The organism is Acinetobacter junii (genome assembly GCF_018336855.1).
In the GTDB taxonomy this organism is placed as follows: domain Bacteria; phylum Pseudomonadota; class Gammaproteobacteria; order Pseudomonadales; family Moraxellaceae; genus Acinetobacter; species Acinetobacter junii.
The window spans coordinates 2,306,855-2,364,525 of the sequence record NZ_CP059558.1 but is presented as its reverse complement, the minus strand read 5'-3'; the positions used below and the strand labels follow the sequence as shown (position 1 = coordinate 2,364,525).

Below are 57,671 nucleotides of genomic sequence, written 5' to 3'. Positions count from 1 at the left end.
CGATGAAAGCCGCTTTTACTCGCTGGAATATTAAATGAAAGTTGTCCAGCACCATTTAACGTCGTGTTATAAATTAATTTATCATCATATTTGACCAATAAAGTGGTGTTGTTTTCAGTCGCATACTGTGTAGAAAAGGTCGTATTTTTCCATTCTGAACCTTTTCCGACATAGAAATAGTGTGGCTCAACAGTATATTTATTGGATGTATTGATATCTTCAAAATTCCAAATTTCAGCCATGCTTAAGGGCGCAGCAAAAAAAACAGAGCTAGCAAGCAGTGCTTGGAAAAGGTGATTTGTTTTAAGTTCTATTTTCATTACTTTTTCTCTTTACTACGTTCAGTTTTGTACCATTGCAAGGTGTTTCCTTGAATCTTGTTTTTGATCATTTCATAGGCAGCTTTAAAGACAATAAACAAGAAAATTTGGGAATAACTTACATAGGATAAGACTGAATAAATGTATAACTCAGCTTTTGCTTTTTCTAATGACAAAGTAAACCACATTTGCGCAACATATAAGCAAAACGAGAGCGCCCAAAGTTGAGTGAAAGGACCAGGAACAGTTATATCAGCTATGCCTAAAAGTCCTAAAGCGAGTGTAATATGGCTCCAGATAAGTGCTGGAACAAACATTACATAACACATGATGTTGTTAAAAATTTCGATGCCAATCGGAAATGGTCTACGTAATGCGATGGGTAAGTATTTACTAGTCACATAAAAATTACCTTGAGTCCAACGTGAACGTTGTTTGATAAATACACTTAAAGAGGGAGGGTCTTGTTGCCAACCGATCGCATAAGGAACCCATTTAATTCGTTTTTGACCTAAGAAAATTCGGAAGCTCATTTCGGTGTCGTCTACTAAGGACTTTTCATCAAAGCCGCCTAGTGTTTCGAGAGCATCACGCCAAATCACATAATTCGTGCCCATAAGTGTCGATAGTTCGAAACGTTGCCATCGGCCACCTTGGAAAATCCATTGGAAAAAAATGAATTCAATTGCAATAAAACGTGTAAGAATGCTATCGCGCCAGTTACGAGTGCGTACTTTCCCATTAACTGCCACTAATTTTCTATCTGCTAATAAGGTTTGGGCTAGCAAACGAACACAGTCAGGCTCAGGTGTACTGTCAGCATCATAGACAACAATTAATTCACCCTTTGCATGGGGTAGACCATTATTAAGTGTTCTTGATTTTCCTTTACCCCCCATACCTTTGGGTACATTGACAATTTTAATGCAGGGGTATATCCCTGCCATACGCTCTGCAATTTCTAAAGTATTGTCTTTCGAGCCATCATTAATGAGTAGTACTTCATAGGCATGTGCTGGATAATCTTGTTGTGCGATTGCATGCAAAGTATCTTCAATTACAACACCTTCGTTATAAGCAGGAATCAAGACACTCAAAACTGGCCATCGTTCAGGAACAGGTAGGTTTTCCAGTTCTTTTGCTGCAGTTTTTGAATATTTCCACGCTTGATAACTGAGCCAAGCCCAAAAAGCCTGTGGAATCCAAATACCCAAAAAACCGACTAAAAATAAAATATCAATTGCTGGCATTGGCACGCACCTTTCGAATAATGGCGGCAATCAAAAGCAACAGCAGAATGCCACCTAGAAATAATGAGAGCCATGAAATTGAACTACCAAAGGTACTCAATATGTTGGGATAATTTGTCGCGAAAATAAAATCGAGTGGAATAATCACTATGCTCAAAACAATAAATAAATATCCCAATATGCTCGTATCAATACCGTCAACTGAGCTTTGATAGTCGATGCTATTGAGTTTCCATTGAATCCCCATTTGTGGATACTTGATATTCATTAAGGGGGCATCCGATGGTGGATTAATCACAACTTGATAACCTGCTTCAAAACCTGTGTAGATATTTGTGTTATAGAAATATTGTTGTTGATACTTAATTTCACGGGCGGGTAATGGTAATGCTGCATTCAGTTGAGTTTGAATCAAATAACTGCCCGAGGGTTGTGAGATTAAATTTTCATCCCAACCTGATTGCACGAGCGCCATTAAAGGACGGAGACCTAAGGCTGTAGAAAAGGTTGCTCTTGCAGCAAAATAATTTGGTTGTTCAACCTGATAAATAGCGATAGGAATAGCGCCTTGCTCAACGGCTTTTTTAAGTTTGAAATATTGTCTAAAGCTAAAATGCTGATCAGGAAGAATGATTCCTGGTTTGATACCTTGTTCAATAATACGTTTAAAACTAGGAGATTGAGCTTGATCGATCGTAAAAACAGGCCACCAATGTTGCTGTTGAGGTACGATCATTGCAATTTCTAGAGGAGAGTGTAATGTTGGAGTCGACCTTTCAACTGTACGAATATAGCAACCGTAGTATTGACGATAGAAATACTCCAAAGTTGGATCTGGATATTGATGGGTTGCGATTAGGAAACCACAAATATTCATGATCATTGACATTAGGATTGCTCCTGAATGTTAGGAACAGTATGTAATTGCTTATCGACTTTGAGTTTAACGCTAGGTAATTGTTTTAATTCTTCAATATAATCTGGTAGCTTATCCGTTGTTTCTGCTGGAATTACAATGCTGGCAATTTCATTTAGATCACCATCGATGAAATGATAATTTACATCACCGCATTGATGCGATTTGCTTAGAATATTAAGAATTTTATTTTGAGTTTGCTTCCAAATATCCTCACCTAGCATTTCTTGAATTAATACCGCATTACTAATCTGAATGTCGTAGATAAAATACGTTTGAGTACCTGATATCCTCAAAAGTTTATGAAACTCATGCTTAAAATGTTGTAATGAACTTAATGGGAAAATATCATGACGATAGTTTTTTTCGTAACTTTGAATTGCTTTAAATCGTTTTAGCGCATTTGCAATATTATGGCGAACCGCACTTAGAAATAGTGGTGCCATAGGAATGATAAACAAAAGCAGGAGTTGTCTTTCAATGTGTGTTTGACCTGCTAAATCAAACATAAAATATACAGCGACAGCCAAAAATGCGATCAATCCAATGATTAATGCTGCTCCGATATTAACAAATGCCCCAAGTACTAAAAGTCCAATAATTAGAATCCATCCACCTCGGTAAGTTGCAGGCAACCACTCATATGCCACAATCGCAATGAAGAGATGTGCGGTAATGATCCAGAGCATTAAGGTTTGTGCAGGTGTCGTTTGCATAATTAAAGTTTCTATTCATATGTTTTATGAGAGGTTTTTTTATAAATCTACTCGTTATAAGTATTAAAATTAAATAAATTTACTTTTCTATACAACAATGTAAACAAGGAAGTAGCAATTATGGAAGATTATTTTAAGTTATGTAAACGAGCCTTCTTAGCTAAACGGTTCTTTTTAGTGTAAGAAGGCTATTGGACTAGTTTATGATAATGCTTGGAAAGCTTGAATAGCACGTTCTCGACTGGTTTTTAAGTCAACAATTGGATGGGGATAATCTAATTTCAATGCGGTATTTTGGGCATAAGGCTCATGAATGCGTTTGGCATCTAGTTGAGTTAGTTCTGGTACCCAACGTCGAATATAAACGCCATTTTCATCGAACTTTTGCGATTGGCTAATTGGATTAAAAATTCTGAAATAGGGAGCTGCATCAGTTCCTGTGGATGCACACCATTGCCAACCGCCATTATTTGCAGCTAGATCGCCATCAATCAGGTTTTGCATGAACCATTGCTCACCTTTACGCCAATCAATTAATAGATTTTTAGTCAGGAACATTGCGCAAATCATGCGAACTCGGTTGTGCATCCAACCCGTAGAAAGAAGTTGACGCATACCCGCATCAACAATCGGAATACCTGTTTGTCCTTGTTTCCATTTTTCAAAACCTTCGCTATCTTCACGCCATTGAACATTCTGTGTTGCAGCTTTAAAAGGCAAGTGTTTAGAAACTTGTGGAAAATCAAATAATATATGTTGATAAAACTCACGCCATAATAATTCATTTAACCACGTTTGTTGTCCTTCGGACTGGATAACAAAATCACCTTGTTGATGTCTAAATGCTGCTTGAATGCACTGACGAATTGAAATAATTCCAATATTTAAATGAGCAGAAAGTTGACTAGTTCCTTTAACCGAAGGGTAGTCCCGTAAAGCGTTATATTGAATAATTCGTTTTTCAACAAACTGATTGAGTAGGTTTCTCGAATGTTTTTCACCCACTCGCCATTCACTCGCATTTTTGTCTTTAATTTTGTCAGCATAGTGATTTTGGATGTGCTGTAAATCTGTTTGGTGTAGCTGACAAAAATCAAACTCTATGGGTGCTTGGGTTTCTGGGATTGGATAACACTGAGGTAAACCGAGTTCTAAGCGTTGATAGCAACTTTTTTTGAAAGCACCAAAAACTTGATAGGGTAGATTCGATTGAGTTCGAATACTTGCAACTGGAAACAGCGTTCGATCTTGAAACAGTATCAGTTCTTTTTTTTGACGATTTAAACTTTGTTGTACTTCATTATCGCGTTTGAGTTCATTGAAGCCAAATTCAATATTGGCATACACATTTTCAAATGGTAATTTTTCTGCGAGATCAACAAAAAACTCCGCAATGTCATCCCAAAGAGGCACAGTAAATATGAGTAAAGGGATCTGTAGTTTGGAAAGTTCTGTTTTTAGCTCAAAAAGTTGGCGCAAATAAAAATCAATTTTAATATCCGCATCGTCATGACGTTTCCATTGTTCAGGTGACAGAATACAAATCGCTATACATGGACCATTCTGACGGGCATGCCATAAAGCAGCCTGATCACGGACGCGGAGGTCTTGGCGGAACCAGATTAATTGATAAGTATTTGACATAGCAATTCTATAAAGTTCTTTAAAAATTATTATTTATATTTTATAGGTGCTTGTGTGAAGAAAAAGCAAAGCCGAGGCTTTGCTTTTTGAGATGTTCTAATTCACAGAGGAATTAGTGGTGGTGACCACCTACACCGTGTACGTGACCGTGATCTAACTCTTCTTGAGTCGCATCACGAATTTCAACGATTTCAACTTCGAAAGTAAGATCTTGACCAGCTAATGGGAAGTTCGCATCAACGATAACGTTGTCACCTTCAACAGCTTTAACAGTTACGATTTGAACGCCATCATCAGTTTGAGCTTGGAACTGCATGCCCGCTTGGATGTTATCCACGCCTTGGAACATTTGAGCTGGAACTTCTTGAACTAGATCAGGGTTATATTCACCGTAGCCTTCAGCAGCAGGTACGTTTACAGTGAATTTTTCACCAACAGTTTTACCTGTAAGAGCATTTTCTAGACCAGGGATGATGTTGCCTGCGCCGTGCAAATATGCAAGTGGTTCACCTTGAGATTGATCAAGTGTTTCACCCTCAGCGTTTGTTAAAGTGTAGTGGAATGAAACCACGTGGTTATTTGCAATAGCAGTCATGTTGTCTGATCCATTCAATCAATTTAGATGTATATCATAAAGTGAAAAATAGATTTTGTTGACTATTTTCCACTTTTTGAAACTATTTCGTTATAAATGGGAACGAAATTTAAGATTTCAACTCAATAAAGCTTAATTTTTGGACGTACACGACGAGTTAGAAAATCTTTCATCGTCAGCATGCCTGCTTGTGTGTAGCCGTGAATGTTGGCTTGATGCAGTCGATAAAGGGAAACGTACATGGTTTTTGCAATAAACCCTTGAACGCTAACATCGCCGAGTAATTCACCCACAGCCTGATTACGACTTAACGAAACCAATGAACCTTTATCATTAAAGCTGAACATCGGTTGTGGTGTGCTTGCAATACGCGCTGCCATAGCATCAACTAAAAAAGTTGCTTGTTGACTAGCGACTTGAGCACGAGGTCCGAGTGGCGGTTGACGAGCATCTAGCTGACAATTTGCACAATCACCAAAAGCGAATACATTTGGATCAGTCTGAGTTTGTAGTGTTGCATAAACCATCAAACGGTTAATCTTGTCACGCTTAAAGTCATGAAGTGTTTCTAAGATTTTAGGTGCTTTAACTCCAGCAGCCCAAACGGTAATGTCTGAATGTAAAACCTCACCATTACTAAAATAAACGTTTGACTCATCTACTTTTTGAACTTTATGTTCAGTCAAAACATCAATACCCATTTTCTTGAGTTGCTTGGCGCTGTGTGCAGCCGTCTTCTCATTCAATGCGGGTAAGATGCGATCTGAGGCTTCGATTAAAGTGATCTTGACTTGTTTTGGGTCGATTTTCTTCAAGCCGTAACGATAAAAGTTTTTCGTTGTTTCAATCAACTCGGCAGCAAGTTCAACACCTGTAGCGCCAGCTCCAACAATACCGATATTTAAAGCACGTTCATTCGACTGATTTTGAGCTTCGATATAAAGGTGGAATAAATCTTGTTGGAATACATCTGCTTGTTGTCGGCTATCCAAGAAGTGACAATATTCACGTACGCCTTCAGTTCCAAAGTCATTCGACACAGATCCAACGGCGAGAACTAAGGTGTCATAATTGAGATCTTGAATAACAGGGGTGTGTTCTTTAGAAAGCTGAGGAGGGGAAAGCGTGATTTGTTTTTGATCTTTATCAACTGCGACAAGGCTACCGAGTACAAACTCAAAGTGATGTTTTTCTGCATGTGCAAAATAATTGGTTTGTTCTTCGTGGGGGTTAAGCGAGCCAGCGGCAATTTCGTGTAGTAGAGGTTTCCAAATATGAGTGAGGTTTTGGTCAACTAGGGTAATTTTAGCTTTCTTTCGTCTGCCAAAACGTTCACCTAACTGTGTTGCAAGCTCTAAACCACCTGCGCCACCACCCACAATCACGATATGATGTAAGGTTTTGCTCATGATCAACCTAATTATTTTTGTGAAAGGATGGTCCGATTATGCCATCCTTTTCACTGGATTCTATGGTTAATCTTGAGAAAAATAGTCGAGTTTCTACCCTTGATTTAATGGGTAGAGTTTGGCACTCTGACTGTCATTTGTTGAAAAAAATGAAAATAAATTAGAAAACCAGATCATAATTTTTTGAAAAATATTAGCTTCTTCAATTTGTACATCATTTTCAATCTGTAGACTTCGGATCAATTGATTATTCTGATAAACCGAAACTGTCGCTAAGTTCATGACTTGCATCAGTGGCGCTGTCAAATGCTGTTCATTCAATTCAATATTGATATGTGTATTGGTGCTTTGGAGCGGTTCAACTGTAGTGACCAATTGATTTGCGTCAACTAGGTGGATGCGCTGAGTTAAAAGATTAAATGTATTCAGATCAATAGGCATCGGTCGATCATAAAGAGAAGTTGTCACAATAGTAGGTTGTTGTGTTTCTACTCTGAACATTTTTAGCGTTGAACGAATTACAGGAAGTTCTGCAATTAATCGGTGCTTGGGGATTACAACTTCATCCCGTGTATAAGTAAATGCGAGATTCATTAACTTGTGTGCGACTTCAGCACGTTTTACAGCGCTAGGTGTCCCTAAAACCACAACGATTAAACGGCGTTTCTCGACATCAGGATTGAATGTTGGACGCTCTGCTGTTAGTGCCAAATTATAACCAGCAGCTTTGGTATAACCTGTTTTGAGACCATCTGCGGTCGGATCCATTTTGAGTGCGAGGTTGGTTGCATGATGGAATCTTTGGTTATAACTGAAGCTAGGCATTTTTGAATAATATAAATATTCAGGCGTATCTTGAACGATGGCTTTGGCTAATAAACCTAAATCTGCTGCTGTCGAATAGTGATCAGGCATTGTAATTCCAGCAGGATTACTAAAATGTGTATCTTTCATCCCAAGAGCTTGTGCTTCTTGATTCATACGAGCAACAAATTGAGGGACGCTACCTGAGATTTTCTCGGCTAGTGTAACAGCTGCATCATTTGCAGACATGACAATGAGTCCTGCCAGTAGTTGGTCAACTGAAATTTTTTCGCCCGTTTTTAAATACATTTGGGACTCATCCCACATGACCGTATTTACAACAGGTGTAGCCGTTAGGATATCTTCTTTACGTAATTTTCCTGCCTCAATTTCTTTTAATGCGATATAAGCAACCATCATCTTAGTGAGTGAAGCAGGGGCACGTTGAACGTGGCTATTGTGCTCGGCAATAATTTGTCCAGACTGCGCATCGACAATAGACCATGCTTGTGCTTCGACCGTTTCAGGCGATATTTTGAGTAAGCTTGCATGTGCAAGATTTACACACAATAGGCTAAAGAACGTAAAGAGGGAGAGGATGAATTTCACGAGTACACCTTGAGCAGCCGATCCATGGGCATGGAATGCGAAAAAAGCATCCTATGACTTTTTTAGTGGAGAATCCAGCCACTTTTGCTGACAATTACGACATCTACGCATGACTTTGTAAAAAAATGCTAAGCTGTGTGAAACCGTTCTTATTTTTATGATCTTAAATTATGTTGCACTATCAAATTGAGTTCGACGATTATCGCCAACATCTGATTCACGTCACCCTTCGTTTTCTGGCTAACCCTAATCAAGAATTATGGTTACCGACTTGGATTCCTGGTAGTTATTTGATTCGTGAGTTTTCTAAGCATATCGAATCGGTAAAAGCTTCTGACGAAGCTGGGCGCTTATTAAAAATTAAAAAAACAGAGAAAAATCGCTGGCGTTTGTTTAATACTGATCATGAGCTTATTACTGTTGAATATGATGTCTACGCATATGATTTATCCGTACGTGGTGCTTATGTTGATCAAACACGACTATACGTAAACCCAGCGTGTGTTTGTCTAGGTCTCCAAGATCAAGAACAAGCGCCATGTGAAGTAGAATTATTTCTACCAAGCGAATTAAAGCATTTCCAACTGGCAACAGGTCTAGTTTCAAAGAGTCTTGTTAAGGGGCGTTTTACTTTAAAAGCAGAGAGTTACGATCAGCTAATCGATAGCCCATTTGAGTTAGCAGAACAAAGCCGATTTAGCTTTGATGCAAATGGTATCCCACATGAGTTTGTGATTTCAGGCAAACACGCGACTAATTTAAATCGTCTTCAGGCAGATATTGAAAAAATATGCCGTACTGAAATAGATATGTTTGGTTCAGCACCTTTTAAAAACTATACCTTTATGACGATGGCAACAGGCAATAGTTATGGTGGTTTAGAGCACTGTAATAGCACAAGCTTAATCACACCTCGTGATGATTTGCCTAAAGCAAATGAACCAGAAGAACCATCAAAAGACTATCAGCGCTTTTTGGGTTTATGTAGCCATGAGTATTTCCATTCATGGTTAGTTAAATTTATTCGTCCAGAGAATTTCGCAAATTACGATCTACACAAAGAGTCATACACCAGTTTGTTGTGGATCTTTGAAGGATTTACTTCGTATTACGATGATTTAATTTTGTTGCGTAGTGGCGTCATTTCACAAAAGTCTTATCTTGATTTATTAAAAGCTCAAATTGACCGTTATCTACAGAATCCTGGACGTTTTATTCAATCTGTTTCTGAGTCAAGTTTTGATGCATGGATTAAATTCTATCGTCAGGATGAAAACTCAAATAATGCAGGAACGAGTTACTACAACAAAGGTAGTCTAGTCGCATTGTGTTTAGATTTGGGTTTACGTTTACGTGGTTCAAATCTAGATGCGCTTATGCGTCGTTTGTATGAAAATACTCAAAATGGCATACAAGTTAATGATCGCACGATTTTTGAGTTATGTAATGAATTGACTGGTGATAATTGGATTGAACAGATTAATCATTTGATCAATACCACTGATGAATTACCACTAGATCAACTTTTACCTGAGTTTGGTTTGAGCTATACGCTTAAAAATGACAAAGCATTGCCATTCGGCTTAAAAGTTACTGACAAAGCTGAAGGTGTTGTTATTCAAAATGTTCGTCGAGAAAGTGCTGCAGCAAAAGCAGGCTTATCTGCAAATGATGTGATCATTGCAATCGATGGCTTAAAAGCTTCTGAAAAACTACTATCTAAGTATGCTAAACAGCAAGGGACTTATAATGCATACGCATTTCGTAGAGATGAGTTATTGCAATTTGAGCTCATAGCAGGGGAAAACACCTTAGCGACTGTTGAACTCAATATTGAAGATCAAAACAAACTGGATGCATGGCTAAAACTTTAGTCTTATCCAAGCTTTCAAAGAGACACCGCTCAAGATCACAGCCTTGAGCGGTGTTTCTTTTTTTTCTATTAAATTATTGAAATAAATAATAATTTGTAAATTTATTTCAAATTCTAAAATAACGAAGAGTATATGTTTTGTAGTATTTCTTAAAGAAATGTCGTTATCACAGGATATGACATTGACTGGCTTAGGGTGAATCCTGATAATCTCATGTTTTATTTAAGCTAACCGGTTCGCAAGGCTAAATGCCTAAGCTCACAACTACTATTTCGTAGCGAAATGTCGTTATCACAGGATATTGCGTTGACTGAGATGCGATCAAGACTGATACTCTCAGGCCTAAATCAAGCAAACCGGTTCGCAGAGGCTGGGCCAAAAGCTCGCTTCTAAAAACTCAATTTAACACAAGGGGCTATATATGGCTGGTGGAAAGTCAAAAATCATTTATACACTGACTGATGAGGCGCCGTTATTGGCGACTTACTCGCTACTGCCGATCATTGAGACCTTTACTAAGCCAGCTGGCATAGAAATTGTCAAGAGTGACATTTCTGTTGCAGCGCGTGTGCTTGCAGAATTTTCGGACTACTTAAGTGATGAGCAGAAGGTAGCTAACAACCTTGCAGAGCTTGGTCGCCTTACTCAAGATCCAGATACGAATATCATCAAACTGCCGAATATCAGTGCATCTGTTGCTCAATTGACAGCATGTATCAAAGAGTTACAGTCTAAAGGATATGCAATTCCTGATTATCCAGAAAATCCTACTACGGATGAAGAGAAAGAAATCAAGACTCGTTACGGTAAATGTCTTGGTTCTGCTGTAAACCCTGTATTGCGTGAAGGTAACTCAGATCGTCGTGCGCCTGCTGCTGTTAAAAACTATGCGAAGAAGCATCCACATTCGATGACTGAATGGAAACAGTGGTCTCAAACACACGTATCACACATGGAAGAAGGTGACTTCTATCATGGTGAAAAATCAATGACGCTTGATCGTGCACGTAACGTGAAGATGGAATTGATTACTAAGCGTGGTGAGACGATTGTTCTGAAACCGAAAGTAGCACTTCAAGATGGCGAAGTAATTGATTCAATGTTCATGAGCAAAAAAGCATTGTGTGACTTCTATGAGAAGCAACTCGATGATTGCCGTGAAGCAGGTATTTTATTCTCGTTACACGTAAAAGCCACAATGATGAAAGTTTCACACCCGATCGTTTTTGGTCACTGTGTGAAAATTTACTACAAAGAAGCATTTGAGAAACACGGCAAGTTATTTGATCAGTTAGGTATTAACGTCAATAACGGTATGGCTGGTCTTTATGAAAAGATCGCTACTTTACCAACCTCACTTCGTGAAGAAATCATTGAAGATTTACATGCTTGCCAAGAACATCGCCCTGCATTAGCAATGGTTGATTCAGCAAAAGGCATCGACAATTTCCACTCACCAAATGATGTAATTGTAGATGCTTCAATGCCTGCGATGATTCGTGGTGGCGGTAAAATGTGGGGTGCAGATGGTAAACCTTACGATTGTAAAGCGGTAATGCCAGAATCTACCTTCGCACGTATCTACCAAGAAATGATCAATTTCTGTAAGTGGAACGGTAATTTTGATCCGAAAACAATGGGTACTGTACCTAACGTTGGTTTGATGGCTCAAAAAGCAGAAGAATACGGTTCACACGATAAAACATTTGAAATTCCTGAAGCTGGTATTGCGAACATTACAGATTTAGACACGGGTGAAGTACTGATGTCTCAAAATGTAGAAGAAGGCGATATCTGGCGTATGTGTCAGGTGAAAGATGCACCGATTCGCGATTGGGTAAAACTTGCAGTAAGTCGTGCGCGTAACTCTGGTATGCCTGCAATTTTCTGGCTTGACCCATATCGTCCACACGAAAATGAGTTGATCAAGAAAGTTGAGAAGTACTTAAAAGAGCATGACACTGAAGGTTTAGACATTCAGATCATGTCACAAGTACGTGCAATGCGTTATACGCTTGAACGTGTAGCTCGTGGTTTAGATACTATTTCTGTAACTGGTAACATTTTACGTGACTATTTAACTGACTTGTTCCCAATCATGGAGTTGGGTACTTCAGCGAAAATGTTGTCTATCGTTCCGTTAATGGCGGGCGGTGGCATGTATGAAACAGGTGCAGGTGGTTCAGCGCCGAAGCATGTTCAACAGTTAGTTGAAGAAAACCACTTACGTTGGGATTCGCTAGGTGAATTCCTTGCGCTTGCAGTATCTTTAGAAGAGCTAGGTCTTAAAGAAGATAATGCACGTGCTAAATTACTAGCGAAAACACTTGATCAAGCTACGGGTAAACTGCTCGATAACGATAAGTCTCCATCACGTCGTACTGGTGAGCTAGATAACCGTGGTAGTCATTTCTATTTAGCAATGTATTGGGCTGAAGCACTTGCTGCTCAAGACGAAGATGCTGAGTTAAAAGCGAAGTTTGCTCCTCTTGCAAAAGCTTTAGTTGAAAATGAGCAAAAAATTCTTGCTGAATTGAGTGAAGTACAGGGTAAAGCTGCTGATATTGGTGGTTACTATGCTGTAGATCCTGTGAAGGTTAGTGCTGTAATGCGTCCAAGCTCAACGCTTAATGCTACGCTTGAAACTATTTAAGTGTTAATGCAGAACTAACAAACCTGTTGGTAATGTAAAGAGACCGATGCGAAAGCATCGGTTTTTTATTTGATAGATAAGATATTTTTAAATTTGACTGTTTATTAATAATCTATTTAAATTTAAATAAAACATAAATTTAGAATTCATTTCTTTAAAATCTATGAATAAGAGAAGTTTAACTATTGGAATTCTTGTTACAGTAATTTGGATTGCAATTATTGTATTTATTTATCTTTTTACAGGCTTAGAACATCCGAAGTCTTTGAATGAGTTTGGAGATTTTTTAGCTGGTGTTTTTGCACCCGTTGCTTTCTTTTGGTTGATTTTAGGGTATATGCAGCAGGGCAAACAATTAGAACAAAATACCAAAGCTTTAGAGCAACAAGAAAGAGCGCTTCAACTTCAGATTGATGAGATGAGAGAAGGGATAAAACAGCAAGTTGAATTATTGCAACTTCAAAGACAACAACTCGATGAACAGCATAAGATGCTCGAACCAAGATTTATTATTTCTCAATCTAAACTAAATTCTCCCGTTTATGGCAGTAGCACAGATCCTAAGATAGATATTAACCATAATATAGTATTTCTTGTGATCAATTACACTCTAGAAAATTTGGGAGGAGATGCTTTTAATTTGAGAATAACACACCCGAAGAGTAAGGAGGTTTTAAAAAAAACTTAGTACCGTAAAAGCATCTACATCAGAGGAAATTAGATTTGAAATAGCTCAATTTCAAATAGATCAATTAAATCAAAAAAAAGAATTGGAAGATTCATTAGATTTTTTTTATGAAAGTATAAATGGGCGTTCAGTAAAATATGAATTACTTATTCATATATATCAAACCAACCATCCATTTTATTGTGTAAATCTCTTTTTGAAGAAAGCTGATTTATAGAAAATACAAACTATATAAATTTAAAAAGCCCACTTCCGTGGGCTTTAAAACATCTAAATTCTAACGACTATTACGACTACGTCCGCGTGGAGCTTTGGTATTTGGTCGTGTTGTACCATTGGTCTTGCGACGTGGTTTCTCACTTTCATCCATTTGCCAAATACGCTTAGTACCAGACTTTTTCTTATTTGGGTCTTTTTTATCGCCTTCTTTCTTTTTCTGATGCATTGGTTTACCACCAGTGCCGCCGGGTTTTTTCACGTATGAGCGAGAACGATAAGGCTTATCTTCAGGAAGATCTTTAAAATCAGGATAAAGTAAAGGTTCGATCTCTTTTTGTTCACCAGGTTGTAAACCTAAACGTACAAGGTCGATGGCACCAATCTTGGTACGAATTAAACGTAATGTCGGAAAACCAACAGCAGCTGTCATACGACGAACTTGACGGTTACGACCTTCACAAATCTGAAGTTCAATCCAACTCGTTGGGATGTTGGCACGGAAGCGAACAGGTGGATCACGATCCCACAACCACTCAGGTTGATCAACCTTAATTGCTTTTGCAGGAAGTGTCATACCATCAGCAAGCTCAACACCTTTACGTAGCTGTTCTAGCGCTTCTTCTGTGACATCACCATCAACTTGTGCGAGATAAGTTTTAAATTTTTTATTGGTTGGGTTGGTGATGTACTGGTTTAAACCGCCGTGATCAGTCAGGAACATGAGGCCTTCAGAATCGAGGTCAAGGCGACCTGCAAGACGTAAATCAGGATCGTGGATAAAATGTGACAGCGTTAAATGCGCCTCATCCTCACGAAACTGTGACAACACGTCAAAAGGTTTATTAAATACAACTATTTTCATATGAATATACTACTTTGGCTTTAAGTGGCACCATGACATAAAGCTTTTTATTTAAGAGAGAAATGTTTGTATTTCTCCTATAAATCTCAAAAACCTTGCTTATGGATTAAACTGTTTCATGTAATAACAACGAAAGTATGCCATAGAAGGCATACATTTACTCGCAAGATACACATGAGGGAGAACCTGTAAAATGGGTTATCAGAAGATCGTGGTTCCTGCTGACGGTGACAAAATCACAGTAAACGCAGACCTGTCACTGAATGTTCCAAATCATCCAATCATTCCTTTTATAGAAGGTGATGGTATTGGTGTGGATATTACACCAGCTATGAAGGCAGTAGTAGATGCTGCTGTTCTAAAAGCGTATGGTGGTAAACGTTCAATTGAGTGGATGGAAGTATATTGCGGCGAAAAAGCAGATAAAATATATGGCACTTATATGCCAGAAGAGACTTTCGAAGCATTACGTGAATTTATTGTTTCAATCAAAGGTCCTTTAACCACTCCTGTTGGTGGTGGTATCCGTTCATTAAATGTTGCGCTCAGACAAGAACTTGATTTGTATGTCTGTGTTAGACCAGTGCGTTGGTTTGAAGGTGTACCATCACCTGTGCAACATCCTGAGTTAACAGACATGGTTATTTTTCGTGAGAACTCTGAAGATATTTATGCAGGGATTGAATGGAAAGCAGATTCGGATGAAGCTAAAAAAGTTATCAAATTTCTAAAAGAAGAAATGGGCGTAACAAAAATCCGTTTTGATGAAGGTTGTGGTATTGGGATTAAACCTGTTTCAAAAGAGGGTACTCAACGTCTTGTCCGTAAAGCCATTCAGTTTGCAATTGATAATGATAAACCTTCAGTGACGCTTGTCCATAAAGGCAATATCATGAAGTACACCGAAGGTGCCTTCAAAGAGTGGGGCTATGAGCTAGCGATGGAGCGTTTTGGCGGAGAACTATTAGATGGTGGTCCTTGGGTTAAAATTAAAAATCCAAAAACAGGCAAAGACATCATTATTAAAGATGTGATTGCAGATGCATTTTTACAGCAAATTCTTATGCGTCCAGCGGATTATTCAGTTATTGCCACGCTTAATTTAAATGGTGACTATATTTCTGATGCGCTTGCAGCAGAAGTTGGTGGTATTGGTATTGCACCAGGTGCAAATATTGGTGGTGCGATTGCGGTGTATGAAGCGACACACGGTACAGCGCCGAAATATGCAGGACAAGATAAAGTAAATCCAGGCTCGATTATCCTTTCTGCTGAAATGATGCTGCGTGATATGGGATGGATTGAAGCTGCTGATTTGATCATTAAAGGTGTATCAGGTGCGATTGAAGCAAAAACAGTGACCTATGATTTCGAGCGTTTAATGCCTGGTGCAACCTTGGTACGTTGCTCTGAATTTGGTCAAGCAATTATTGAACATATGGGTGATTAATCTATTCATGATTTTAAAAGAGCGGTTAAACCGCTCTTTTTTTTGTTCTATATATTTCATATTAATTCTGTGTTGAGCTTTTTAGTTGTATCGTAAATTTTAAAAAAACTGTATCTAGTATTTTTAGATCATTTGTTCAAAATAGGCTGAAAATTATGAAGAGTTTGCTGTTATGAAAATGTATCAAGTTGATGCTTTCACCAAAGAATTATTCAAGGGCAATCCTGCAGCGGTTATAGTTTTGGATAATTGGTTAGATGAGCATTTAATGCAAAATATCGCATTAGAAAATAATCTATCAGAAACAGCTTTTGTCCGAAAAATAGATGATGCTAATTACGAAATACGCTGGTTTTCACCGACAGATGAGGTTGCCTTTTGTGGACATGCAACTTTAGCTAGTGCTTATGTTTTATTTAAAGATTTTACAGAAGCGAAGACCATACAGTTTCATGTCCGTCAACTTGGAATTTTTATAGTTACTCAAGACGTTGATGGGAAAATCAAAATGAATTTTCCGATTCGTAAAGCTGAACAGGTTTCTGATTATCCACAAGCTTTACGTGATGGCTTAACCAAGCCATTTAAGGCCGTTTATTTAAATGCTCAAGCCTATATTGTTGAATATGAGTCTGTCCAAGATGTATTGGATGAGCAACCGAACCTAGAGAAATTAAAACAATTAGGACAGGTACGTACAGCAATTACTGCATCTCAACCTGATATTGCAATAACTGCAAAAGGTGAGGATGGAAAGTTCGATTGCGTGTCACGTTATTTTGCTCCTGCGATTGGGATAGACGAAGATCCTGTAACAGGTTCGATTCATACGGCAATTGTTCCACTTTGGGCAGAAAAACTGAACAAACAACGATTAGTTGCATATCAAGCATCAGCACGTGGTGGCATTTTGGAATGCTTCATTGAGTCAGCAGAGCGTATTGAAATTTCGGGATATGCAAAGTTATATATGCAGGCTGAACTATCTATTTAGCTTGTAACAAAAAACGAATAAAAACAATGAAAAAAGCTGTTTAAGTGAACAGCTTTTTTCAAAATATAACTATTAAAAAACTATGCTGTTTACTAGTATGGACGCTTGTATTTATTTAAATCATCAAAAATATTCGGATAATCTATGTTAATGCGGTTTAAGCAACTTACACTCTCTCTTTGTTTACTTGGGGTGAGCGCAGCTTCATGGTCTCAGGCTGTACTCGTAAAAACTGAAAAAAATATCGAAGAATATAAATTAGACAACGGCTTTAGAGTTATTCTCGCCCCAAATGAAAAAGAAAATAAAGTCTTTGTAAATACAGTTTATATGACAGGTTCTTTGAATGATCCAAAGGGCAAAGGTGGTTTGGCTCACTTGCTTGAACATTTGGCTTTTAAAGGAACACAAAATGTAAAAGGTGAGGAATTTCAACGTCGCCTTGATCAATATACCTTAATGACAAATGCAAGCACTGATTATTATTCAACTAAGTATTTGAATATTGTTCGTCCAGAGAAAAATGCGCTCAATGAGATTCTGTATTTAGAATCTGAACGCATGGATAAATTGGTGCTTCAGGAGAAATTTGTTCCATCAGAAATTGAAATTGTGAAACGCGAACGTGAAATCCGTATGGATCAGCCATTTGCGGTATTGATGGATCAAATGTGGAAAGCTGCTTACGGAAATCAATATTTAGGGCGTTTGCCGATTGGTGATCTACCTGAATTGAAATCGATCAAAATGAATGAGCTGAACCAATTTTATAAAACTTGGTATGCACCTAATAATGCGGTCATGGTGATCTCTGGTAAATTCGATAAAACAGAAGTTTTACAGGAAATTGATCAATATTTTAGCCCTATTCCAGCACGTAAAATTCCAAGCCCAGTACAAGTCCCTGTTTTAGATTCAAGTAAAATTGAACAACGCCAGTTTACGGTACAAAAGGGAAGTGATCTTGCCAAGTTTAATATTTACATGAATGGCAAGAATGAAAAATTACAGCCAGCTTTAGCGCTCGCTCCAGCATTATTTACGATGCAACCGAGTGGAACTTTATATAAAAGTATGGTTGAAACAGGTATTAGTACAGCAGTGCAATCAACCACTTGGTTAGACCAAGACTTTAATGTCGTATTTATGGGAGCGATTTACGCGCCTAATCATGATGCGAAGAAAGTGGGTGATGCTCTAGTTGATGGGGTTGAAAATAGTAAAACTTTTACTGATGCAGAATTACAACGTATAAAAAATATTACTCAAAATACAGCCGATACGATTGCTAATGATGCAGTCGCTTTAGGCTCACGTTTGAGTGATTATGCTGTGTCTTCACACGGTCAGTGGGATGAATACTTTAGAGACTTAGAGGCGATTCAGAACTTAAAACTTGAAGATGCTAATCAAACTTTAAAACAATTTTTAGTCGCTTCACATCGAATTTCTGGGGATATTTTACCTACTCCAGAAGATCAGAAAAAAGCGATGACTTTAAAAGCTGAAAATAAACCAAAAACCTTAGATCAAAACACTGAGCAAGCTGAACCGCTGAAAGATCCAAGTGTTTATCAGCAAGAGGTGAAACAGTTCATCGAACAATCTGCCCAGCAGTTACAAAAGAATGAAAAGAAGATTCAACGAGGCGAATTAAAGAATGGCATTCGTTATGCTTTATTCCCAACCCCAACACGTGATGATAAAACCTATGCCACGATTAGTTTAGATTTTGGTAATGAGAAATCTTTATTCGGCAAAGGTGTTACTTTAGATCTAACCAGTTATTTGATGCTACGTGGTTCAGAAAAACATACTTTACAAGAAATTACCGATAAGGCAATTGCTGCAAGTGGGGGAGCATCGGTGAGTTCGAATGGTAATGGAATGACCATTGTGGTTCAGGCTAAAAAAGACAAATTTGAAGACTTTTTAAGTTTTATCATTGATGTCATTAAACAACCTAAGTTTTCGCAGTCTGAATTCGATTTGGCTAAAAATCAGAGCTTATCTGCTTTAGATCGTCCTTATACAGAACCAGCGATCGTATCATCAATGACTTTAGCAAGACTACTTGAAACCTATCAACCAGGTGACTTGCGTTATCATTTTGAACCTGAGTTGGCTAAACAACAGCTTAAAGATGCCACTCAGTCACAGGTTAAGCAATTTTATGATCAATTCTTCATGACCAATCATGCACAAATTGCAGTGACTGGTGATTTTGATGCTATAAAAATGCAGAAAACTCTAGAAAATGCATTTGGAAAATGGAAGACGAAACAGCCATATCAAAAGATAGTCACTCCATTTGTAGCATTTAAAGCTCAAAAAGTTCATGCCTTATCTGAGCAACGTGAGTTTGGAAGTTATCAAAGTGTGCTCACAATTCCAGTAGGCGCTTATCATCCAGATGCGGCTGCATTGATGATTTTAAGTCACATTATGGGGAACTCTCAGCTTTCGTCTCGTTTAGCTCAAGAGCTAAGAGAGAAAAATGCATTGGTCTATGGATTTGGTAGTAGTGTAGATTTAGATTCAGATACAGAAAGTGGTTCACTGAGTATTTCAGCAAATTATACAGCTGGCCGCTCAGATCAAGTCTCACAGTCTGTGCATAAAGTGTTGAATGATTTACTTGATAAAGGTGTTACTCAGCAAGAAGTTGAAGCTGCAAAAGCTGACATTATGAAGAAACGTGTGACTTCATTAGAAGATGAACGTTCGATTCATGGCATGTTGACGGGTCAACTTGAGCGCAATAAAACACTGCTGGATCGAGCAAAACGTGATCAGGAAATTGGTAAACTAACGAAATCTGACATTGATACTGTGATTAAGAAATATATTAAGCTTGATCAGTTTGTTGAGGTTATGGCAGATCAGTATGGAAAAGCGCAACAATAATTGGCATCAATAGTTTCGGACTAAGCTAATTTTTAGTCATCAATAAAATAATACTTAAGTGCTTTATTTTCTTCGTATGAAATGAGATTTTATGATTCATAAATCTCATTTCAAACTAAAGTGCGGGGAATAATATGCTTTTAGCTTTAATCGCTGTTCTTGCTGGAATTGTTTTATTGGTGTGGAGTGCTGACAAGTTTATTGATGGCGCTTCTGCAACTGCTCATCATCTAGGAATGCCTTCATTATTGGTTGGCATGATCGTTGTCGGATTTGGTACATCTGCTCCCGAACTTGTTGTCTCGGTCATGGCTGCACTAGATGGTAATCCTGGTATTGCGTTAGGTAATGCTTATGGTTCAAACATAGTTAATATTGCATTAATACTAGGGCTGACGGCTATCATTCACCCTATCGTGGTGCATTCAACAATAGTTCGTAAGGAGCTACCTCTTTTATTAGCCGTGACAGTGGTAGCGATCATGCAAATCATGGATGGCGAACTGAGTCGGAATGATGCATTGTTACTGTTCTTGCTTTTATTTGTTTATATGGGATGGACAATTTGGCAAGGTATGCGCAGTAAAAGTGATGTTTTAAGCCATGAATTTGATTTTGAACTACAAACACATCAAATACCTCTTAAGAAGGCTATCCCTCTGCTAATATTTGGGTTAATTGTATTAGTTATAAGCTCACGTCTATTGGTGTGGGGAGCTGTTGAGATTGCTCAATCCTTTGGTGTAAGTGAATTAATTATTGGTTTAACTGTTGTAGCTATTGGAACTTCATTACCAGAGTTAGCCTCATCCATCGCTGCTGCTAGAAAGGGTGAACTTGATATCGCGATAGGAAATGTAATTGGTTCAAATATGTTCAATACTTTGGCAGTGGTTGGACTTGCTGGAATGATTCATCCTACTACAGTACCCCAAGAGGTTTTACAGCGTGATATGGTGGTAATGGGCGTACTCACCTTGAGTCTACTTTTTTTCACTATCAGCTTGAAAGGGCACGGACGTATCGGGCGTTTAAAAGGTGGAATTTGGTTATTCAGTTTTATCGCTTATACAGCTTATCTAATTAATACAGCTTTTTAATTTATTGAATCAGAACAAGGCATTAAACTAATGAATGCCTTGTTCTGATGAAGATAAATATTTAATCTCTAAAGACTAATTTACTCGTCAATGATCATGTTTATGAGCATGAAAATCTTCATTTTTACGGAAGCGTAAATAGTTTTCAAACTGCTCGCAATATTCGTCAAAATTATCTTCGAGCATCATTTGAAATTGTTGAAGCAAATAAGTCATCACTTGCTCTTTAGCGTCGCGCATTTCATTGCCATCTTTAAAGTTATTTGCAGCAACCCATGTATTAAAACGAGCAGTCGCAAATAGCATAGCAGCGCTTACTTGTCCGCGTAATTCCTCTGGTTTTGCTGGTTGACCTTTCGGTGGGCGGCAATAGTCATTAGCGAGTTTGATGAATTCATCTGCACGCTCAAAAAACACCGCATTTAACGCTTCTTCTTCCGTCACATCGGTGGCGTTGATTTTTTGAGACATGATCATTTTCCAACAAAAATAAGACGTTTTATTATAGTCAAAGCCTTGTCGAAACTAAACCTTTGCCTTAATCTAAAATAGCCTAAGCAAATCGAAATATCATCATGCAAGATGCTATCGCCATTCAAAGCTTAAAAACAGATATCGCTTTACTTCGTCAACATATTTATCCACCTCAATATTTGGAACATGTTGAAGGTTTACCGATTTATTATGGTCTAAAAGATCAGGTCGATGAGTATTATCGTCAATGGCAACCATTGATTGAAAGGGCGCAGGAACTTTGTCAGCCTTTTATGGAAGATGAGCCTGTGGATGCGATTCATTTACCCAGCCATCTGAATCTGCCATTGTTTTTCTTTCACGTCGATCGTATTCGAATCAATAAAACTCGCGCTAAAGAGTCTAAAACTTTTCGTGGTGTTGCGGCATTGGTCGAAAAGTGTGGGCAATTTGACACAGATCAGATTTTTGCGATGCAAGAATGGTTAGGGAGTGATGACACTGCTGCTTTGGTGGCTCATCGTGAGTTTATAGATTTACGTACTTATGTGTTTCAGCATGGGCAAAGTGAATATACACGAACCCGTTTTTATATGAATGGTGTAATTTTAAGCGTCGAACCACATTTTAAATTGGTGGATGCACGGGATAAACCACGTAAGCAACGTAATGATAGTTATAGTGATCCGATTGCGGATAATGGCACGTGGAAGATTTTTGGGAAGTATCGGTAAATGATTTTAAGCTCAATATGAAGATATTATCTACCTGATAAAGGATTAATTCTCATTTTTCGTTAAGGTGAGCAAGACCTCAAAAATTATGAATAACCGAATACTTTTTGTATAGGTAGTGCCTTACTTTTGACTGGGCAAAAGTAACAAAACCCTTCCGTTAAGTTGATGGCACATCCTTGATGCCAAAGCTTAACGGCGGCATCCATGCCACCAGCACGATAACAGAGTAAGGTGATTTTCCCTTGCAGAGCAATCACTCCTCATCCCAAAAAATGTCTTTGATCGATAAATCCTCTAGTTTCTTTGCAGCCTTCTTAGCAACATGTGGTTGTTGTGCTTTTACCCAACCTAAAGCAAATAAAAATTGTGGGTGCTCTGTAGCTTGTTCCTCGAAAATATGTTCAGCGACAAACAAATCATTATAAAAACCTAAATATTCCTGAATTGGCTGTAATTTATCTAGGAATTGTTGAACATCTTTCTCAGGATAAAGATCAGAAATAAAGTCGATGCAATAACGCAATTGTTTTACTCGTTTGCGGGTTCGATGCTGTTCTTCTACAGCAAGTGATGAAAAATGTTCTGCATCCTTGAGGATTTTTTGATAGAGCTTGGTTAAGCTTTTTGAAGCTTGTTTAGTGACTTTAGGCTTTGATTTAGATTCACGATAGCTAAAGTTGAGTAATGATAAAAATAGCTCAGTAGTTAGAGTCCGACTGAAAATCTGGACAATATTAGTTGAGTCAGAGGCTGGAAGCTTGAATTCAAAATCACACACTTTCTGAATTAAAGGGATGACAGAATCTTGGATTGCATCATTGTCACGCGAATCACCCAAAACTCTAAAAATTTCAGCTAACTGACTTTCCCAAGACTCATCAACTTGAGTTGACCAGTTTGAAAAATGTTTTAATGCAGAGCGCAAACGTCGTATTCCCACACGTGCTTGGTGAATATGATCCGCTTCTGCAACACCATCAGCAATCGCTGCTGCGTTAGGTAAAATATGATTTAACGTATTTTCGACAATTTGTTTGATTGCTTGATCAGCACTAATATCAGATTCTAATTTGAGCGTTTTTGCTTTAGTAGCAGGAGAGACACGTTTAGCTATCGCAAGCAAATTACCGCGTTCAGCCTTACTGCGAACATCTAGCCATAATTGATATTTCTTCACCCATGTATCTGCGAATGTAATTAGGTCTTGGGGTGAGCCTTGTTTCAATTCAAATTCAACTTCACATATTTTGGCTTGATTGTTAGGTGTACGAATTTCACCATCATCTAAACAAACTTCGATTTGCGAATTTCCAAATTCAAAAACATGAAATGTACGTTGCACATCTGTTTGGAACTGAAGTAGTAGTTCAGTAGGCGAGTCACCTAATACATCACGTAGTACACTTTGAACGGTTTGATTATGTTTATAAAGTGTAAGGTCCAATTCAGGTTCTTGTTCGCATTTACCTAAATAGATGTCTTCTTCAATGCGTTGCAAATGATTTTTAGTCGCAGCTTTAAATGTTTGTACCCAGTGATCACCTTCTTGACGCAGACGAATAGCCACATAATTTTTTGCTAATAGACGATCAGCAGTATCATAGTATTTTGCTTGCAAACGAATTTTTTGAGCTGATTGTTTATTTAAAAATTGCAGGACACTTTTTTTCTTAGATTCAGGTAGCTGAAATTTAAGCTCTATTTCCATGATGTTATAACTCCTGACCATTTTGGATAAATATTCTAAAATTAGTATAACGTGTTGATCTCAAAAATTATTGTAAAGATCTTTTAAGTCTCGTTGAGGATGACTCACAATGACTTTATTTTGAGCAAAAAATACTTTAAGTTGTGGGGAGTTTAAAGATTAGGATGATCCACATGAATGCACCAGCGAAGATCGACAAGCCAGTAGAATTCACATTGCCAATTAAAGACTATAATGAATTTTACCGCTTTTATTTAACTGAACATCGTAGTATTGCGAGCCGACGTTTGCATGTTGCAGGCAGTACACTGGGTTTGTATTTTTGGAGTAAAGCCATTCGCCAGCGCAAAGCAAAGTATTTGGCTTATGGTTTATTGTCTGGTTATGCGTGTGCATGGGTTGGACACTTTTTCTTTGAACACAATAAGCCAGCGAGTTTTAAACAACCACTTTATAGTTTTATTTCAGATTGGCGTATGTTGTCTGATGTAGTTCGTGGTCGTCTAAGTTTAATTGACCGTCAGTTCGATAAAATTGAATCTTAAACAAGATATTAAAATTAGAAATGTCTAAAGCTGCGTCATAGCAGCTTTTTTGTTCTAAGATTTATTTTTAGTAATGTAAATGTGTACACTCTCTTTAATTTTTAAATAAGAAAATATACCCTGAAACCAACGTTTTTTTAGTGAAATTTTCATGCGCGGTTTATACCTCATCACCAATGATGATCCCATTCAACTTCTTTTAGAAAAGTTAGAGGCTGCACTAGCTACTGGTCATATAGCTATTTTGCAATATCGTCGAAAAAAAATAGAAAAAATAAATCAACCATCTGAAGTGGAGTTGATCAAAGTCCTTTGTGAAAAATATCAAGTCCCTTTTGTCATTAATGATGATTTGGCGTTAGCAGAACAATTTGGTTTAGGTGTGCATCTAGGGCAGTCCGATGGTGAAATTACTGATGCGATTAAGCGTTTACCCCAAGGAGTAATTATCGGACGTACTTGCTTAAACTCATTAGACTTGGCAGCAAAAGCAATTTCTGAAGGCGCGACTTATGTAGCATTTGGTGCTGTTTATGCGACATCAACTAAACCAGAAGCGGGCAATGTGGGAATCGAAGTCATCAAACAGGCTCAACAAAAATATGATGTGCCAATTTGTGCGATTGGAGGTTTAACTGTTGAAAATTCTCAAGTCGTGATAGAGGCTGGAGCAAGCCTTTGTGCAGTAATTAGTGATATATTAGGGCGATCAACAGCCGAAATTCCTGCTCGTGTCAGCGCATGGGCGAAATTATTTGCATAATTCTGTGTGTTCACAAGTTGGGACTTTAGTCACTCCCCATTATTTCGATTTAGGTTGAGCCTCATATGAGTTTATCTCCAAAGCAAGAACAGTTATTTAAACAGGCGAATAAACATATTCCAGGTGGCGTAAATTCACCTGTACGTGCATTTAACGGTGTAGGCGGTACGCCAGTTTTTATTGAGAAAGCGAAAGGTGCGTATCTGTGGGATGTTGATGGCAAACGATATATTGACTATGTAGGTTCATGGGGACCGATGATCTTAGGTCATGCACATCCTGATATTATTAAAGCGGTGCAAATCGCAGCTGAGGATGGCTTAAGTTTTGGTGCGCCAACCGTGCATGAAACCACTTTGGCAGACACGATTTGCGAAATTATGCCTTCGATCGAAATGGTTCGTATGACCAGTTCAGGAACTGAAGCGACGATGACTGCAATTCGCTTGGCACGTGGTTATACAGGACGTGACAAGATTGTGAAATTTGAGGGCTGTTATCATGGTCACTCTGATTCATTATTAGTTAAAGCAGGTTCAGGTTTACTTACTTTGGGTGAGGGGGAGCCGACTTCTAAAGGAGTACCTGTTGATTTTGCAAAACATACTTTAACTTTGCCATATAACAATATTGAAGCATTAAAAGAATGTTTTAGTAAGTTTGGTCATGAGATTGCAGGCGTAATCATTGAACCTGTAGCAGGCAACATGAATTTAGTAACGCCGATTGACGGGTTCTTGCAAGCAATTCGTGATGTTTGTGATGAATATAAATCAGTCTTCATTATTGATGAAGTAATGACAGGTTTTCGTGTTGCTCTTGGTGGAGCGCAATCAGTCTATAAGGTAAAACCAGATTTAACGACTTTAGGTAAAATCATTGGTGCAGGATTACCAGTGGGTGCTTTTGGTGGTAAACGTGAAATCATGGAGTGTATCGCACCGCTAGGCGGCGTGTATCAGGCAGGGACATTGTCAGGAAATCCTTTGGCAATGCGTGCAGGTATTGCGATGTTTAAGCATCTGCGTGAACCTGAATTCTATGACAAATTAGCTGCGCAATTAGAAAAACTGCTTGCTGGTTTACAAGTTGCAGCAGATGAAGCTGGTATTCCATTCAAAACTCAGCAAGTAGGTGGAATGTTTGGTTTGTATTTCACAGATCAAGATGACATCACAAGTTTTGATTCCATGTTAGCCTGTGATGTGGGTGCGTTTAAGAAATTCTTCCATGGTATGCTTAAACGCGGTGTTTACCTTGCACCTTCAGCATTTGAGGCTGGTTTTATTTCTTCAGTACACTCTGATCAAGATATTGCAGAAACGATTCAAGCTGCAAAAGAAACATTTGCTGAAATGAAAGCTTCTGCTTAATTTCAGATATCAGGAAACACCATGACTATTGTTGTGGTGTTTTTTTAGATATGGAATAAAAAATTAGAATTAAATCGATTTTTTCATTGTATTTCTAGTCTAAGGTTTTTATGATTGCCCGCTTGTTTTCATCGAGTCGTTGGAAGGCTACCTTGAGTGATTTTCTAAGTGAACATTTGATTCATCGTGATGAAGATTTTATGGTCATCCATAAACCCGCAGGGCTACTCACCGTACCTGGAAAAACACCTGATTTGCAAGATTGTTTAATCAATCGCTTATTAAAACTAGAGCCAAAAACTTTACTGATTCACCGTTTAGATCGGGACACTTCAGGAATACTCGTTTTTGGTTTATCTAAATTTGGGCAGAGTCATATTTCTCGCCAATTCCAAGATCGTCAAACCTCAAAAATTTACCAAGCTTTGGTTGCTGGACATCTCGAAGGTGAAGGCATCGTCGATATACCAGTGATTTATGATCCAAGTCGTCCGCCATTGCATATCGTTGATGCATCGCATCACAAACCAGCATTAACAGAATGGCAAGTCATCGAACATTTAGAAATTAATGGACATCCTGTAACCCGAGTTCAACTCGTTCCGATTACAGGTCGTTCGCATCAGCTTCGTGTGCATATGCAGTATTTAGGTCACCCGATCTTAGGTGATACTTTGTACGCTACGCCAGAACAACAACAGCTTTATGATCGTTTGTGTTTACATGCGACAGAACTAAGCTTCACTCATCCTAAAACAGCTCAGCAGTTGACATTTAATTGTCCTGTACCGTTTTAGCCCAAAACTTTTTTATGAAACATGATGTGATGCGCGCTATTTAAACGCGCTTTGTGTCAAAATACATATCGTTGAAAACTACATAAAATGCATTAATTCTTCGTTGAATTAGGCACTACAATATGTAGGCTAACTTGAGATAAAGGTGGAAAAATTGCAGCAGTTTGCTATTGGTCAACGTTGGTTATCAGATACAGAAACTGAACTAGGTTTAGGCGTTCTTATTGATGTGGATGAACGTTCTATCAGCATTTTATTCCCCAAAAGTGATGAAACACGTGTGTATGCACGTAACAATGCACCTTTATCTCGTATCATTTTCAATGTAAACGATGAAGTGCAAGATCAAGAAGGCACAAAATGGATTGTTGAAGCAATCGAAGATCGTCATGGAGTGCTTCGATACGACGTTGTTCGTACTTTAGAAAATGGCGAGCAAGAACGTAAGTCGTTGAATGAAACACGTATTGGTGCGCAAATTCAGCTTTCAAAACCTTTAGAGCGTTTGCTTGCTAGTCAAATTGATTACAAAGAATGGTATGACCTTCGGATCGAAGCGATGCTATTACAAGCGCAAATGCATACTAGTCCTTTACGTGGTTTCCTTGGCGCTCGTGTTGGATTGATTCCACATCAACTTTATATCGCTCACGAAGTCGGTAAGCGTTTTGCCCCACGTGTTTTGTTAGCAGATGAAGTGGGGCTAGGTAAAACCATTGAAGCTGGTTTAATCATCCATCAACAACTAAAAACGGGTCGCTCAGAACGTATTCTGATTTTGGTTCCTGATTCATTACAGTATCAATGGATGATTGAAATGCGTCGTCGTTTCAATTTGCAATTTTCACTTTTCGACTTAACACGTACTGCTTCGATCAAAGAACACGATCCTGATCTCAATCCATTTTTAACTGAGCAGTGTATTATTGCTAGTGTTGATTTGATGGTTGACCATGAAGATTTGCGTGAGCAAGCCGTAGAAGCTGGCTTTGACTTACTCGTCGTAGATGAAGCACATCACTTAATGTGGAGTGAAGAAGACGGTGGTAATGATCGTTATGATTTAGTAGAAGAACTCGCTGAACAAACAGCAGGTGTGCTTTTGCTTACTGCTACACCAGAGCAACTAGGTGTAGAAAGTCACTTTGCGCGACTTCGTTTGCTGGATCCACAACGTTTTAGCAGTTTAGATCGCTTCCTCGACGAAGAGGAACAATATCAGCATACTGCGAAAATAGCAGAAGTATTGATGTCTGATGAGGCATTGACTGAAGAGCATTTGGTCGCGCTAGACGGCTTATTGGGTCATCGTATTGATGATCAGCCAGAACAGCGTATGCGAGCGATCCATGAGTTACTAGACCGTCATGGTACAGGTCGTATTTTATTCCGTAACACGCGTGAAGCGATTCAAGGTTTCCCAGGTCGTGACTGTCAACCTGCACCATTGCCTGCACCAGAAGACTGGTCTTTTGACGGCAAAATGCGAGAGCAAATGTGGCCTGAAGAGGGACAGCTCGATGGTTCTTGGATGGAAACCGATCCTCGTGTGCCGTGGTTGATGGAAGTACTGCGTAAAGATCTCAAGCACAAAAAAGTATTGTTGATCGCACGTAGTGGACCTGTCGTTGAAGCTTTAGAAAATGCCCTACGTTTACATGCGGGCATTCGTACAGCAATGTTCCATGAAGGCATGAGCTTATTAGAGCGTGACCAAGCCGCCGCATATTTTGCTGAAGATAGTTATGGTGCTCAAATTTTACTGTGCTCTGAAATTGGTTCAGAAGGGCGTAACTTCCAGTTTGCCAGCGATTTAATTTTATTTGATTTGCCTGCAAACCCTGATGTGCTCGAACAGCGTATTGGTCGACTAGATCGTATTGGTCAAGAAAACCGTATCCAAATTCATGTGCCATATTTGGTAGGCACCGCTCAAGAGCGTATGTTCCGTTGGTACAACGAAGCACTTAATATTTTCAGCAATATCTCTCCAACTGCGCAAACCTTGCAAGAGAACTTTATTGTTGAGTTAAAAGATTGTTTGCTTGCTGATCAAGGTCAGACTTTTGAAGATTTACTTGAAGAAGTGAATGTACAACGCCAAGCTTTGGAAGCTGAATTACAAGCTGGTCGTGACAGATTGCTAGAGTACAATTCATGTCGTCCAGTGGTTGCACAAGGTATTGTACAAGCACTCGAAGATTATGATGACAATACGACTTTGCCGATGTTTGTTAAACGTTTTATGTCATCTACCAATATAGATTTTGATGAGCAAAGCAACGGTACAGTAATCATTAAGCCTACTGATCAAATGCAAGTTCAAGGTTTGACCTTAGACGAAGAAGGTATGACAGCGACTTTCTACCGTGATCAGGCTCAGATTCGTGAAGATGCGCAGTATTTGACACTTGAGCATCCATTTATTGAAAGTGTGATGGAAATGATCCGCACGCAATCATTTGGTAGTACCAATGTCGCGTTGTTGAAATCAAATGCATTGAAACAAGGTTCAGTTCTGTTGGAAGTTTGGTTCAAGGTTGATGTGGTTGCACCCAAAGCCCTGAACTTACCATCAAGCCTTCCAAAGCAGTTGATCCGTGTTTTATTGAGTGAAAATGGTCAAGATTTATCTGCCAAGATTGATCCAAGTATTTTACGTCCATACTTGCACCATTTAGATGGTAATAGCTGCCGTCAGGTGGTGAAAGCGCGCCGTGATGTGATTGAGACACGTTATGCTCAAGCTTTGGATATTGCTAAAACATCGTTACCTGAATTGATGCAGCAAGCGAAAGAGCATTACAGTAGTAAATGGCAATATGAAATTGACCGTTTAACTTATCTGAAGCAATTCAATCCAAGTATTCGCCAAGATGAAATTGAGCGCTTACAGAAATTCCAAAAAGAAGGTTTAGGACTACTTGATGGACTTTCTGTTACCCCAGAAGCGATTCAGGTACTGGTTGTGGTTAAACCATAATTAGCGCTGAAAAAAAAGAGGACTGAATTGTCCTCTTTTTTTCGTCTTGAAAAAACTAAACTTAGTTTTGGTCAATATTGGCTTCTAAGAACCATAAATACTGATCTAAGTCTTCTAAAGCTGCATGAATAATATCTTCAGAAATTGGGTCTTTAATATCTTCAATCGTATCACGTAGATGATTTGCGACTACACCATAACGATCTGCCAATTCTTTCAAGTGGTCTTGTACAGCATGAATCGCGACAGGATACGGTTTAAGATGTGAACTTTCAGCAACTGTTTGGGTTGTACCCAATGCTGTTCCACCAATTTGCACAGCACGCTCAGCGACATTGTCTAGATGGGTAATGATTGAGGTGCGGAACATATCTAACATTTCATGGACTGCAATAAAATTACTACCACGCATATTCCAATGTGCTTGTTTAGTAAGTAGTGATAAATCAATCAGATTCGCAAGAATTTGATTTAGGATTTTGACCGTTGCTTCTTTAATCGAATCATCTAAATTATTACGTGTATATACTTTGAGAGCTGCTGAAGAATTCATAGTTACCTCATTCAATTATTGTATGTGAAATTTGATGAATTAAACGAATGATCTATTTCAAGTTTCAGCTTAACCCGCGCTATGCAGAAGGAGTGTTTTAATTCTTAACCCTTTTGTAAATTATGGTGAGTTTAAATATTTTTTCTATTGTAATTACATGGTGTTAGAGTAAGGTTGAACTAAGCATGATTTAAATAATCAACCAAAAAGTAAATTAGGACTTTGCCTGAAATTTCTGTTTATGAAATGAGTATAAAAACAATGGAAAATGAAAAAGATAAACCTACAATCGTCATTAATGATCATCCTGAACAGGCTCATATAGAACGTTTAAAGGAAAAGCTTAGATATAAACAAGCCTTAAGAGAAAATTCTAGGAAAATTGATCATAAGCATGTACGACTAAATATTCAGGCAGATGCTTTGCCAACCAAAACGTATTTTATTATGAATGCCTTAGCTGCAGTGATTGCTGGTTATGGATTGCTGGCAGACTCAGCCGCAGTTGTAATAGGAGCAATGCTGGTTGCAATGATGTTGGGGCCCATTTCAGGCATTGCACTAGCATTTATTGATAATCGGTGGATTCTATTACAAACCGCTCTGAAAACCCTAGCACTGGGCGTGGTGATGATTTTTAGTATTGGTGTCGTATTGGGTTTGATTAACTTCAATATGCCTTTAACTAGTGAAATTTTATCTCGAACTCAGCCGACAGTAATTGACTTGATGATTGCCTTAGCAGGCGGCGCAGCAGGAGCGTTTGCTTCAATTTCACCAAGATTATCTGTAGCGGTGGTTGGTGTTGCTGTGGCGACTGCATTGGTTCCACCATTAGTGGCAAGTGGCATATTGTTAGCCCATGCGGAATTACGCCATTCAGCAAATGCATTTTTATTGGCTTTAACCAACATGGTTGCTATTCAGATTAGTTCTTCACTCGTGTTGTGGATTGCAGGTTTCAGACGTGGTTCAAATGAACAAGTACAAAGTAATGTTTTGGAATTTATCAAAAGAAATGCAATCAGCTTAATTTTCCTTTTGATACTCGCAATTTATTTATCTGCTAATTTCATACATATGTTGCAAAAACAAATGTATGAAACTAAATCTAAAACTGCGATTGAGCAATTACTAAATCAAAAAAATAATATTATCGACACTATTCAGTTCGAGCAGCAAAAGCAATACACCTTAATCCGAGTTGTCGTGCGAGGGGATACGGTACCTACGCTCAGTCAAATCAAGCAACTGAATCAGATGATGCCAGCAGATGATCGAAGTAATCCGACAGTCGTGCAGGTTCGATTTATTCCTGTAGAAATTATTGAAGAGCAAATTCGCTTTAATACTGAGATTTCACCCGATGAGGCGAAGCGGCTTGTCGTGCAGTGATGAACAAGTATTATCGAATACTTGATTCATCTAAATGACGTGCACCTTCCAAGATCATACGAATCATAATCATGGTTTGTTCAGCAACTTCGGTGCGCTGTTCAGCAGGTATCTCAATAACTTTTGCACCCATATTAAATACGAGTTGTGTAATCGCTTTCGCGGCAATATCAGCATGACTAATTTTGCCATTATTCATTTGTTCTAAGCGGATTAAATCTTCTTGGAGTTCTTGTTGGAAAAAATTGAGTTGGCGATCAACAGCAGCTTTGTACGATGTTGAACCTGTATAGCCTTCACGCAACAACAAACTTAAGTTGCCTTCATCTGCATCCAATTGCTGGATAAAGACTTCAACAGAACTGCGAATAATACTTTGTTGTTTAGAAGCTTGCAGTCGAGCTTCACGAATGATACGGCGCAATACCAAACCAGAGCGGTCTATCAATGCAATCGCAAGTTCATCAATGTCTTTGAAATGACGATAAAAGCTATTTGGTGCAATCCCTGCTTCACGGGCTATCTCACGCAGACTAAGAGAGGCGATACTTTTTTGAGGACCGATCAAATTTAAGGTGGCTTGGAACAATTCCTCACGCGTAATCGTTGCTTTTCTACCAACCGAACGTACTTGAGATTTCATTTGGATGACATCTTGTTCATTTACTGTGTCATTGCCAAGCGGTAAAAAAGAAGAATGAACCATTGTTTTCAAAATATAAGTTAGCTAGTCAGGATTATAGCTGTTGTACAAAGACTTGTGAAATGTAAATTTTTATACGAGTGTATATACAAATATATATACATATGTATAATAATTAAAAAACGATCAGAGTTCCCGATCATGCAAGCACTCCAAAAGAGAACTTCATTATTTAATTCATTGGTTCAAAGCGTAATAGCACATCACGATGCTGATTTTTGGTTGCAAAAAGTTAACCCTTTATGGTCAATCAATCAGTCCCTAGCACGTGTCGTAAAAAAACAAGTTGTAGCAAAAGATACAGTTAGCCTTATTTTAGAATGTAATCGTCATGTAGCACGTGGACTCGCAGGGCAACACCATCCTGTAACGGTTGAAATTGCAGGTCGTCATTACGAACGGACATATAGTCTGATGCAGTTAGATGCTGATCATCTGTGCCTAACAGTCAAAAAAGTTGATCAAGGTTTGGTCAGTTCATGGTTGGTCGAAAAAAGCCAAGTTGGAGATATCCTTCGTTTGGGACAACCATATGGTGATATGCAACAGAGTATTCAGACACCAAAGTTACTTTTACTCGCTGCGGGCAGTGGTATTACACCGATGTTAAGCTTGATCGAAAGTTTGAGTCAGACCAAGCAATTGAACAAAACACCTGTACAACTTATGTACTGGGTCAAAACTCATCAGGACGCTGCATACACAGATTATTTAAAAGAGATCGCAGAAAACTTTCCAAATTTCAGTTATCAGATTTTCTATACCCAAGAACAAGATCAACGCCTAAACCAAAATCATGTCGAAACTTTGGGTGCGTTAAATGAAATTACCGTTTACGCATGTGGTCCCTCAGGATTTGCTTCAACAGCAGAATCTTTATTTGCTGAGGCTGCCGTCGTACAGACTGAGGCTTTTAGCTTAAGTCAATTTAGTGCTGAGCAAACAGATATTGGCTTCATTAATGTCACGTTGACTAAGTCCAATAAAACAGTCGCCATTCCTAAAGGTCAGTCCATTTTATCGAGCTTAGAACAGCAAGGTATCAAGCCAAATCATGGTTGTCGTATGGGAATTTGCAACAAATGTGCCTGTACTAAAGCCCAAGGTGCGACAAAGAACTTGCTGAATGGTGCTGCAAATCAAGAACCGACTCAGTTATTAAAAATTTGTGTGAATTCAGCTCAATCAGATCTTGTGATTGATCTATAAGAGAGATAAAGATTATGAACATGCCTGTTAAAGTTCAATATTTTAAAAATCCAAAAAACCGTGATTTAACTGCTGCTGAGTTAGATGCTTTTGCCCGTGAATTAGACCAAATCAAACAAGAAGTACTGAATGATTTAGGCGAGAAAGACGCGAAGTATATTCGTCGAGTTTATGCTTCTATTCGATATAGTAGTTTCTTAGGTCGTGCATTACTCTTTGCTGGATGGTTTCCACCAGCTTGGATATTAGGTACTGGCTTATTAGGCTATGCCAAAATCATGGAAAATATGGAATTGGGTCATAATGTGATGCATGGACAATATGACTGGATGAATGATCCAAAATTTAACGGTCAAACCTACGAGTGGGATACAGTTGGGACGTCGGATAACTGGCGTCAAACTCATAATTATAAACATCATACTTATACCAATGTTAAGGGAATGGATGATGATGTAGGCTATGGTGTATTTCGTTTATTTCCAGAACAACGTTGGACTAAATTTACTTTAATTCAACCAATTTATATCGTGCCATTTAGCTTATTGTTCCAATGGGGTGTTGCGATTCAAAATCTTGAATTAGGTAAAGTTGTCTACAAGCGTAAGACCATGGACGAGTTTAAGCAGGAATGGAAACCTGTGCAAAAGAAAATCGCGAAGCAACTGTTTAAAGATTATGTGTTTTTTCCATTGATCGCGGGTCCATCGGCGATTCCTGTTTTCACGGGTAATCTTGTTGCCAATGGTCTTCGTAATATCTGGACATTTAGTATTATTTTCTGCGGACATTTTACTAAAGATGCTGAAGTTTTCCCTAAAGCAGTTCTACAAAATGAAAGCCGTGGTCATTGGTATATGCGACAAATTCGCGGTTCTTCGAATTTAACAGGATCTGAGGCTTTTCATATTTTGACGGGTCATTTGAGTCATCAAATTGAGCACCATTTATTTCCTGATATTCCAGCACGCCGTTACCGTGAAATCGCACCAAAAGTTGAAGCGGTTTGTAAAAAATATGGTTTGAATTACAACAACGCAAGCTTTGTAAAGCAATTTGGCGAAGTTGTGGGACGTATCTTCAAATATGCATTACCTTTTAAAAAGTAATCCCTGATTCAAAAAAAGCCCCGATATATTTTTATATCGGGGCTTTTTTTATTTCTTTTTAGAAATCCACATTGTAATTTTTGCGTGGAAAACTTTTTCATTTGCTTTGTCGAAAACATCGACATTGACAAGATATTCACCTGCTTTATCCCAATCATAATTTTGTTCAACAGGTGAGGCAATTGCGATCAAATCAGTTTCTGCTTTTTTCAAATATTCAACAGTCATTCCTTTAGGAATCCAACGATGTGTTGCAGGAACGGTAACTTCTGTCATTGTTCCTCCAGCAAGTTCAGCCATATTACACATCGCGATCGCGTGTACAGTTCCTATATGGTTGAGCACTGAACGTTTTTTCTTAATCGAAATTTTGCACGAATTCGGCTTTAGTTCTTCAAATAGCGGAGAAATACTACTGAAATATGGTGCTTTTAGGCAAAGCATGCGTGTAAATGTCCATTTGCCTGCGGGTAAAGCAGAAGCTTTGTTCCACAATTCTAGAGTTGAAGCCATGTTAAATTACCTTGATGGAAAACAGAATTTAATTCTTTTACGGAATATAATTCTGTTTACAAGTTATGGTCAAGTCATTCACAATAGTTCCGACAATCGGTGAACTCAAATTGAATATGCAAACGGCTCAACAATTATTAGAAAGGTTGTATCCACAACGAAGATCTTTGTTAAAGCGTCAAATATTATTTGATGCGTTATCGTGTTTTTTAGAATTTGGATTAGATGCCACTAGCATTGAGATGATTAGAGAACGTTCAGACAGCAGTGTAGGAGGGATCTATCATCATTTCAAAAATAAAGAGGGTGTGATTGCTGCTTTAGTGTTTGCAGCTTTAGATGATCAATCAAGATTAAGAGATCAATACTTAGAGCAGACGCAATCTTTAAAAGAACTGATCTATAGCTTGATTTATAGTTATGTTGATTGGGTTGCTGATCAGCCAGAGTTCGCTAAATTTTTATTACTTGCACATTACAGTGTGATGAAAGGTGAACACCGTTCGGTTCTAATTGAAAAGAATAAGCTCAGAAATAAAACGCTACGCAACTACATTTCACAGTATTCTGAAGCATCTTTATTGAAATCAGCCCCTGCAGAGTTGATGATGTCTTTAGTTATTGGTGCAACAGAAAACTATTGCCGTGCTTGGTTATTTGAAAAGGTTGATACTAATCCGAAAATTTATCGGGAAATGTTGGCTAAAGCTGCGTGGGATTCTTTACAAAATTTAGCTGAGATAGAGTGAAGAAAAGGCATATTACATGCCTTTTCTTGTATTTATGCCCATTCAAATTATTTGAATTGAATCGAACCATTAGCATTTACGATAATTTTTGACTCACCCGCAGCCATATCTTGAGCAGGAGCAGCTTCTGCCATTGCAAATTTTGCAACTCCACCACGCATCATGGGTTGAGGGAAATAATTGCTCGTATTTAAATTTAAACTGACAAGATTATATTGTGCTTTGTTCCAAGCTTGCGTGATTGATTGAGCACGCTGTTGGAAGTTTTTAGAAGCCTCAATCATTAACTCATTTTCAACTTTCTTTCGTTGCTCATCAGATACGGTAAAGTTAATAGATTGAGTTTGAAAATTTTGTTGCAGTTCACTGATTAACTGACTTGCCGCCTTGAAGTCCTTACTTTCTAACTGGATTTCTGCACGGGCACGCCATTCTTTTAATTTATTGTTGTCATTGTCATAAACAGGGTAAGTGCTTTGAGCACCCGTTTCGACTTTGACTTGAGGATATTTCCGAGAAAGAGCTTGAGCTTGATTCATCAGTTGATTGATTTGATTTGAGAGTTCTGCAGGTTGCTTATGACTCTTTTCGATGTACAGAACTGCCTGCATTTGATCATTGGCAACTTGGCGTGATGCATCAGCTTGGATATTGACGATATTATAGTTTAATTGGTTGGAATCTTGGGCAAATGCGCTTGAACTGAGAGCTGCACCTAACATCATCGAAGCGAGTGCTAAAGTACGCATAAATTTTTCCTTAAAGTGACGATTAACAAATTATTTTTACAACTTTCATATTAAAAAGAACTGATGTTGAACTTCTGCAGATTTTGTGGTGTCTTTGTAATAAATTTGAGATGTTTTGCAATAAGAAAATAAAATAAAAATATTTAAATAATAAATAGTTATGATGGTGATTTTGACCATTTATCTAAAAATTAATATGTAGATAAAAAAAGCATACTTTCTTTCGCTTGTCACATAGTATGATGATAATTCATCATAGTTAATTGAAAGAAACATTTTTTCAATAATATTAGATGAATGTCAGGCATAAAAAGAGTTTATTTTATTTCAAAATTAGGTATCATCTCGCACCTAGTTGAAAGATATAAAACATTTTGTCTGCACTAGATTCTAAAAAGCACCGAGTCAAACGACCGCAAGTCACCAGACTTATTTCTTTTACCCATATCAGAGATGGTAATTCGATATGAGCGTTACTTCCGTAAACCCTGCCGCTAATGCATCCAACGAATATTATTTGACTCGCCAAAGTCAGATGGAATCAAATGTTCGTAGTTATCCACGTAAATTACCGTTAGCGATAGCGAAAGCACAGGGCTGCTGGGTTACAGATGTTGAGGGTACTCAATACCTCGACTGTTTAGCTGGGGCAGGAACATTGGCTTTAGGTCATAATCATCCTGCGGTGATTCAAAGTATTCAAGATACATTGGCAAGTGGCTTGCCTTTGCATACTTTAGACTTAACGACTCCTTTAAAAGATGCTTTTACTGAAGCACTTTTGGCTTACTTGCCAGGCGGTAAAGAAGAATATTGCTTACAGTTCTGTGGACCATCTGGTGCAGATGCTACAGAAGCGGCGATTAAACTTGCTAAAACATATACTGGCCGTAGTTCTGTGATCAGTTTTTCAGGTGGATACCACGGTATGACTCATGGTTCACTGTCTATGACAGGTAACTTGAGTGCTAAAAATGCCGTGAATGGTCTTATGCCTGGCGTTCAGTTTATGCCATATCCACATGAATATCGTTGCCCACTTGGTTTAGGTGGTGAAGCGGGTGTTGATGCTTTGACTTACTTCTTTGAAAATTTCATCGAAGACGTTGAAAGTGGTGTAACGAAACCTGCTGCTGTGATTCTTGAAGCAATTCAAGGTGAAGGCGGTGTCGTAACTGCACCTGTTAAGTGGTTACAAAAAATTCGTGAAGTGACTGAAAAGCACAACATCGTTTTAATTTTGGACGAAGTTCAAGCTGGTTTTGCACGTTCAGGTAAAATGTTTGCCTTTGAACATGCAGGTATCGAGCCTGATGTTGTGGTGATGTCAAAAGCTGTAGGTGGTGGTTTACCATTAGCAGTGCTTGGTATTAAGCGTAAGTTTGACGCTTGGCAGCCAGCAGGTCACACGGGTACTTTCCGTGGCAACCAGTTGGCAATGGGTACAGGTTTAATGGTTCTAAAAACTATTTCTGAACAAAACCTAGCTCAAAACGCGCAAGAGCGTGGTGATTTCTTACAAGCTGAATTCAAAAAGTTAGCTCAAGAATTCCCATGTATCGGTAATGTCCGTGGTCGTGGTTTGATGATCGGCGTTGAAATCGTTGATGAGCGTAAACTAGCTGACCATATGGGTTCACTTCCTGCTGATGCACAATTAGCTGCGGCAATTCAAACCGCTTGTTTCAACAATAAACTTTTACTTGAGAAAGGTGGTCGTAACGGTACTGTAATTCGTTTACTTTGCCCACTTATCATCAATCAAGACGAATGTGTTGAAGTAGTTGCACGCTTCAAAAAAGCGATTGCAGAAGCTTTAAAAGCAGTACGAGGCTAATCCATGGTTGATTTTGCAGAACATCGTAAAGCGTTACTCTGCAATGATGCACAATCCATTGCTGACTATCAGTCAGCAATGGGCGAAGCGGTTAAAGCCGTTTCAGCATGGTTGCAAAATGATAAAATGTACACAGGTGGAAGTATTAAAGATTTGCGTGCAGCAATTTCTTTTAATCCATCAAAAGAAGGTTTTGGTGTACAACAATCATTACAACGTATGGTTGAGCTTTTCCTCAACAAAAGTTTAAAAGTACATCATCCACACTCACTTGCACATTTGCATTGCCCAACGATGGTGATGAGCCAAATTGCGGAAGTGTTAATCAATGCAACGAACCAATCTATGGATTCATGGGATCAAAGCCCAGCGGGTTCATTGATGGAAGTTCAGCTTATTGATTGGTTACGCCAAAAAGTGGGCTATGGCGCAGGTCAAGCAGGTGTATTCACTTCAGGTGGAACACAGTCTAACTTGATGGGTGTATTGCTTGCACGTGACTGGTGTATCTCAAAAAACTGGAAAGATGAAAATGGTAATCCATGGTCTGTTCAGCGTGATGGTATTCCTGCAGAAGCGATGAAAAACGTCAAAGTCATTTGTTCTGAAAATGCACACTTCTCTGTGCAAAAGAACATGGCAATGATGGGGATGGGCTTCCAGTCAGTCGTGACGGTTCCTGTCAATGAAAATGCGCAAATGGATGTCGATGCACTCGAAAAAACCATGGCGCATCTTCAGTCTGAAGGCAAAATCGTTGCTTGTGTTGTTGCTACAGCGGGTACGACAGATGCTGGTGCAATCGATCCACTCAAGAAAATCCGTGAAATTACCAATAAATTTGGTTCTTGGATGCATATTGATGCTGCTTGGGGTGGTGCGCTGATTCTTTCTAATGATCATCGTGCAATGCTTGATGGAATTGAATTGTCAGACTCAATCACACTTGATTTCCATAAGCATTATTTCCAAAGCATTAGTTGTGGCGCTTTCTTGTTGAAAGACGAGGCTAACTATCGCTTTATGCATTATGAAGCTGAGTATTTAAACTCTGCTTATGATGAAGAGCATGGTGTACCTAACCTTGTGTCTAAATCATTGCAAACGACTCGTCGTTTTGATGCATTGAAATTGTGGATGACGGTTGAAGCATTAGGTGAAGAGCTTTATGGTTCAATGATCGACCATGGTGTGAAATTAACACGTGAAGTTGCAGACTATATCAAAGCAACTGCAGGTCTAGAATTGTTGGTTGAACCACAATTTGCTTCTGTTCTGTTCCGTGTTGTTCCAGAAGGTTATCCAACTGAGTTTATCGATAGTTTGAACCAAAACGTTGCAGATGAATTATTTGCACGTGGTGAGGCGAATATTGGTGTGACTAAAGTTGGTCAGGTTCAATCATTGAAAATGACAACTTTAAGTCCAGTTGCAACACTTGAAAACGTTCAAAATCTTCTTGCGCTTGTGCTTGCAGAAGCTGATCGTATTAAAGATGCAATCGTTGCTGGTACTTATGTTCCTGCGATCGATTAATTGCAATTTAATTTGATATGCCAATAAAAAAGAGGTCTTTGAAAGACCTCTTTTTTATTTATAAATTTATATAAAGTAATATTAAGCTGCAAAAATTGGACTGAATCCCATTTTTCGCAATAGTTTTCGATACATGCTTGAACTGCGATCGGCTGGAAAATGAGCTTCCATAGTGAGATCTAATGGAAGATATTCAGGTTTTTGTGTCTCGACAATTAGTCTGTCTTCTTCAAATATCGCTAAGTTAAATTTATAAGCATCTTCAACAGGGAGATCTTTATCATAATTCCGACAGATTGGAGCAAATAAGCGCGTTTGACGAGCAGATACAGGACTCGCTGCATTCATAATTACTTGCTTACTATTGTGGGGAAAATGGATCGTTAGTGTTGCAGTGAAAGGAAGACTGATTTCGAAATGTCTTAGCCATTGAAAACCTTCTTTGCCACGTTGGTCAATCCCAATTGGATAGCGACCAACACTGCTGAGATAGTCTGCATCAAAACCATAATTGGTCTCGGTTGTGATGTAATCAGGAACTTCAACATTGTCGGGATCACCAAAAGTATCAGGATGTACCCAAGCAAAATGAGCCACATCAATGAAGCCTTCTAGCTGACGACCAGCAAAACAATTTAAATCTACAAATGGACAAACCAGTTGTTGGAAATTTGAATCATCCCAATAGGGCATATGTGGAATATTGGGTTTTTCATTTAACGGAGCGGTTAAGCAACACCAGATCAACCCATATTTTTCAGTAGAGGCATATGTTTTTAAATGGAAGCGATCCGATATTTTATGCTGTGGGTGCGCAGGAATTCGATTACATTTTCCATCTTTGCCAAAACGTAAACCATGATAGCGACAAACTACTCCAAGACCATCATTGCGCCCTAGACTTAGAGGAACACCACGGTGAGGACAAGTATCCTTTGCAACAATAACTTGATCGGCTATTTTATAAATTACTAATGGCATATCCAATAGCATTGTAGCAGTTGGCTGTTCTGTAATATCACGTGCTAAGGCAATTGGATACCAGTGTTGGGAAAGCAAGTGCCAGTCATGCTCAGGAAAGGTCATATGGATCGGTAAATCTGGGTTAAATGTCGCAATGGTTTTGGTATTCATGATCTCAGCTTTCTATTCATTTCAAATGAATATAGATCAATACACCGTTCTAAGAAATTTCAATAAACTGAATAGATTGTTGATTTTTTTAGAACACAGTCTTTATTTAAATGTACTATTTTTTGATCATTCGATGAGTTTAAAGAAATCTGAAAACATACTTTTAAATTCAAAAATGTTGGAATTGTTTGGTTTTTAGACCATATTTGAATTAATAAAATTGTCATACTATTTTGCTGTGGAAAAAATGCTTTAAATCTTAGTCACAATATTTTTTCAATTAATGGATGCGTATTTCCTTTAAAAATCGAGCAGAGGATGTAATAATTCAATGAAATATTGCAGCTCTGCTGAAAATATCAATTTTTTAACGATAAAATTATTTATATATGTAATTGATATTTAAAGATATTTAATTAATTTTCACACATCATATCAATTATCATCAAAGCGTCACAAAGTTGTAACCTATTTGTCATATTATCTGATCAAAATGCAGTTAACCAAAGTACAACACTTGAAGTTAAAAGAGTTGTAAATCAAATTGTATAAATGAGAGAAGACAGAATGCGCTTAAATCCACGTTATATCGCACTTGCATTAGCTGTATCTGGGGCAACTGTAGCAGGAACTGCTAACGCAGCTCGTGATACGATTCAAATTGCTGGTTCATCAACTGTATTACCTTATGCAAGTATTGTTGCAGAAGAATTTGGTAATACTTTCCCACAATTCAAAGCACCAGTTGTTGGTTCAGGCGGTTCTTCAGGTGGTTTGAAACAATTCTGTCAAGGTGTTGGCGACAACACAATTGATATCGCGAACTCTTCACGTGCTATCAAAGATACTGAAATCGCTGCATGTAAAAAAGCTGGCGTAAACCAAATCCAAGAAATCAAAATTGGTTATGACGGTATCGTATTTGCATCAAATGTAAAAAAAGCTGCTTATAAATTAAAACCTTATCACGTATTCACAGCATTATCTGCTCAATTACCTTCAAATGGTAAATTAGTTCCAAACCCATATACAACTTGGAACCAAATTGATAAATCTTTACCAAATGAGCCGATTACTTTGGTTATTCCTGCATCTAACCACGGTACTCGTGAAGTATTCCAAGAGAAAATGGTTGAAGCAGGTTGTGAAGCTTATGATTACTTCAAAAACTTAGATAAAGAAGCTCAGAAAAAAGCGTGCTCTACATTCCGTAAAGATGGTCGCGTAATCGAAATCGCTGGTGACTATACAGAAACTCTTGCTCGCTTAAAGACTTCACCAAGCGCTGTAGGTGTATTTGGTCTTGGCTTCTATGACTTGAACCGTGACAAGTTACGTGTTGCAACTGTAAACAACGTTGTTCCTTCTGAGAAGACAATTTTAAGTGGTCAGTACCCAGTTTCTCGCCCATTGTTCTTCTATGTGAAAGGCGAACACTTGAAGTCAATCAAAGGTTTACCACAATACGTAGAATACTTCTTAAACAAGAAAGTATCTGGTAAAGGCTCTAAGTTAGAAAAAGCTGGTTTGATCGCATTGAATGACAAAGAACGTGCAAAAATCCTTGCTGATTTTAAAGCTGGTAAAACAGTTAAATAAGTTTACTTAATAACGGAGGCTGGTGAGACTTAGGTTCATCGGCCTTTTTGTCTAGCTAAGTTTTTTCAAATGATGAAAATTGAGAAAACAGTGGAGATTACATGAATCTGCTACTTATCGGTGTGTTATTAGCCCTTGTGGCAATCGCATATCAAATCGGGCTGAGCAAAAGCCGTAACCTAGCAGGTAAGGGGAATAACTCAGTAGCACTACATTCTCGTCCTGTGTATTACGGGGCTTTGGTTGCCTTGTGGTGTGGTATTCCTGCTTTTTTAATTTTGATAATTTGGAACTTGGTTGAGCCGAGTGTTTTACAACATATTATTTTTAATAATATCCCAGCATCCGTCAGTGCAACTTTAGATGAAGCAGGGCGTGATGTATTAATTGATCGTGTTCAAGCCATTGCTTCAGGTTTTGGTGTCACGGATCAAGCTGCGGCTTATGAAGTTGCTGCTGCACAACAATTAGCAAAATTTCAAACGATTGGGACTTTTGCTAAGTTAGCTGTAGTTATCAGTGTCGCGTTAGCTGGTTTAGTTTGGGCAAAGCGTAAAGTTAGTGAGCAATATCGTGCACGAAATCAGGTTGAAAAAACAATTAACGTTGCCTTGATTCTATGTTCTGGTGTTGCGATTTTAACAACTATTGGTATCGTTCTTTCGATGCTGACAGAAGCATTACATTTCTTTAAATTTGTCAGTCCTACTGATTTCTTCTTCGGTACAGAATGGAACCCAGGTTTCAGCACAACAGGAAATGCTGAAGGCAGTTATGGTATTTTGCCATTACTTTGGGGGACATTAATGGTCAGTGGTATCGCATTACTTGTTGCGGTTCCGATTGGCTTAATGATTGCAATTTACTTGGCAGAATATGCATCTCCAAAGCTGCGTGCTTGGGCAAAACCAATTATTGAAGTATTAGCAGGTATTCCTACTATTGTTTACGGTGTATTTGCACTCATGGTCATCGGACCATTCTTCAAAATGGTAGGTGAAAGTGTCGGTATTAATATCAATGCGACAAGTGCTTTGACTGCTGGCTTTGTTATGGGAATTATGATTATCCCATTCGTATCATCATTATCAGATGACATCATTACTCAAGTTCCACGTTCACTCCGTGATGGTTCTTTAGGTTTGGGTGCAACAAAATCTGAAACGATTAGACAAGTTGTTTTACCTGCCGCACTTCCTGGTATTACAGGCGCATTTTTACTTGCTGTTTCTCGTGCTGTTGGTGAGACCATGATTGTGGTACTCGCAGCAGGGAATAGCCCATTACTGCATGCAAACCCATTAGAAGCTGTTTCAACAGTGACGGTAACGATTGTAAAACAGTTAACTGGCGATACAGATTTCGCAAGCCCACAAGCTTTGGTTGCATTTGCCCTAGGTTTAACGTTGTTTGTGATTACTTTGGGTCTAAACATTATTGCACTGTATATCGTGCGCAAATATCGTGAGCAATACGAATGAGTTCATCAAAGACATCTCCTTTGGATCCAAATGCGTTTGATCCTCAAGTGGCTGCTGAACAACGTGAACAGCGCAAAAAAGTTATCCAAAGCTCGTTGGCAAAACGTCATCGCAAAGAAAAAATGTTCCGTTTGGGAGGTTTTTCTGCAGTCGTGATTGGTTTGGCATTTGTTGCTTTACTATTCGGAAGTATTTTAGCGAGAGGCTTACCAGCTTTCTGGCAGAGTAGTATGACAGTTCCTGTTTATTTTGATCCTACGATCATTAATGCAGGACAGAAACCAAAACCAACTGCGGGTGAGTCGCCAGCTCATTTTGAAGAGCGCTTTGTTGCTTGGCAAACTGAAATGGGTATGGTGGATTGGGATGCATTAATCGTAAATGGTATTGTTGCTAAAGACCCAGCACTTGAGTCGCAACGTGATTATTTGACTGGTATGTATACTAGCTCTGAAGCATACCGTTTACGTGATATGGTTCTTGCAAATCCAGCATTAATTGGCACTAAGCAAGAACTTAAATTCTTGGCAGATGCCAATGTCGATGTATGGTTATCTGGAAATATTGATCGTTCATTGCCTGATGATCAGCAACAACTTGATCCAGAAGTACGTCAACTCGCTGATCAATTAGAAGCAAAAGGGATCATTGAAAGTACGTTTAATACCAACTTATTTGTTAGCCCTGACTCTCGTAGTTCTCCTGCAATCAGTGGTTTGGCAGGAGCATTCATGGGTTCATTGTTCATGATGCTCATCGTGATCGTGATCTCTATTCCAATTGGGGTTGCAAGTGCCATTTACTTGGAAGAGTTTGCGCCGAAAAATATGATGACAGACATCATCGAAGTAAATATTAATAACTTGGCTGCTGTTCCTTCGATTGTGTTTGGTTTGTTAGGTGCTGCTATCTTTATCGGATGGATGCAACTGCCACTTTCAGCTCCGTTAGTGGGTGGTTTGGTTTTAAGTCTAATGACATTACCAACTGTAATCATTACTACACGTGCATCATTGAAGGCAGTACCACCATCTATCCGTCAAGCTGCATTAGGTTTAGGCGCATCGAAAGTACAAACGGTCTTCCATCATGTATTGCCACTCGCGCTTCCTGGCATTATGACGGGTTCGATTATTGGTGTAGCACATGCTTTAGGTGAAACAGCGCCATTACTTTTAATTGGTATGAGTGCCTTTGTAGCGAGTGTTCCGACAACGCCTCTTGATCAAGCAACAGCATTGCCTGTACAAGTATATTTGTGGCAAGGTAATGAACTACGTAACTTCTTTGAAGGACGTACAGCAGCAGCGATTATTGTGCTTCTAGCATTGATGATTGGTTTAAACAGCCTTGCTATTTGGCTACGTAAGAAATTTGAAGTGCGTTGGTAATTGAGGAGAGTACAATGAATACGATTGAAATTATGAACGCATTAGAAAAGGATAAGTCAGTGAATCCACAGCAAACAGAATCGAATTCATCTGAAGCACAAGTTCAGCAATCTAATACTGCTTTTGTTTCTCAGTTTGAAACGGCTTCATCAAACAAAAAGCCTAAAACCAATGAAGTAAAAATCACGACCAAAGATGTTCATGTTTACTATGGTGAAACTGAAGCGATTAAAGGTATTGATCTTGATATCTATCAAAATGAAGTGATTGCTTTTATTGGTCCATCAGGATGTGGTAAATCGACTTTCTTGCGTACTTTGAATCGCATGAATGATACGATTGATACTTGTCGCGTAACAGGTAAAGTTACTCTAGATAATCAAGATATTTATGATCCAAATCTTGATGTGGTTCTACTACGTGCGCAAGTTGGTATGGTATTCCAAAAACCGAATCCATTTCCTAAATCAATTTTCGATAACGTAGCTTATGGTCCTAAGCTACATGGCTTAGCTCGTGATAAATACGATTTGGAAGAAATCGTTGAAAACAGTTTACGTAAAGCTGGTCTGTGGGAAGAAGTTAAAGATCGTTTGAGTCAGCCAGGAACAGGTTTGTCAGGTGGTCAGCAACAACGTTTATGTATTGCACGTACAATCGCAGTAAGCCCTGAAGTTATTTTAATGGATGAGCCGTGTTCAGCACTTGATCCAATTGCAACAGCGAAGATTGAAGAATTAATTTCTGAACTTTCTGAACAATATACGATTGCCATTGTAACGCACTCAATGCAACAAGCAGCTCGTGTATCTGATCGTACTGCTTACTTCCATTTAGGTGATTTGATTGAAGTGAACTCAACTGAGAAAGTATTTACTCAGCCAGATCATCAATTAACTGAAGCATATATTACAGGTCGTTTCGGTTGATATTTTTACAGTGAAAAGAAGAGCCTTCGGGCTCTTTTTTTGTATAGGCAGATGAAAAAGAATCTATTTTTCAAAATCACTATTGAATTTTAACTCAACTGACCACATCTTAGACGGATAAAAGCCGAACTTAAGAGCACTTATTTTATGTTATTCCATTTACCTAAATTTCCTGCTGAGATTCGTATAAGTCATTTAAATGCGCGCGTGAATGAGCAAAGAAAAAGAATTGCGCAAACAACAGCATCTCGTTTGGAACTTTTACAACTGGTGCAACAGCTTGCAAAAGAAGCGAAAATTCGTAAAAAAAATGATCAGAAAATTTATGTGCTCGATTTCAAAGGTGATGTACAAGCCTCTGCTGTAGATACGATTCGTGAGGAAATTACCCTTATTCTAGCAACCGCAAAAGCAGGGCACGACCGCGTTGTAGTTCGTTTAGAAAGTCCTGGTGGAATGGTACACGGTTATGGTTTGGCTGCTGCTCAGTTAGTTCGTTTACGTGATGCGGGTTTTAATGTGACGATCTGTGTAGACAAAGTAGCTGCAAGCGGTGGCTATATGATGGCTTGTATTGCCAATGAAATCATTACAGCACCATTTGCTGTGGTCGGTTCAATTGGTGTGGTTGCACAGGTTCCAAACTTCAACCGTCTTTTAAAACAACATAACGTTGATTTTGAATTGTATACTGCTGGTGAGTACAAGCGTACTGTGACAATGTTCGGAGAAAACACACCTGAAGGCAAAGCAAAGTTCGAAGAAGAGTTGCAGCAAACGCATTCTTTGTTCAAGCACTTTGTTGAAAAATATCGTCCTCAATTAGATATTTCAAAAGTGGCAACAGGTGAGCATTGGTATGGTGAAGATGCTCTCGCATTAAATTTGGTGGATAAGTTACAGACTTCGGATGAGTATTTACTTAGCTTGTTACCAAAACATGATATATACGTGATCAATACTCGCAAACGTCCGACATTTGGTGAGAAACTTGGATTACAAGCAGCACAAATGGCAGAAAGTTTAATTCCAGCAGTACTTGGGAAAATGACTGATACTTTAGTAAAAGCAAACAATACGCTCGTTCAAATGCGCGATCCTAAATTCTAAGTTAACAAAGAAATCTTTAAACCAGCTTCGGCTGGTTTTTTGTTTTATGACATCTGATTTTAATTGATGGTCAATTAAATAAAATGACAAAACTCAGCTTTGAATAGATTGTTCTATATGATTGCATTTGATATTTTAACGAACAGATTAAGTACTTAATTATTCATTAATCTAAAGTTTTTAAAATAAAATTGATCAGTGAGCATAATAATGACAAGAGTTGTCGTTTCTTCAAAGACGAGCCTAAACATTTTACAAGATGGACAAATCAAGGATGTCATATTAAGTCAGCCATCTATTATTCAATTAGGTATAAACCAAGAGAGTATAAAATCCATCATCAAGCAAGGCGATGATTTAGTCATTACTTTAAAAAATGGCGAGAAAATAATCATTCGTGACTTTTACAATGAAATGAATGCCAGTGAGCATACACTGGCGCTGAGTAACGCTGATGGTAGCTACTCGATTGCCGAGTTCGATGATTCGGGCAAATTTGTTCGTTACACATCATCAAGTCAAGCTGCACCTCAGGTTTCGACAGAGTTACCTACACAAGTCTCTTCAGTATCAGAACCCGCAGATGATCTTGGGATCACTAAATCGCAATTGATTAAAGGCGGACTGATAGCTCTGGCTGCTGAAGGTCTTTATTTGTTGGCAGTGAATGATGATGACGACAATAATAATGATAAAAATGATTCGACGGATATGATTGCTCCGATAACACCAACGGCAGTACTCAGTTCGGATACACAAACGATTACAGGTAAAACTGAAGCCAAAGCAAAAATTGAGATTAAAGATTCAACAGGAAAAGTCATTGCCACTGGTCAAGCTGATCAGGATGGAAACTATACTGTAAAACTGAACGAACCTTTAGTGAATGGAAGCAAAGTGGCTGTCTCTGCAATTGATAGTGCTGGTAATGTTTCGAAATCAACAGTTGTGACTGGAACTAAAGATACAATTGCACCTGATTCACCTTTGGCACAGCTTAATCAAGATGGCACTATTGTGACAGGCAAAGCTGAAGCAAACGCAAAAATTTCAGTTTTTGATGCAGATGGCAAACTGTTGGGCTCTGTAACTGCAAATAAGGAAGGGTTATATTCTATTAAGCTTAGTTCAGCTTTAATTAGTGACAAAGGCGGTACTGTTGTCGCGGAGGATGCTGCAGGGAATAAGTCCGCGCCATCGAAAGTGATTGCTGGTAAAGATACTTTAGCTCCAGATCAACCTTTGATTGAAGTAAATGCCGAAGGAACACGTATAGAAGGGCGTGCAGAAGCAAATACTAAAGTACAAGTTAAAGATAGTGATGGAAAAATAATTGGTACTGGGACAACAGATGCTCAAGGTAAATTTGTAGTACAAATTTCACCTGCTTTGACGACAGGTAAAAAAGGGACAATTGTTTTAGAAGACAGTGCAGGAAACACATCTAAGCCTTTAGAAATAATAGCAGGCAAAGATACCATTGCTCCATCAAAAGCCACAGCGGAATTAAATCCAGAAGGAACCTTATTAATAGGGACTGCTGAAGCAAATGCCAAAATAGAAGTTAAAAGTGCAGATGGTCAAACAACTCTTGGCTCTGGAACAGTTGGTGCGGATGGTAAGTTCAGCCTGAATTTGTCACCTGCTTTAACAGATAAAAATATTGCCAAAATTTATATTATCGATTCTTCTGGAAATCGTTCAGAACCTACAGATATATTTGGTGCTAAAGATACAATTGCACCGAATAAACCTCTGCTACAAACGGTAATGGATGATATTGGCGCAGTTAAAGGTACTGTTAGTTCAGGTGGAAGTACCGATGATACCAAGCCAACATTATCAGGAATTGGTGAAGCAAAAGCAGTACTCACAATATTTGATAATGGCTATCCGATTGGGACTGTTACAGTTGGAGATAATAGTAAATGGAGTTACACCGTAACGAATGATTTAGTTTTAGGCTCACACAAAATTACTTTAACTCAAACTGATGTAGCTGGTAATACCAGTGAACTCAGTGATGCCTTTAATTTCACAATTGTAGCTCCAGCTCAACCTAGTGCGCTGATGTTGAGTGATTCCTTAATCATTGAGGAGGTTCAAACTTCTCTTGTGGACTCTGTTAATTTAGATAGTCTTTTAAGAGCTCCAAACATATCGGATAGCTTTGTAGATGAGGAACAATTATCAATTCCGCTAGAGCATTTATTAAGTGCAGAAAAGTTGGAAACAGATGTGATAGATCAATTATTAAATGAGTTTGATCAGAATCTTGTGAGTCAAAACTCGCTAGTAGGCACTGTGGAGACGATTTCTGTGCAAACTGACTTAGCTGAGACATCTTTCAAAGAATTATTCAATGATTTAGATGTCTCTTCAAATTGGATGTTCTAAACATGGGGAAAACTCTTATTTGTTCTGAATAAGAGTTTTTTCTTTATATAGATATAGTAAACCAATCAAAATCGAACCAAGAGTTGCTAGAAACATATCTTTATGTGCATCCCAAATATCTCCTTGTTGCCCATTGTAATTTTCGGCATCTTCTGGCGATAAACCGATTGCAATCCACCATTCAATCAACTCATAGACTAAACTCGATGCCATGACAAATTGGACAACTAATAAAAATATTGCAACGGGTTTAGATCTGGGAAAGAAGAACTCAAAACAACGGTAGAAGAATGGGTAGAGTAGTAGCCCATAAGCGAAATGTACAAAACGATCATACATATTTCTCGACCATCCCATTGTTTGATTCAAATCAATGTGGAATAGCGTTTGAAACCACTCATTGTAAGGTACGTATGAATATAAATAGTGTGCACCAACAATATGAATGAATAAAAAAGCAAGGTATAAGCAAAAACTATAGAAATCGATACCAATTTTCTTAATTGCAATAATTAATGCAATCAACATGAGTACCGTGCCAGCTTGATGCAACAGATACGATTCAAACTCAAGTGGGTGAATACTAGCGATGATGACTGCGAGGCATATAAAACCGAAGGCAATATAATGATTTAAAGTTATTTGTTGTTCTATCATGCGAAGCGATCCAATTTGCTATCAAGCCCCGCTAGTACCCTCATGATTATTGGTTACTATAACAGGCTCAGTTCTAGGTGCAACACCACCAAGTGCTTGACATGCTTGTTTATAAAGTTGATATTTTTGTTGTACTACTTCATCGAGTGGTATGTCAAAGAGATCTTCGCCATTTTTGTATTGCTCAACATATGTTGATGCTTTTGACTTGTTTGCAGCCAAAGTTTGCTGATGAAAATTGGTAATTGATGAGGTTGCAATTTGGTTGGTTTCAATATTATTACATTCAAAACTCTGCAAAACTTTTTCTGCACGTTTCACTTCATTGGATTGACCAAAGATACAACCTGTTAAATTCAAGATTATCGTTAACAAGATAAAACGTTTCATAATTTTTTGGAGTTGAATTAGATGATGAGATTGGGGTTATTGTATATAGAATTCAATCTATAAATTAATAGTTTATGTCAGACACAAATGAAATTAAATAATCTTTTTAGATATCATTAGCAATTTGTACATTCCGAAATTCACTTAGACGTATACTTGATTCTATAAAATTGGGTTTGAGGACTTGTTGAATTGTTATTTGCCAAATCCGTTGATTACTATCACATACATTTAAACTCTATGTTGCTTATGCTCAACAAATTTTTATTGAATGCTATGTTAGCTAGACGGCTATGTTTACTGGCTTGTCTTTTCATGCCTTTACAATTTTTAGCAGCACAGCAATACGACTTTTTTGCTGGATTTGAGGATCAACATACTGAAGAGATGTTTGAATCTGCTTATCCAGAAATTAAAACGGACTATTCAATTTTACACAATCAATTTTATCATGATGAACGTCTAAGAATTTATAACTATACGGCTTATCAAACAGACCAGCTAAACCAAAAAGTGTTGACGGGAGACACGATGAGTTTTGGTCTCAATGATTTGTCCATTTCACTTGGCTATGGCATCGTTTATCAGATTAACCAAGACAATCGAATAGGATATGAATATTTGTCGAGTTTTCCGTTTGATCGAGGACAAATGGTTCGATTGTTTTGGTTAAGAGTCCTTTAAGGCATTTTCTGATATAAACCTGCTTTTACTATTCCTGCTTTGGTTTCTTTAACCTTTTTCCAAGAAGCAGGCAGTTTTAGTTCAGATAACTCACGATCAGCTTCTACATAAATAAAACCATTCGCTACGATCTTTGTATCCACAGACTCAGCTAACTCTTGCCATAAATTCAAGCCATATGGCGGATCAAGAAAAACAAGATCAAATTGTTGGTTAATTTTCTGTAAAGCATTCTGTGCTGTGGTCACGTAGAGCTGACATTTATTGGTTTTTAATAGCTGAATATTTTGTTTTAGAAATCCAGATTGAGTGACATCGGGTTCAATCATGATAACTTCAGCTGCGCCACGAGAAAGCGCTTCAAAAGCTAAAGCACCTGAACCACTGCATAAATCTAATACCTTACTATTTTGGATATCCCACATTAACCAATTGAATAATGTTTCGCGTACACGATCTGGTGTTGGTCTTAATCCTTCAATAGAGGCGAACGGTAATGTTCGACGTTTCCATTCTCCTCCGATAATGCGTAACTGATTTTTCATTATTCAGATACTCCATCGGCATGTGCTGTTGAGCTTACAGCAGGAGTTGATGCAGGAGCATTTGTTGAACTAAATGTACCACTACCGCTTGGAAGTTCTGCAGGTTTGATCCCAGCTGTCATTAACCCACCACTGACTTGATGGTTCAAAGGACGAATTGGATTTTTCTTACGATTAACCAACCAATAATCAAATACTGGACGCGCAAGTTGAGCTGCTGAACCACCATGCTTACCATTTTCCCAAACTACGGCGATCGCAATTTCTGGATTTTCGGCAGGTGCAAATCCGACAAATAAACCATGATCCCACTGTCTAGATGACAATGCTGCTTCGTTATATCTTTTGCCCTGAGCAATACTTTTTACTTGTGCTGTACCTGTTTTACCTGCAATAGAATAACGCAGACCACCTTTGATTCCACGACCTGTACCAGATTGAATGACATCAATCATGGCAGCGTGCATATTGACCCAATCTTCATCTGTCCCATTAAACTGAATTTTTCCATCAGGAGCATTGTGAACAGGAAGCTTCTTGGCACCTTTATGATCTCTCAAAACATGTGGTGTAACATGTGAGCCTTTGTTGGCTGTAATCGCCGTTGCCATTGCGAGCTGTAATGGTGTCGCTGTAAATGCACCTTGACCGATACTCACTGAAATGGTTTCACCTTTTAACCATTTTGTATTTCGAGTTCGCATTTTCCATTCTGGACTTGGATATAAGCCTGAGCTTTCACTTGGTAAATCAACACCAGTTTTCTCACCGAAACCGAATTGGCGCATCCAAGTATTCATTTTGTCGATTCCCATACGATACGACAAAATATAAAAGTAGGTATCACAGGAAACCACTTGGGCTTTATGTAAATTCACTGCACCATGCCCACTTTTTTTATGGTCACGGAAGCGATGGCTATCACCTGGTAAAGAAAAGTAACCTGGGTCTGAGATTGCGGTACTCCAATCGACCAATCCGTAATGAATCCCACCTAGACCAAACATTGGCTTGATCGTTGATCCTGGAGGATAAGCACCTTGAACAGCACGATTGTAAAGAGGTTGATCAGGATTATCCCGTAAACCACTATAGTCTTTAGTACTAATCCCTGTAACGAATAAGTTTGGATTAAAACTTGGACTTGAAACTAAAGCTAAAATTTCCCCTGTACGAGGGTCCATTGCAACGATTGCACCACGACGATCAACTAACTGTTGTGCTGCAATAGTCTGTAAACCATAATCAATAGACAAATAAAGGTCATTTCCACGAACAGGGTCTTGTCGACCAAGATGTCTAAGAACGTTACCGTGTGCATCAGCTTCTACAGATTCATAACCTGGAGTGCCGTGTAATAATTCTTCGTAACTTTTCTCCGCACCAATTTTCCCGATCAGGTTTGTTCCAGCATATAAATCTTTATCAATCGATTTGAGTTCTTTGTCGTTGATTCGTCCAACGTATCCAATCACATGAGCAAACAACTCGCCATGTGGATAGTAGCGAGTCATTTGTGTCTCAATTTTTACACCAGGAAATGCGTATTTAACTTCACTAAATTTGGCAATATCTGCTTCTGTGAGATTTAACTTAATCGCGATTCGTTCTGTTTTTCGAGCAGTTTTGACGCGGCTTTTAAAACGCTCAATATCTTCTTCAGTGAGACTCAAAATTGGAATAAGACGTGCTAGGGTTCCGTCTATGTCGCTAACATCAGTTTTACTTAATGTGGCACTGAATACTGGATAATTGTCTGCGAGCAATACACCATTACGATCGTAGATATAACCACGTGCTGGAGGGAGGGGCTGCAAGCGAATACGGTTTTTGTCAGAAGCCGTTGTAAAGTCATCGTAATGAATAATCTGTAAATATGCATAACGACAAATCAATAAAAGTAGGAAAACAACGACGACTGAAATCGCAAAAAAAATTCGACCCTTATAAATGCGCTTCTCTTGTTGCATATTTTTTAAAGGAAAGTGCTGTTTCATAGGGTATCGACTTAAATTGCAGGATGGCAGAGAACGAAAGTGAACTATTTTAACGTAAGTTGAACGATCTTACTGTAGATTTTTCAACTGATCATATAAATGATGGTGCGACAGTTTTTGACTTTGCAGACATGAAAATTGTAGGGTCTTGTATATTAGAAGCAAAATAATTCTGTTAAAGTCTGAAACTGTTTGAAATAGGAATGTCTAAGACACACTCTTAGGGAAAATGGAGAAAATAATGAAAAAACTTTATCTTTTATTAGCGGTTATGTCGTTGAACACTGTTGCTTACGCAGACGAAAATCCTTATTTGCCTGAGCCAAAATTAAAAGACGCTAAAGTTTCAACATGGAATGTTGGTGCAGGTTTCACTAAAAAGTTACTACATGGCAATGTCGAATGGGTAAATCCATATGGGATTGCTTATGCCAAAGCAGGTGTGTTTTTGAATGATGACAATCCTGCAGGTGGTCAGGTTGGGTTTCGTTATCCATATCATTTAACTGGTACAGACAAAAACGGATATTACATTGGTGCTTATGCGGGGCACATTGAAAGCAAACAAATTAATGGAAAAGAAAAAGCACGTCTCGGTGCAGGCGTAGATTTAGCCTATGTTTGGCTAAACCCTGAACGCATCAGCACATTTAGTGTAGGAATTGGTGCTGGTGAGAGAATGAAAAATGGTCGTGGAGAGGTAATTGAAAAAACTGAACCAACGATTCAATTCTCTTATACATTAAGTTTTGGTTTGTAAGTGCTGTACTGATTGTTTAGCCCACAAGCCATAATCTACTAATAATTTTGAGAGTCATGCATGTTTGATTACGTCAATGAATTGTGGCAGATTTTCCTCGCTCGCCCAGATTTTTGGGCAGTTCTGAGTATTATTCCAGTAACTGCTTTTGTGACATGGGCGCATGTGTGGATGGCTTTAAAAATGGTATTTTACCCAATTACTTTTTGGGGATTCCATTTAGGTCCATTACCTGTAGGCTGGCAAGGAATTGTACCTCGTAAAGCAGGGCGTATTTCAGGCATCATTACTGACAATACATTATCTAAGTTAGGCTCATTGCGAGAGTTTTTAGAGGCAATGGACCCCGAAGACATGGCGATGATCATTGGTGAGCAAGTCGGTTTCGAGCTTGAACACCTCATTGACGAAGTCATGATTGATCGTAATGCTGTTTTATGGGAAAACCTACCTTATTCGATTAAACGTCGTATTTATGCTCAAGCACATAAACAATTACCAAATACCTTAAAAGAACTTGTGACTGAGCTGACCATGAACGTCGAGTCACTTGTTGATATGCGAGAAATGGTTGTTCGCCAAATGGAAGGTGATCGCCGTTTGATGGTACGAATGTTCCTAAAAGTTGGTCAAAAAGAAATCAATTTTATTTGGCACATTAGTGCATTGATCGGTATGTTCTTTGGTATTTTCCAAATGATCGTTTGGTTTGTAGTGCCATGGCATTGGACTGTACCATTTTGGGCTGCAATTTGGGGTTTCTTAACCAACTGGATTGCAATTTGGATGGTTTTTAATCCTATTGAACCTCACTATATTCGATATCCTCAGATATTCCGTCTGACTAAAGATCGTAAATTCCCTTGGATTGTCCCAGTCTTGAAGATCGGTACATATAACGTTCAAGGTGCATTTATGAAACGTCAAGAAGAAGTCTCTGATGTGTTTGCTAGTGTGGTGACGGAAGACCTTATTACGCTTAAATCGATCATGACAGAAATGATGTATGGGACGAAGAAAGATAAAACTCGTCGAATTGTCAAGCGTCATATCAATGAAATCATGGAAACCCCATTAGTCAGAACATCATTACAGTTATCATTAGGTCCAAGAGAATATGCTAGACTCAAGACCGACTTGATTGATCGCTCAATTGAAATTACCATGGGGCCTGTATGTGATCCTGCATTAAATGCAAGCCGTGCACAGAAAATCTTTCAAATGTTTAGAGATCGTATTCGTGAGCTAACACCGAAAGAGTTCCAAAACTTATTGCGTCCTGCGTTTCAGGAAGATGAGTGGATTTTAATTGTGTTGGGTGGTGTGACTGGTTTTTTAGCAGGTTTAATCCATTTATTTGTTGCTTTCTTATAATTAATTTGATGTTGGTTGAGCAATAAGTCTGTATGATATTGCTCAATTTAAGATTTATTGTTTTTAAATGAGGATGTTCTTTATGCGCATTATTTTACTCGGACCACCTGGGGCAGGAAAAGGTACTCAAGCTCAGTTGATCTGTAAGCGCTACAATATCCCACAAATTTCAACCGGTGATATGCTCCGTGCTGCAATTCGTGAAGGTACTGAACTTGGCTTAAAAGCGAAAAGCGTTATGGAGTCAGGTGGTTTAGTATCCGATGAATTGATCATTGGTCTGGTGAAAGAGCGTATTGCTCAACCTGATTGTGCTAACGGTTGTATTTTTGACGGTTTTCCACGTACGATTCCACAAGCTGAGGCATTAGAAACAGCAGGAATCTCTATTGATCACGTGATTGAAATTGATGTTCCTGATGAGGAAATTGTTCAACGACTTTCTGGTCGTCGTCAGCACCTAGCATCTGGTCGCGTATA

Annotated in this window: 49 protein-coding genes (2 of these 49 running past the window's edge); 29 read left to right on the top strand and 20 right to left on the bottom strand. The window is 38.4% G+C overall.

All coding sequences use genetic code 11. From position 1 onward, the window contains the following. From H2677_RS11030 to H2677_RS10995, 8 genes are all read right to left on the bottom strand, one after another. Window positions 1–320, bottom strand: the 5' end (the start) of a protein-coding gene (locus tag H2677_RS11030; protein WP_212638551.1) for a hypothetical protein. The gene continues 1,519 nt to the left of window position 1, outside the view; only the first 320 of its 1,839 coding nucleotides appear in the window; its start codon is at window positions 318–320; its stop codon lies off the left edge, out of view. Continuing rightward, window positions 320–1,570 carry a glycosyltransferase family 2 protein gene (locus tag H2677_RS11025; protein WP_212638550.1) on the bottom strand — a complete coding sequence of 417 codons (1,251 nt, stop codon included), beginning with the start codon at window positions 1,568–1,570 and terminating at the stop codon, window positions 320–322. The genes H2677_RS11030 and H2677_RS11025 overlap by 1 nt, the downstream gene beginning before the upstream one ends. After that, complete coding sequence (locus tag H2677_RS11020) at window positions 1,557–2,459, bottom strand: hypothetical protein (protein WP_212638549.1); 903 nt, start codon at window positions 2,457–2,459, stop codon at window positions 1,557–1,559. Before H2677_RS11020 ends, H2677_RS11025 begins: the two co-directional genes overlap by 14 nt. Then, window positions 2,459–3,202, bottom strand: coding sequence for a hypothetical protein (locus tag H2677_RS11015; protein WP_212638548.1), 744 nt, complete (start codon window positions 3,200–3,202; stop codon window positions 2,459–2,461). Before H2677_RS11015 ends, H2677_RS11020 begins: the two co-directional genes overlap by 1 nt. 201 nt (window positions 3,203–3,403) lie before the next feature. Next, the gene (locus tag H2677_RS11010; RefSeq protein ID WP_212638547.1) at window positions 3,404–4,846 is read right to left on the bottom strand and encodes a cryptochrome/photolyase family protein; all 1,443 of its coding nucleotides are present in this window, start codon (window positions 4,844–4,846) and stop codon (window positions 3,404–3,406) included. A gap of 112 nt (window positions 4,847–4,958) precedes the next feature. Next, the gene (locus tag H2677_RS11005) at window positions 4,959–5,441 is read right to left on the bottom strand and encodes an FKBP-type peptidyl-prolyl cis-trans isomerase (RefSeq protein WP_004912603.1); all 483 of its coding nucleotides are present in this window, start codon (window positions 5,439–5,441) and stop codon (window positions 4,959–4,961) included. A gap of 122 nt (window positions 5,442–5,563) precedes the next feature. Next, window positions 5,564–6,850, bottom strand: coding sequence for an NAD(P)/FAD-dependent oxidoreductase (locus tag H2677_RS11000; protein ID WP_212638546.1), 1,287 nt, complete (start codon window positions 6,848–6,850; stop codon window positions 5,564–5,566). Window positions 6,851–6,943: 93 nt separating this feature from the next. After that, entirely contained in the window at window positions 6,944–8,263 is a 1,320-nt protein-coding gene (locus H2677_RS10995) for a D-alanyl-D-alanine carboxypeptidase PBP6B (RefSeq protein ID WP_212638545.1), read from the bottom strand. A gap of 170 nt (window positions 8,264–8,433) precedes the next feature. Between H2677_RS10995 and H2677_RS10990 the strand changes: the two genes are divergently transcribed. The 3 genes from H2677_RS10990 (at window position 8,434) to H2677_RS16090 (ending at window position 13,478) form a co-directional block, all read left to right on the top strand. Beyond that, window positions 8,434–10,137 carry a M61 family metallopeptidase gene (locus H2677_RS10990; protein WP_212638544.1) on the top strand — a complete coding sequence of 568 codons (1,704 nt, stop codon included), beginning with the start codon at window positions 8,434–8,436 and terminating at the stop codon, window positions 10,135–10,137. A 421-nt stretch (window positions 10,138–10,558) separates the two neighbouring features. Further along, the gene (locus H2677_RS10985; protein WP_004912593.1) at window positions 10,559–12,790 is read left to right on the top strand and encodes an NADP-dependent isocitrate dehydrogenase; all 2,232 of its coding nucleotides are present in this window, start codon (window positions 10,559–10,561) and stop codon (window positions 12,788–12,790) included. A 163-nt stretch (window positions 12,791–12,953) separates the two neighbouring features. Next, the gene (locus H2677_RS16090; protein ID WP_407929286.1) at window positions 12,954–13,478 is read left to right on the top strand and encodes a hypothetical protein; all 525 of its coding nucleotides are present in this window, start codon (window positions 12,954–12,956) and stop codon (window positions 13,476–13,478) included. A 277-nt stretch (window positions 13,479–13,755) separates the two neighbouring features. Here the strand turns inward: H2677_RS16090 and H2677_RS10975 are convergent, their stop codons facing one another. Continuing rightward, complete coding sequence (locus H2677_RS10975) at window positions 13,756–14,559, bottom strand: rRNA large subunit pseudouridine synthase E (protein WP_004912587.1); 804 nt, start codon at window positions 14,557–14,559, stop codon at window positions 13,756–13,758. 193 nt (window positions 14,560–14,752) lie between these two features. On the opposite strand from H2677_RS10975, the gene icd reads away from it, so the two are divergent. The 4 genes from icd (at window position 14,753) to H2677_RS10955 (ending at window position 21,010) form a co-directional block, all read left to right on the top strand. Then, entirely contained in the window at window positions 14,753–16,009 is a 1,257-nt protein-coding gene (gene icd, locus H2677_RS10970; RefSeq protein WP_087540023.1) for an NADP-dependent isocitrate dehydrogenase, read from the top strand. Between the two features lie 172 nt (window positions 16,010–16,181). Then, on the top strand, window positions 16,182–17,003 hold the full coding sequence (locus H2677_RS10965) for a PhzF family phenazine biosynthesis protein (protein WP_212638542.1): 822 nt from the start codon (window positions 16,182–16,184) through the stop codon (window positions 17,001–17,003). A 144-nt stretch (window positions 17,004–17,147) separates the two neighbouring features. Then, a complete protein-coding gene (locus H2677_RS10960; RefSeq protein WP_212638541.1) occupies window positions 17,148–19,910 on the top strand; it encodes a M16 family metallopeptidase in 2,763 nt (920 codons plus the stop codon). A gap of 134 nt (window positions 19,911–20,044) precedes the next feature. Beyond that, on the top strand, window positions 20,045–21,010 hold the full coding sequence (locus tag H2677_RS10955) for a calcium/sodium antiporter (RefSeq protein WP_212638540.1): 966 nt from the start codon (window positions 20,045–20,047) through the stop codon (window positions 21,008–21,010). A gap of 87 nt (window positions 21,011–21,097) precedes the next feature. Here H2677_RS10955 and H2677_RS10950 read toward each other — a convergent pair whose 3' ends face one another. After that, window positions 21,098–21,481 carry a DUF3144 domain-containing protein gene (locus tag H2677_RS10950; protein WP_004956242.1) on the bottom strand — a complete coding sequence of 128 codons (384 nt, stop codon included), beginning with the start codon at window positions 21,479–21,481 and terminating at the stop codon, window positions 21,098–21,100. Between the two features lie 104 nt (window positions 21,482–21,585). Between H2677_RS10950 and H2677_RS10945 the strand changes: the two genes are divergently transcribed. Next, window positions 21,586–22,218 carry a hypothetical protein gene (locus H2677_RS10945; protein WP_004956245.1) on the top strand — a complete coding sequence of 211 codons (633 nt, stop codon included), beginning with the start codon at window positions 21,586–21,588 and terminating at the stop codon, window positions 22,216–22,218. A 256-nt stretch (window positions 22,219–22,474) separates the two neighbouring features. On the opposite strand, the gene H2677_RS10940 is transcribed toward H2677_RS10945, so the two are convergent. Continuing rightward, window positions 22,475–23,929, bottom strand: a complete 1,455-nt coding sequence (locus H2677_RS10940) for a CYTH and CHAD domain-containing protein (protein WP_212638539.1) — start codon at window positions 23,927–23,929, stop codon at window positions 22,475–22,477. Window positions 23,930–24,102: 173 nt separating this feature from the next. Between H2677_RS10940 and H2677_RS10935 the strand changes: the two genes are divergently transcribed. From H2677_RS10935 to rapA, 5 genes are all read left to right on the top strand, one after another. Beyond that, on the top strand, window positions 24,103–24,474 hold the full coding sequence (locus H2677_RS10935; RefSeq protein ID WP_004956250.1) for a DUF962 domain-containing protein: 372 nt from the start codon (window positions 24,103–24,105) through the stop codon (window positions 24,472–24,474). Window positions 24,475–24,625: 151 nt separating this feature from the next. Beyond that, window positions 24,626–25,237: a thiamine phosphate synthase gene (thiE, locus tag H2677_RS10930; protein WP_004956252.1), complete on the top strand. Its 612-nt coding sequence runs from the start codon at window positions 24,626–24,628 to the stop codon at window positions 25,235–25,237. A 65-nt stretch (window positions 25,238–25,302) separates the two neighbouring features. Then, on the top strand, window positions 25,303–26,610 hold the full coding sequence (gene hemL, locus H2677_RS10925; protein WP_004956254.1) for a glutamate-1-semialdehyde 2,1-aminomutase: 1,308 nt from the start codon (window positions 25,303–25,305) through the stop codon (window positions 26,608–26,610). A gap of 152 nt (window positions 26,611–26,762) precedes the next feature. After that, window positions 26,763–27,407, top strand: coding sequence for an RluA family pseudouridine synthase (locus tag H2677_RS10920; RefSeq protein ID WP_171057542.1), 645 nt, complete (start codon window positions 26,763–26,765; stop codon window positions 27,405–27,407). 145 nt (window positions 27,408–27,552) lie between these two features. Next, entirely contained in the window at window positions 27,553–30,390 is a 2,838-nt protein-coding gene (gene rapA / locus H2677_RS10915) for an RNA polymerase-associated protein RapA (RefSeq protein WP_042891128.1), read from the top strand. A gap of 61 nt (window positions 30,391–30,451) precedes the next feature. On the opposite strand, the gene dps is transcribed toward rapA, so the two are convergent. After that, window positions 30,452–30,943 carry a DNA starvation/stationary phase protection protein Dps gene (gene dps / locus H2677_RS10910; RefSeq protein WP_004912565.1) on the bottom strand — a complete coding sequence of 164 codons (492 nt, stop codon included), beginning with the start codon at window positions 30,941–30,943 and terminating at the stop codon, window positions 30,452–30,454. 261 nt (window positions 30,944–31,204) lie between these two features. Here dps and H2677_RS10905 point away from each other — a divergent pair, with 261 nt between their 5' ends. Then, a complete protein-coding gene (locus H2677_RS10905; protein ID WP_212638538.1) occupies window positions 31,205–32,338 on the top strand; it encodes a TIGR00341 family protein in 1,134 nt (377 codons plus the stop codon). Window positions 32,339–32,348: 10 nt separating this feature from the next. Here H2677_RS10905 and fabR read toward each other — a convergent pair whose 3' ends face one another. Next, window positions 32,349–33,044, bottom strand: coding sequence for an HTH-type transcriptional repressor FabR (gene fabR, locus H2677_RS10900; protein WP_004912559.1), 696 nt, complete (start codon window positions 33,042–33,044; stop codon window positions 32,349–32,351). A 138-nt stretch (window positions 33,045–33,182) separates the two neighbouring features. Between fabR and H2677_RS10895 the strand changes: the two genes are divergently transcribed. Both H2677_RS10895 and H2677_RS10890 read left to right on the top strand, forming a co-directional pair. Next, on the top strand, window positions 33,183–34,250 hold the full coding sequence (locus tag H2677_RS10895; protein ID WP_125272599.1) for a ferredoxin reductase: 1,068 nt from the start codon (window positions 33,183–33,185) through the stop codon (window positions 34,248–34,250). Window positions 34,251–34,264: 14 nt separating this feature from the next. Continuing rightward, complete coding sequence (locus H2677_RS10890) at window positions 34,265–35,359, top strand: fatty acid desaturase family protein (RefSeq protein WP_212638537.1); 1,095 nt, start codon at window positions 34,265–34,267, stop codon at window positions 35,357–35,359. A gap of 48 nt (window positions 35,360–35,407) precedes the next feature. Here the strand turns inward: H2677_RS10890 and H2677_RS10885 are convergent, their stop codons facing one another. Then, complete coding sequence (locus H2677_RS10885) at window positions 35,408–35,872, bottom strand: hotdog fold domain-containing protein (RefSeq protein WP_004912553.1); 465 nt, start codon at window positions 35,870–35,872, stop codon at window positions 35,408–35,410. 116 nt (window positions 35,873–35,988) lie between these two features. Between H2677_RS10885 and H2677_RS10880 the strand changes: the two genes are divergently transcribed. After that, on the top strand, window positions 35,989–36,621 hold the full coding sequence (locus H2677_RS10880) for a TetR/AcrR family transcriptional regulator (protein ID WP_151723098.1): 633 nt from the start codon (window positions 35,989–35,991) through the stop codon (window positions 36,619–36,621). Window positions 36,622–36,668: 47 nt separating this feature from the next. On the opposite strand, the gene H2677_RS10875 is transcribed toward H2677_RS10880, so the two are convergent. Continuing rightward, window positions 36,669–37,370 carry an SIMPL domain-containing protein gene (locus tag H2677_RS10875; protein WP_004956273.1) on the bottom strand — a complete coding sequence of 234 codons (702 nt, stop codon included), beginning with the start codon at window positions 37,368–37,370 and terminating at the stop codon, window positions 36,669–36,671. A gap of 466 nt (window positions 37,371–37,836) precedes the next feature. Here H2677_RS10875 and H2677_RS10870 point away from each other — a divergent pair, with 466 nt between their 5' ends. Continuing rightward, entirely contained in the window at window positions 37,837–39,207 is a 1,371-nt protein-coding gene (locus tag H2677_RS10870; protein ID WP_212638536.1) for a diaminobutyrate--2-oxoglutarate transaminase, read from the top strand. Window positions 39,208–39,210: 3 nt separating this feature from the next. Beyond that, window positions 39,211–40,743 carry a pyridoxal phosphate-dependent decarboxylase family protein gene (locus H2677_RS10865; protein ID WP_212638535.1) on the top strand — a complete coding sequence of 511 codons (1,533 nt, stop codon included), beginning with the start codon at window positions 39,211–39,213 and terminating at the stop codon, window positions 40,741–40,743. Window positions 40,744–40,824: 81 nt separating this feature from the next. On the opposite strand, the gene H2677_RS10860 is transcribed toward H2677_RS10865, so the two are convergent. Then, entirely contained in the window at window positions 40,825–41,877 is a 1,053-nt protein-coding gene (locus H2677_RS10860; RefSeq protein ID WP_212638534.1) for an aromatic ring-hydroxylating oxygenase subunit alpha, read from the bottom strand. A 567-nt stretch (window positions 41,878–42,444) separates the two neighbouring features. Between H2677_RS10860 and H2677_RS10855 the strand changes: the two genes are divergently transcribed. The 6 genes from H2677_RS10855 to blp2 all read left to right on the top strand — a co-directional run bounded on the left by H2677_RS10855 (window position 42,445) and on the right by blp2 (window position 50,784). Beyond that, complete coding sequence (locus H2677_RS10855) at window positions 42,445–43,476, top strand: substrate-binding domain-containing protein (RefSeq protein ID WP_004912535.1); 1,032 nt, start codon at window positions 42,445–42,447, stop codon at window positions 43,474–43,476. A 101-nt stretch (window positions 43,477–43,577) separates the two neighbouring features. Beyond that, window positions 43,578–44,957, top strand: a complete 1,380-nt coding sequence (gene pstC, locus H2677_RS10850; protein WP_004912533.1) for a phosphate ABC transporter permease subunit PstC — start codon at window positions 43,578–43,580, stop codon at window positions 44,955–44,957. Next, complete coding sequence (gene pstA, locus H2677_RS10845) at window positions 44,954–46,348, top strand: phosphate ABC transporter permease PstA (RefSeq protein ID WP_212638533.1); 1,395 nt, start codon at window positions 44,954–44,956, stop codon at window positions 46,346–46,348. Before pstC ends, pstA begins: the two co-directional genes overlap by 4 nt. A 14-nt stretch (window positions 46,349–46,362) precedes the next feature. Then, window positions 46,363–47,277 (top strand): phosphate ABC transporter ATP-binding protein PstB, encoded by a 915-nt coding sequence (gene pstB / locus H2677_RS10840; protein ID WP_004956284.1) that lies wholly within the window; start codon window positions 46,363–46,365, stop codon window positions 47,275–47,277. 147 nt (window positions 47,278–47,424) lie between these two features. Then, window positions 47,425–48,387 carry a protease SohB gene (sohB, locus tag H2677_RS10835; RefSeq protein ID WP_004956285.1) on the top strand — a complete coding sequence of 321 codons (963 nt, stop codon included), beginning with the start codon at window positions 47,425–47,427 and terminating at the stop codon, window positions 48,385–48,387. Window positions 48,388–48,597: 210 nt separating this feature from the next. Further along, window positions 48,598–50,784, top strand: coding sequence for an Ig-like repeat protein Blp2 (gene blp2, locus H2677_RS10830; protein WP_212638532.1), 2,187 nt, complete (start codon window positions 48,598–48,600; stop codon window positions 50,782–50,784). A 15-nt stretch (window positions 50,785–50,799) separates the two neighbouring features. Here blp2 and H2677_RS10825 read toward each other — a convergent pair whose 3' ends face one another. Further along, window positions 50,800–51,441: a DUF2238 domain-containing protein gene (locus tag H2677_RS10825; RefSeq protein WP_212638531.1), complete on the bottom strand. Its 642-nt coding sequence runs from the start codon at window positions 51,439–51,441 to the stop codon at window positions 50,800–50,802. Between the two features lie 21 nt (window positions 51,442–51,462). Further along, entirely contained in the window at window positions 51,463–51,831 is a 369-nt protein-coding gene (locus tag H2677_RS10820) for a hypothetical protein (RefSeq protein WP_212638530.1), read from the bottom strand. 315 nt (window positions 51,832–52,146) lie between these two features. Between H2677_RS10820 and H2677_RS10815 the strand changes: the two genes are divergently transcribed. Continuing rightward, on the top strand, window positions 52,147–52,515 hold the full coding sequence (locus H2677_RS10815) for a hypothetical protein (RefSeq protein ID WP_227555242.1): 369 nt from the start codon (window positions 52,147–52,149) through the stop codon (window positions 52,513–52,515). On the opposite strand, the gene rsmD is transcribed toward H2677_RS10815, so the two are convergent. Beyond that, window positions 52,512–53,060, bottom strand: coding sequence for a 16S rRNA (guanine(966)-N(2))-methyltransferase RsmD (rsmD, locus tag H2677_RS10810; RefSeq protein WP_212638529.1), 549 nt, complete (start codon window positions 53,058–53,060; stop codon window positions 52,512–52,514). The two genes, H2677_RS10815 and rsmD, sit on opposite strands and share 4 nt — an antisense overlap. Continuing rightward, a complete protein-coding gene (gene mrdA / locus H2677_RS10805; protein WP_004912509.1) occupies window positions 53,060–55,057 on the bottom strand; it encodes a penicillin-binding protein 2 in 1,998 nt (665 codons plus the stop codon). The genes rsmD and mrdA overlap by 1 nt, the downstream gene beginning before the upstream one ends. A 241-nt stretch (window positions 55,058–55,298) precedes the next feature. Here mrdA and H2677_RS10800 point away from each other — a divergent pair, with 241 nt between their 5' ends. From H2677_RS10800 to adk, 3 genes are all read left to right on the top strand, one after another. After that, window positions 55,299–55,817: a hypothetical protein gene (locus H2677_RS10800; RefSeq protein WP_004956295.1), complete on the top strand. Its 519-nt coding sequence runs from the start codon at window positions 55,299–55,301 to the stop codon at window positions 55,815–55,817. A gap of 60 nt (window positions 55,818–55,877) precedes the next feature. Further along, window positions 55,878–57,191, top strand: a complete 1,314-nt coding sequence (locus H2677_RS10795) for a hypothetical protein (protein WP_004912505.1) — start codon at window positions 55,878–55,880, stop codon at window positions 57,189–57,191. An 82-nt stretch (window positions 57,192–57,273) separates the two neighbouring features. Continuing rightward, window positions 57,274–57,671: the 5' portion of an adenylate kinase gene (adk, locus tag H2677_RS10790; protein ID WP_212638528.1), read on the top strand. 256 nt of this gene lie beyond the right edge of the window; only the first 398 of its 654 coding nucleotides appear in the window; its start codon is at window positions 57,274–57,276; its stop codon lies beyond the right edge, outside the window.

Excerpts from the sequence above, each read along its gene's own strand:
- H2677_RS11000 (WP_212638546.1), bottom strand. The coding sequence starts at position 6,850 with ATGAGCAAAACCTTACATCATATCGTGATTGTGGGTGGTGGCGCAGGT.
- H2677_RS10895 (WP_125272599.1), top strand. The coding sequence starts at position 33,183 with ATGCAAGCACTCCAAAAGAGAACTTCATTATTTAATTCATTGGTTCAA.
- hemL (WP_004956254.1), top strand. The coding sequence starts at position 25,303 with ATGAGTTTATCTCCAAAGCAAGAACAGTTATTTAAACAGGCGAATAAA.
- H2677_RS10875 (WP_004956273.1), bottom strand. The coding sequence starts at position 37,370 with ATGCGTACTTTAGCACTCGCTTCGATGATGTTAGGTGCAGCTCTCAGT.
- H2677_RS10950 (WP_004956242.1), bottom strand. The coding sequence starts at position 21,481 with ATGTCTCAAAAAATCAACGCCACCGATGTGACGGAAGAAGAAGCGTTA.
- H2677_RS10820 (WP_212638530.1), bottom strand. The coding sequence starts at position 51,831 with ATGAAACGTTTTATCTTGTTAACGATAATCTTGAATTTAACAGGTTGT.
- H2677_RS10990 (WP_212638544.1), top strand. The coding sequence starts at position 8,434 with ATGTTGCACTATCAAATTGAGTTCGACGATTATCGCCAACATCTGATT.
- rsmD (WP_212638529.1), bottom strand. The coding sequence starts at position 53,060 with ATGAAAAATCAGTTACGCATTATCGGAGGAGAATGGAAACGTCGAACA.
- pstC (WP_004912533.1), top strand. The coding sequence starts at position 43,578 with ATGAATCTGCTACTTATCGGTGTGTTATTAGCCCTTGTGGCAATCGCA.
- H2677_RS10975 (WP_004912587.1), bottom strand. The coding sequence starts at position 14,559 with ATGAAAATAGTTGTATTTAATAAACCTTTTGACGTGTTGTCACAGTTT.
- H2677_RS10955 (WP_212638540.1), top strand. The coding sequence starts at position 20,045 with ATGCTTTTAGCTTTAATCGCTGTTCTTGCTGGAATTGTTTTATTGGTG.
- fabR (WP_004912559.1), bottom strand. The coding sequence starts at position 33,044 with ATGGTTCATTCTTCTTTTTTACCGCTTGGCAATGACACAGTAAATGAA.
- dps (WP_004912565.1), bottom strand. The coding sequence starts at position 30,943 with ATGAATTCTTCAGCAGCTCTCAAAGTATATACACGTAATAATTTAGAT.
- H2677_RS10795 (WP_004912505.1), top strand. The coding sequence starts at position 55,878 with ATGTTTGATTACGTCAATGAATTGTGGCAGATTTTCCTCGCTCGCCCA.
- pstA (WP_212638533.1), top strand. The coding sequence starts at position 44,954 with ATGAGTTCATCAAAGACATCTCCTTTGGATCCAAATGCGTTTGATCCT.
- sohB (WP_004956285.1), top strand. The coding sequence starts at position 47,425 with ATGTTATTCCATTTACCTAAATTTCCTGCTGAGATTCGTATAAGTCAT.
- H2677_RS10880 (WP_151723098.1), top strand. The coding sequence starts at position 35,989 with ATGCAAACGGCTCAACAATTATTAGAAAGGTTGTATCCACAACGAAGA.
- H2677_RS10890 (WP_212638537.1), top strand. The coding sequence starts at position 34,265 with ATGAACATGCCTGTTAAAGTTCAATATTTTAAAAATCCAAAAAACCGT.
- H2677_RS11010 (WP_212638547.1), bottom strand. The coding sequence starts at position 4,846 with ATGTCAAATACTTATCAATTAATCTGGTTCCGCCAAGACCTCCGCGTC.
- pstB (WP_004956284.1), top strand. The coding sequence starts at position 46,363 with ATGAATACGATTGAAATTATGAACGCATTAGAAAAGGATAAGTCAGTG.
- H2677_RS11025 (WP_212638550.1), bottom strand. The coding sequence starts at position 1,570 with ATGCCAGCAATTGATATTTTATTTTTAGTCGGTTTTTTGGGTATTTGG.
- H2677_RS10965 (WP_212638542.1), top strand. The coding sequence starts at position 16,182 with ATGAAAATGTATCAAGTTGATGCTTTCACCAAAGAATTATTCAAGGGC.
- H2677_RS10870 (WP_212638536.1), top strand. The coding sequence starts at position 37,837 with ATGAGCGTTACTTCCGTAAACCCTGCCGCTAATGCATCCAACGAATAT.
- H2677_RS10885 (WP_004912553.1), bottom strand. The coding sequence starts at position 35,872 with ATGGCTTCAACTCTAGAATTGTGGAACAAAGCTTCTGCTTTACCCGCA.
- H2677_RS11020 (WP_212638549.1), bottom strand. The coding sequence starts at position 2,459 with ATGTCAATGATCATGAATATTTGTGGTTTCCTAATCGCAACCCATCAA.
- H2677_RS11015 (WP_212638548.1), bottom strand. The coding sequence starts at position 3,202 with ATGCAAACGACACCTGCACAAACCTTAATGCTCTGGATCATTACCGCA.
- H2677_RS10960 (WP_212638541.1), top strand. The coding sequence starts at position 17,148 with ATGTTAATGCGGTTTAAGCAACTTACACTCTCTCTTTGTTTACTTGGG.
- blp2 (WP_212638532.1), top strand. The coding sequence starts at position 48,598 with ATGACAAGAGTTGTCGTTTCTTCAAAGACGAGCCTAAACATTTTACAA.
- H2677_RS11005 (WP_004912603.1), bottom strand. The coding sequence starts at position 5,441 with ATGACTGCTATTGCAAATAACCACGTGGTTTCATTCCACTACACTTTA.
- H2677_RS10855 (WP_004912535.1), top strand. The coding sequence starts at position 42,445 with ATGCGCTTAAATCCACGTTATATCGCACTTGCATTAGCTGTATCTGGG.
- H2677_RS10935 (WP_004956250.1), top strand. The coding sequence starts at position 24,103 with ATGAATGCACCAGCGAAGATCGACAAGCCAGTAGAATTCACATTGCCA.
- H2677_RS10940 (WP_212638539.1), bottom strand. The coding sequence starts at position 23,929 with ATGGAAATAGAGCTTAAATTTCAGCTACCTGAATCTAAGAAAAAAAGT.
- mrdA (WP_004912509.1), bottom strand. The coding sequence starts at position 55,057 with ATGAAACAGCACTTTCCTTTAAAAAATATGCAACAAGAGAAGCGCATT.
- H2677_RS10860 (WP_212638534.1), bottom strand. The coding sequence starts at position 41,877 with ATGAATACCAAAACCATTGCGACATTTAACCCAGATTTACCGATCCAT.
- H2677_RS10905 (WP_212638538.1), top strand. The coding sequence starts at position 31,205 with ATGGAAAATGAAAAAGATAAACCTACAATCGTCATTAATGATCATCCT.
- thiE (WP_004956252.1), top strand. The coding sequence starts at position 24,626 with ATGCGCGGTTTATACCTCATCACCAATGATGATCCCATTCAACTTCTT.
- H2677_RS10865 (WP_212638535.1), top strand. The coding sequence starts at position 39,211 with ATGGTTGATTTTGCAGAACATCGTAAAGCGTTACTCTGCAATGATGCA.
- icd (WP_087540023.1), top strand. The coding sequence starts at position 14,753 with ATGGGTTATCAGAAGATCGTGGTTCCTGCTGACGGTGACAAAATCACA.
- H2677_RS16090 (WP_407929286.1), top strand. The coding sequence starts at position 12,954 with ATGAATAAGAGAAGTTTAACTATTGGAATTCTTGTTACAGTAATTTGG.
- H2677_RS10800 (WP_004956295.1), top strand. The coding sequence starts at position 55,299 with ATGAAAAAACTTTATCTTTTATTAGCGGTTATGTCGTTGAACACTGTT.
- H2677_RS10985 (WP_004912593.1), top strand. The coding sequence starts at position 10,559 with ATGGCTGGTGGAAAGTCAAAAATCATTTATACACTGACTGATGAGGCG.
- H2677_RS10815 (WP_227555242.1), top strand. The coding sequence starts at position 52,147 with ATGCCTTTACAATTTTTAGCAGCACAGCAATACGACTTTTTTGCTGGA.
- H2677_RS10945 (WP_004956245.1), top strand. The coding sequence starts at position 21,586 with ATGCAAGATGCTATCGCCATTCAAAGCTTAAAAACAGATATCGCTTTA.
- H2677_RS10825 (WP_212638531.1), bottom strand. The coding sequence starts at position 51,441 with ATGATAGAACAACAAATAACTTTAAATCATTATATTGCCTTCGGTTTT.